Here is a 43020-nt window from a genome sequence, read left to right on the forward strand (position 1 = left end):
AGTGAAGTGATGACTGTGCAGACGATCGTGAGTGATGTGAAGGGCCGTGTTGAGCCGCTGGTCGCCATCGGCCAGGAAGTCGTGACCCTGTCGGTTGATGCGCTGCTGAAGGCCAACGACGTCGTCGTCGACGGCGTGCAGACCGTCGTCAAGACCCAGATCGAAGCCGGCAAGGACCTGCTCGCTACGTTCCAGAGCAGCTTCGAAAAGGCCAAGAGCGCCGGTTTCAAGGCCGTTGCCGCCGCGCCGATCGACTACTTGCCGGACGGCCGCGAGCGCGTCGTGTCGGCTTACAACGACACCCTCACGGTCGTCACCAAGACCAGCGGCGAAGTCGTGAAGATCGTCAAAAAGGGCTATGCGACGGTCAGCGCCAAGCTCTCCGGCGCCGCGGTCGCCAAGAAAGCGCCGGCCAAGAAAACCGCGCGTAAGGCTCCGGCCAAGAAGGCTGCGACCAAGAAGGCTGCCTAAGAACGCAGCGTAAGTCGGCCTTCAGGTCGACCTGCAAAGCACAGAAGTTCGATAAGGGCTGAAGCACGCAGGTGCTTCAGCCCTTCTTCATTTGCGCAAGTCGCACGTCGGCAAGGGATTGCCGACCTACCCTGCGATTGCTTGGCCGGGGATCATCTTGAAAACCGGCCGGGTCTTGTCGCCATCCGGTTCCGCTGCCGGCGTAGTAGATAGCGCTGCAGCCGGAACACCGCGCGGCTGAGGATCGAATCCTGCAGCGGCGCGAGCGCGGTGAATTCCATGCCCAGCCGCGTCGAAGCATCGTCGGGGGTGCAGTTGCGCACCGTCACTTCGGTATCGAGCAGCGCCTCGTCGAAACTCAGGCGGCAGCGCAGTCGCACGCCGCGCTCCACTTGCATCCCGGCCGGCAGGCGTGCGCCGATGCCGGCGCGCGACAGATCCAGCACGACGGCGCCGACCTGTTCGCCGCTGTCGTCGAACAAGGCCGCGGTCAGCCAGCCCGGCTCGGCGACCGGCACGCGAAACACGCTGCGACGCTGGACGTCTGTCATCAGCGAGCTGCCGCAGTGCAGAATGGGGCGGTATTCATTCGGGCAGACGACGGTGGTTGGGTTTGTGGATCGGGACGGCTACCACTGCGATATCGGCCGGTCGCCGGAAATCTGCAGTTTTTGGCTGTTACGCCAAGCTTGGCTGGCCGCGCCGCCCTGTTCGCGCCCCGCGCTACGGTTGAGGATCGCCCGCCACCATGACCCCCGCCATGACCCAGTACCATCTCAACGCCCCCTTGTCCGCCGAACTCGGCGCGCGCGCCGCGGCGATTTCCGCAGGCCTGCGTAGCGGCAAGATCGGGCCGGACAAAAGCGACGAGGTCAGCGAGTTGATCGTCGATCTCACTGATTTCACGATGCGCTACTTCTTCGCGCGCCCGGCCGAGGTGTTCAAGCTTGGCCTGGCGTCGCGCGGCATGATCGATCTGGGCATCCGCAGCACCGGCAAGACCATCCGCATGGCCCTGCGCCAGGTTCTGCCGCGGCTGACGCCGGAGCAGTTCAAGCAGGTCGCGGACTATCTCGAAGAAGCGGTGCTGACCGCCAGGCCGCCTCGCAAGCCCACATGAGCACTAGCGGCGACCCGGCTGCGGAGCGCGGCACGGACCGTATTCGCCTGATCGACATGCTGGCCAGCGGTGCGCGCATGCTGCCGGAGCTGCCGGCGGTGCTGCGTGGTCTGGTGCGGCTGGTGACACTGCATCACGACGCGCGCGGTTCGATCGGCGCGCTGATCGCCAATCACGCCCGCCTGCGGCCGAACGCGCTGGCGCTGATGTTCGAAGGCCGGCGCTGGAGCTATGCCGAGTTCAACACGCAGGCCAACCGCGTCGCCTCGGTGCTGCGCGCGCAGGGTATCGGGCCCGGCGACGCGGTCGCGATCCTGATGGAGAACCGCGCCGAGGTGCTGATCTGCGTCGCCGCGGTACTCAAACTCGGCGCGATCGCCGGCATGATCAACCATCAGCAGCGCGGCGATGCGCTGACGCACAGCCTGAAACTGACCAAGGCGAGGCTGGTCATCGTCGGCGAGGAGTGCCGCGAAGCGTTCGCGTCGACGCGCTACGTTCCGGAGTCGGGCGAGCCGCTGTCGGTGTTCTGGGACGGTGACAGCGCCGCCCCCGAAGACTTCATCGCGCTGCGTCCGCTGCTGGGCCAGGCTTCCGTCGAAAACCCGCCGGTGACCGCGCGGATTCAACTGAAGTCCCCGGCCTTCTACATCTTCACCTCGGGCACCACCGGCTTGCCGAAAGCCTCGGTGATGTCGCATTTCCGCTGGATTCGCGGCATGGCCGGCATGGCCGAAGCGGCGGTGCGTCTGCGCCAGGACGACATCCTGTACTGCTGCCTGCCGCTGTATCACAACAACGCGCTGACGGTGTCCTGGGGCGCGGTGCTGGCGCGTGGCGCCGGGCTGGCGGTGTCACGCAAGTTCTCGGCCTCGCGCTTCTGGGACGAGATCCGCGCCAGCGGCTCGACCAGTTTCTGCTACATCGGCGAGTTGTGCCGCTACCTGCTGAACCGTCCGGCCTCGGATCAGGATCGCGAGCACAAGCTGCGCGTGATCGTCGGCAACGGCCTGCGGCCGGAGATCTGGGACAGTTTCCAGCAACGCTTCGGCATCGAGCGCATCTGCGAGTTCTATTCGGCGAGTGAATCCAACCTGGCCTTCGTCAACGCCTGGAACATGCCGCGCACCGCGGGTTATTGCCCGCTGTCGTACGCGATCGTGCGCTTCGATGCGGACGCCGAAGCGCCGGTGCGCGATGCGCGCAATCACCTGCTGCGCGTGGAGGCCGGCGGCGTTGGCCTGCTGATCGGCGAAGTCACCCGCAGCGCGCCTTTCGACGGCTATACCGACGCCAAGGCCAGCGAGACCAAGCTGCTGCGCAAGGTATTCAAGGACGGCGATTGCTGGTTCAACACCGGCGACCTGGTGCGCGATCAGGGCTGGCATCACATCCAGTTCGTTGACCGCGTCGGCGATACCTTCCGCTGGAAAGGCGAGAACGTCGCGACCACCGAGGTCGAGGCGGCGCTATGCACCAGCTCCGGCGTCGCAGAGGCCGTCGTCTATGGCGTGCAATTGCCGGGCATCGAAGGCCGCGCCGGCATGGCCTCGCTGAGCGTCAGCGGCCAGGACTTCGACGGCGCCGCGCTGGCGCAGTGGCTGCATCGGTGCCTGCCGCCGTATGCGGTGCCGCTGTTCCTGCGTCTGCGCCGCGATCAGGAGACGACTTCGACCTTCAAGCATCGCAAAGTGGATCTGAAGCGCGAGGCCTACGATCCGGCGCGCGTGACCGATCCACTGTACGTGCTGCAGGACGGTGCCTACGTGCCCCTGACCGCCGAGTGCTACGCCGGCTTGCAGCGCGGAGACTGGCGCTTCTGAGCGCCGCCGTTGCTGCCGATTGCGCAGATCGAAGTATTCGAATGACGCGCCCGACACCGGATGGCGTCTGTGCCGCTGGCGCCGGTGAACGCGGCCAATGTTCCGGAACTGGCGGCGTGCAAGTCTCCGGGCACTGAAGAGGAGCCCCAATGAAAGTCGACATCGAGATCGAACGCAGCATCACGGTTGCGCTGCCTCCGGAAAAAGTGCGCCCGTTGCTGGATGACATCGAAGGCACGGTTTCGCGTTTCCCGAAATTGAAGAAGCTCACACGCGTCGCCAAGGACCAGTACGTCTGGGAACTGAGCACCATCGGTTCGCGCATGGCCAGGATCGCCCACGACGTGACGTATGGCGCGCGTTATCAGCGCAGCGCCGACGGCAACGAGCTGTCGTGGAAGCCGCTGCCTAACAAGGGCAATGCGAGCATTGCCGGCGCGTTCCGCGTGGTCGAACACAAGGCTGGCAGCGAGATCCGCTTCAAGGTTCACGGCGAGTTGCGCGACGTGCCGGTGCCCTTGATCTACCGTCTGGTGGCGCCGCCTTTTATCCAGGGCAAGTTCATCCATCTGGTCGAAACCTTCCTCGAGCGCACGCGCGATGCGCTGTTGGACAAGAACGCCGCGCGCTGAAGCGGCTCGTCGGCAATCCCGTTGCCGAGGCGAGGCCTCGGTTGCTGGGTAAGTCCGCCGCCAAGCTGAAGTAGCCTCAACGATCAGCACTGTAGGAGCGGACCTTGTCCGCGATTGTGACGGTGGGGCCTCAATCGCGGACAAGGTCCGCTCCTACAGTTGCGTATCGACCGACAGCGAAAAGGCCTAGCGCATTGCCGCGTAAGCCGCGCTCAACGAGCCCACTTCACTCAGCAGGCCGGTGCCGAGCTGATGAAGCTCGGCATTCCGCTGGACGACATGTTCGAGGTGCTGGGCAGCCTGCGCGCGCATGCGGAACAGGCCTCGGACCAGTTGAGTAGGTTGGGGTGAGCGCAGCGAACCCCAACATCAGCGCGGACGAATGTTGGGGTTCGCTTACGCTCACCCCAACCTACAACATCTGCCGATATCAGGCGGCCCGGCGGATCGGCGCGGTCGGTCTGGAGTATGTGGCGGCGAGTTCATCGACCGCCTCGATCAACGCGCGATTGTTCTGGTCCCAGGGATGGAAGCCGGGCCGGAAGTAGTCCAGCCCCGGCCTGATCATCTGCCGCAGCATGCCGCGCCTGCCGCCGAGAAAACGCCCGAATTCCAGCCACTGCCGCATTCCGCGCGGGCGTTTCGGGTCGGCGCGCAGCAGCTGGGCCTGGAACGCCAGCACGTGTGCCAGAAACAAGGGCATCACGATCGCGAAAGCGCCGGAACGCAGCGTGTAGGCCACCGCGCCGCGGCCTACCGCGGCCTGGTACACGTCGAAAGCCACGGCCTTGTGCTCGGTTTCCTCGGCCGCATGCCAGCGCCACAAGGCCCTGAGTTTGGGCTCGGCGCCGTCGAGCAGGCCGGGCTCGCTGAGCAGCAGATGCGCGAGCATCGCGGTGAAGTGTTCCAGCGCCAGCGTGACCGACAGCTGGGTGCTCGGCCCCAAATGTGCCTTGAGCCAGCCGAGCAGGGTCGAGATATAGCGCTCCAGGGCGTCGGCCGGCAGGCCGGCCTGGCGGATTAGATCGTTGTATTGATCGTGTTCGCGGCCGTGCATCGCCTCCTGGCCGATGAAGGCGGTGATCGCGGCCTTCAGCTCCGGGTCTTCGATGCGCTCGCGGAAGTGGCGGACGCTGTGGATGAAGAAGCGCTCGCCCTCGGGGAAGAACAGCGACAGCGCATTGTAGAAATGGCTCACCGGGAAGCCGCGCGGATGCCAGCGGCCGGCGAGATCGCGGTCGATCCGGTCGATGCCGAAATCGAGATCACGGCGTATCGGGACGAGTTGCATGGCGCCTCCTTGGCGGACAGTCGTGCACCAAGGTCTGCCAGATGCTGCAGTGCGTCAAATCCTGTACGGATGGGATTCAGGCTCGCCGATCGGGTTTTGCTAATCGATTGATTCTGTTCGGAGCCGGCATCGGCGCATTGTGAACGAACGTGCACTGAACGCGCAGCCGAGCTTCCTTAAGCCTTGGCCGCGACCACCGCGTTGAAGATCGTCAGCGCGCTCTCCACGACATCGTCGAGATCGCGTTTGAAGCCTTCCATGAACCAGCTCATCGCGATGAAGACCACCGAGCCGACCAGGCCGGCGGTGACCAGGTCTTCGAGCTGGTCCGGCACCGCCGGCTGCGGCAGGCGCCGGGCGGTCATCCGGATCAGCATCGCGAAGTCGGCGACCGCGCTCTGACTCAGGCGCGTGACCTCCGGGCTGACGCCGAGGATCTCGAACAGCAGGATGCGCGCGGCATCCGGGTTGTCGCGCATCGCGCCGAAATAGCCGCTCAGGCCCAGACGCGCCAGCTCGCTTGGTGACTCGGTGCCGGCCGCGAGGATGGTCTGTGCGATCTGCGCCTGCAGCTGCTGCACCAGGTGCGCGTAGACCGCGCCGAGCAGGCGTTCGCGGTCGCCGATCGCCTCGTAGAAATAGCGCTCGGTCAGGCCGGCCTCGGCGCAGACCGCACGCACCGTGGTCGCCGCATAGCCTTCGCGGCCGATGACCTTGATCCCGGCCTCGATCAGCCGGCGCTTGCGCTCGTCGCGGCGCTCGTCGGCGCTGGCGCCCCGATACGGCCGGCCTGCAGTCTTTGCGGTTTCAACCATGCCGGCATATTGACTCCCGGCGTTGTCAGATGCAAAGTGACATCATATGTTGTCAAAATAAGCAGGAGATTGCATGAAGGACTTTTCCGGTCGCGTCGCGGCCATCACCGGCGCTGGTTCCGGTATGGGCCGCACCCTGGCGGTGCAGCTCGCGCAGCGCGGCTGCCACCTGGCGCTCAGCGACGTCAACCCGGAAGGCCTGGCCGGCACCGCCGAGCTGGCGCGCACCCACGGCGTGACGGTCACCACCGCTATCGTCGATGTCGCCGACCGCCAGGCGATGGAGGACTGGGCCGCCAGCAGCGCTGCCGCCCACGGCAAAATCAACCTGATCTTCAACAACGCCGGCGTCGCGCTGAGCTCGACCATGGAAGGCGTCGACTACGCCGACTTCGAGTGGATCATGGGCATCAATTTCTGGGGCGTGGTTTACGGCACCAAGGCCTTCCTGCCGTATCTGAAGGCCGCCGGCGAAGGCCACATCATCAATACCTCGAGCCTGTTCGGCCTGTGCTCGCAGCCCGGCATGGGCGGCTACAACGCGTCCAAGTTCGCGGTGCGTGGCTTCACCGAGGCGCTGCGCCAGGAGCTGGACATGGCCCACTACGGCGTCAGCGCCACCAGCGTGCATCCGGGCGGCATCAAGACCAACATCGCGCGCGCCGGCCGCGTGTCGCGCAATATCGAAGGCCTGCTGGTCAAGGACTCGACCAAGAGCGGCGAGCACTTCGAAAAGCTGTTCATCACCAGCGCCGACTCGGCTGCGAAAACCATCCTGCGCGCGGTCGAGCGCAACTCGCGCCGGGTGCTGGTCGGGCCCGATGCGAAGGCCACCGATCTGCTGGTGCGCCTGTTCCCGAGCTTCTACCAGGTGGTGCTGTCATGGCTGGCACGCTGGTTCATGAAGGGCGTCTGAGCCGAGACGGTGAAGGTCGGCAATCCCTTGCCGACGTGAAACCTCGACTGCATATCGGAATTCGCACGTCGGCAAAGGATTGCCGACGGGAAATCCCCCGAGTGCCAGCGGCCGCGCTGGGGGAAGTGCAGAATTCAGGCTTGGGGTCCGTCAGCCAGGGGAATGCCATGTTCGATTCGTCGACTTTCACCATCATCCACACCGTGCTCAGCGTGGTCGCGCTGCTGCTCGGCCTCGTCTCGATCGGCGGCCTGCTCAGCGGCAAGTCTCTGTCGGCCATTGACCTGCCGTATCTGGCGACCTCGGTTGCGACCAGCGTGACCGGCTTCGGCTTCCCGTTCCTGAAGTTCCTGCCGTCGCACGGCGTTGGCATCCTGTCGCTGATCGCGCTGACGATCGCGGTCTATGCGCGCACGGTCGGCAAGCTCGAAGGCGGCTGGCGCTGGAAGTACGCGGTATCGACCACGGTCAGCGTCTATTTCCTGGTGTTCGTCGGCGTCGCCCAGTCCTTCACCAAGGTCGAGCTGCTGCATGCGGCCGCGCCGACGCTGGCCGAAGGCCCGTTCGTTGCCACGCAGGCCGGTGTACTGCTGTTGTTCGTGCTGCTCGGCGTCGGCGCGGTGCGCATGGCGCCGCGCGGCCTCGGGCTTGCCCGAACCGCCTGAGCGTCTACTTGGAGTCCGCCACCGTCTGCGCCGCCGCACCGGCGCGACGCGCTCGCCGGCTTTCGCGGTACTGCACCGGGGTCTGTCCCGACCAGCGCTTGAACGCGCGGTAGAAAGTGCTGGGCTCCGAAAAGCCCGTTAGATAGACGATGTTCTCGATCGCCTCGTCGGTCTTCGCCAGCAGGCGCTTGGCCAGGTGGAAACGGAAGTCGGCCAGGATTTGCGAGAAGCTGGTGCCGGCGCGGGCGAGTTCGAAGCGCAGCCGTCGCGGCGGGATGTCGAGTTCCTTCGCCACGTCTTCCAGGTCGCAGTTCTCCAGCTCCAGCCGCTGCGCGAACACGCCGCGGATGCGCTCGACCAGATCTTCGCGCTTGAGCTTCAGCAGGCGCTTTTCGGCGAGGCCCTCGTGCAGCAGCAGCAGGTCCGGGTCGGAATGCGGCGAGCGATAATCCAGCATCGCCGGATCGAACCAGATCTCGCTTTCGCGGCCACCGAACTCGACGCTGCAGCCGAAGATCTTGTCGTATTCCGCCTGTGGCGCGCGCTGGCTGCAGCGCAGCAGGACGCGCTGCGGCCGGAACCGATGCTCGGTCACCGCGCCGGCAAAGCGCATCAGCTCGTAGACCACGCAGATTTCGGTGTGACGCAACTGCGGCGCATCCATCGCGGTGCCGACCACCGCGACGCGCACCCCCCTGGCGTCCTGGTCCAGCCGCACGTTGATCGCGTCGGAGATCAGCCGCAGATATTTCAGCGAGCGATTCAGGCCCTCGCCGAAAGTGCGGCTGCTGAACATCAGGTATTCGAGCACCTCGCCGCGGAAAATCGGCAGGTGCGGACACAGGTGCAGGCCGATCTCCGGGTCCTTGGTGACGGACTCGATCGTGCTCCAGAAAAAAACCTGTTGCTGATGCGGCGTGCGCAGCTCGCGCAGGGCCAGCTTTTCGGCGTCGTAGCCGAGGCGTTGATAGATCGCGGCGACGTCGAGCCCGGCCTTGACCATGCCCTGGTGAACGACCTGCAGTAGTTGCCCGGAATCCCGCATCGGCGCCCTTCGGATTGGATCGCCCAGTGTGCCGGATTGGCCGCTGCGACACACGCGCGGCGCTTGCCCGGCCCGGCTATTCGGCCGGCCGGACCCATTCAGGCGGCGCCCACAGATGCTTCAGCCGCAGGCGCAGCGGGCCGCGTCGTGCCACGTCACTGAACATGTCGCGCCACTCGTGGAACATCATGACGATCGGATTGCGCGTCTTGATCTGGCGCGTGATGCCGTAGTCGCAAGGCGCCTCCTCCGGTACGAACGAGCCGAACATCTTGTCCCAGATCACCAGCACACCGGCGTAATTGCGGTCGATGTACTGCGGATTGCGCGCGTGATGCACGCGGTGATGCGAGGGCGTATTGAACACCGCCTCGAACCCGCGCGGCAGCTTGCGTACCGCCTCGGTGTGCACGAAGAACTGGTAGCCGAGGTTCACCGCGACCACCAGGATCACGTGCTCGGGCTTGAAGCCGATCCAGGCCAGCGGCAGCCAGAACGCCCACATGCCCGACAGCGGGTACGTCAGGCTCTGGCGCAGTGCGGTCGACAGATTCATCGTCTCGGACGAGTGATGGGTGACGTGGCTGGCCCACATCCAGCGGATGCGATGGCTGCCGCGATGGAACCAGTAGTAGAAGAAATCCTGCAGCACCACCAGCAGCAACAGCGTCCAGCCGTTGAACGGGATGTCGAACAGCCGGTGCTGGTAGATCCAGTAAAACAGGCCCAGCAGAAGCGCCCAGGCGATGCCGTCGGTGGCCGCATGCGACAGCGCCAGCACGATGTTGGACCGGGTTTCGTGCAGCGAGTAGGTCTGCTGCCGGCGATGGCGCAGCACCAAGTACTCCGTCGTCATGCAGACGACGAAGACCGGCGCCATCAGCAGCAGAAAAATCTTCTCGATGCCGATGCGGTGAATCGTAGTGACGAGTTCGCTCAACATGGCTGCATTTTATGCCCTTGCGCCAGACGCAAGACTGGTAAATCCGCCACCTGTAGGAGCGGGTCATACCCGCGACTGAGACGTTCGGGAGCACAGTCGCGGGTATGACCCGCTCCTACAGGTGGAGGTCGTGGTTACAGCCGCGCCGCCAGCCTGCAGCCCTGGTCGATCGCGCGCTTGGCGTCGAGCTCGGCGGCGACGTCGGCGCCGCCGATGCGATGCACGCTGACGCCGGCGAGTTTCAGCGGTTCCTCCAGCTCGCGCAGCGATTCCTGGCCGGCGCACAGCACGATGTGATCGACCTCGATCAGCTGCGGCCGCTCGCGCTTCTCGCCATAGCTGACGCGCAGGCCGCCGGCTTCGATCGCCTCGTAGTTCAAGCCCGGAATCATCTTCACCTGCTTCATCTGCAAGGACGCGCGATGCACCCAGCCGCTGGTCTTGCCCAGGCCGGCGCCGGGCTTGCCGGGCTTGCGCTGCAGCAGCCAGATTTCGCGTGGGCTCGGTGGAACATCGCGGATCACGCCGGCAACGCCGCCACGGGCATCCTCAGGATCGCCGACACCCCATTCGCGCTGCCAGGCGGGCAGATCGAGCGTTGTCGAATGGCCGTCGCTGGCGAGGAACTCGGCAACATCGAAGCCAATACCGCCGGCGCCGATCAGCGCCACGCGCTTGCCGACCGCAGCTCCGCCGCGCAGCACGTCGACATACGACAGTACGCGGCCTGCGGCCTCGCCATCGGCTTGGCCGGGGATTTTCGGATTGCGCGGCAATACACCGGTCGCGATCACGACTTCGTCATAGCCCGCCGCTTTCAATTGCTCGGCATCGACTCGCTTGCCGAGCTGCAGCTTCACGCCGGTGACTTCGATGCGGCGTTTGAAATAGCGGATCGTCTCGTAGAACTCTTCCTTGCCCGGAACCCGCTTGGCCATGTTGAACTGGCCGCCGATTTCGTCGGCAGAGTCGAACAGATCGACCGCATGTCCGCGCTCGGCCAGCACCGCTGCGCAAGCCAGGCCGGCGGGCCCGGCGCCGACCACCGCGATGCGCTTTTTGACGTCGGCGGGCGCGTAGTTCAACTCGGTTTCGTGCGCGGCGCGCGGGTTCACCAGGCAGGAAACCAGCTTGTTCCTGAAAGTGTGATCCAGGCAGGCCTGGTTGCAGGCTATGCAGGTGTTGATTTCGTCGGCGCGGTTTTCCGCGGCTTTTTTGACAAAATCCGCATCGGCCAGCAGCGGCCGCGCCATGCTCACCATGTCGGCGTAGCCGTCGGCCAGCAGTTGCTCGGCGACATCCGGTGCATTGATCCGGTTGGTCGTGATCAGCGGGATTTTCAGGCCTTCGGCCTTGAGCTTCTTGGTGACCCAGGCGAACGCCGCGCGCGGCACGCTGGTGACGATCGTCGGCACCCGCGCCTCATGCCAGCCGATGCCGGTGTTGATCAGTGTCGCGCCGGCGGTTTCGATTGCGCGCGCCAGCTGCACGATCTCGCTCCAGGTCTGGCCGCCCGGCACCAGGTCGATCAGCGACTGGCGATAGATGATGATGAAGTCCTTGCCGACCGCGGCGCGCGAACGCTCGACGATCTCGATCGCGAGACGCTGGCGGTTTTCGAGACTGCCGCCGTAGTGGTCGTTACGCAGGTTGGTGCCCGGCGCGAGGAACTGGTTGATGAAGTAACCCTCGCTGCCCATGATTTCGACGCCGTCGTAGCCCGCCTCGCGCGCCAGAGCGGCGCAGCGCGCGAATGCACGGATCTGGCGCTCGACGCCATGCGCCGGCAGCTCACGCGGCGTGAACGGCGTGATCGGCGATTTGATCCGGCTCGGCGCGACCGACAGCGGGTGATAGCTATAGCGGCCGGCGTGCAGAATCTGCAGCGCGATCTTGCCGCCTTCGGCGTGCACCGCATCGGTAATCAGGCGATGGGCGCGCGCCGACGCGCTGGTGGAAAGCTTGGACGCTAGCGGCAGCAGCCAGCCTTCGATGTTCGGCGAAAAACCGCCGGTCACGATCAGGCCGACACCGCCGCGCGCGCGCTCGGCAAAATAGGCCGCGAGCCGCGGAAAATGCTTGCGGCGATCTTCCAGGCCGGTATGCATCGAGCCCATCAGCACGCGGTTCCTGAGCTGCGTGAAACCGAGGTCGAGCGGCGCGAGCAGATGCGGGTAGGGTGATGCAGCGGACATGAAAACCTCGGGTGGAAGGAAGGCGTTTTTCCGCATCAGCGCACGCGGCAGTGGCGTACACGCCATGAGCGCCTGTCGGTCCCGCCATGGCGCGCGCAGGATCAACGCCCGAATCTGCGTGCGTCAAGCGCCATGGCGAGTACGGGTTCGACGTCGCTAAGCTTGGCCACAATTTCTCACTCCAGATCCGGATTCCCCCAATGAGCACCATCGGTCGTCGAGTCGCCCTGCTGGGCGGCGCCCGCATCCCTTTTGCCCGTTCCAACACGGTCTATTCCTACAAGAGCAATCAGGACATGCTGACCGCTGCGCTGCGCGGAGTGGTCGACAAGTTCCAGCTGCAGGGCGAGCGCCTGGGCGAAGTCGCCGCCGGCGCGGTGCTGAAGCATTCGCGCGATTTCAACCTGACCCGCGAATGTGTGCTGTCCTCGGGCCTGGCTGCGGAAACCCCGGCTTACGACGTGCAGCAGGCCTGCGGCACCGGTCTTGAGGCCGCGATCCTGGTCGGCAACAAGATCGCGCTGGGGCAGATCGAAGCCGGCATCGCCGGCGGCGTCGACACCGCCTCCGACGCGCCGATCGCGGTCGGTGACAAGCTGCGCACGATCCTGCTGGATCTCAATCGCGCCAAGACCGCCGGCCAGCGTCTGGCGATCCTGAGCCGCTTCCGTCCGGCGATGCTGGCGCCATCGGCGCCGAACAACGGCGAGCCGCGCACGCGCATGAGCATGGGCGAGCACTGCGAGCTGATGGCGCAGGAATGGAAGATCCCGCGCGAAGCCCAGGACCAGCTGGCGCTGGAGTCGCACCTGAAAGCCGCCAAGGCCTATGACGAAGGCTTCTTCGACGATCTGCTGATCGAGTACGCCGGCGTCACCCGAGACAACAACCTGCGCGGCGACAGCAAGCTAGAGAAGCTGGCGGCGCTGAAGCCGGTGTTCGACCGCAAGTCGGGCAAGGGCACGCTGACCGCCGCCAATTCCACGCCACTGACCGACGGCGCGTCCGCCGCACTGCTGTCCAGCGAAGCATGGGCCGACGCGCATGGCTTCAAGCCGCAGGCGTTTCTGGTCCACAGCGAGACCGCTGCGGTCGACTTCGTGGTCAAGAAAGAAGGTCTGTTGATGGCGCCGTGCTACGCGGTGCCGCGCATGCTGGAGCGCGCTGGGCTGACGCTGCAGGACTTCGATTTCTACGAGATTCACGAGGCTTTTGCTGCGCAGGTGCTGTGCACGCTCAAGGCCTGGGAAGACCCCAAGTTCTGCCACGAGCGCCTGGGCCTGGCCAAGCCGCTGGGCGCGATCGACCGCAGCAAGATCAACGTCAAGGGCAGCAGCCTGGCGCTGGGCCATCCGTTTGCCGCCACCGGCGGCCGCATCCTGGCCACGGCCGGCAAGCTGCTGGAACAGCGCGGCGGCGGCCGCTGCCTGATCTCGATCTGTGCCGCCGGCGGCATGGGCGTGGTGGCGATCGTCGAGCGCTGAGCGTAGGTCGGCAATCCCTTGCCGACGTGAAACCTCGATTGCGCATCCGGGGGTACACGTCGGCAAAGGATTGCCGACCTACTACAATTCGCGGCCTTACTGATCCGCGAGAAATCCGATGGCCGTCGCCTGGCAGGCTCCCGAATTCCTTTACCCGGTCGCCGGCGTGCGCCTGGGTGTCGCCGAGGCCGCGATCAAGAAACCGGGCCGCAAGGACCTGCTGCTGATCGAGCTGGCACCGGGCACGCGAGTCGCCGGCGTTTTCACACAGAACGCGTTCGCGGCAGCCCCGGTGCTGGTCTGCCGCGATGTGCTCGCCAGCGGCGCGACAGTGCGCGCGCTGGTGGTCAATGCCGGCAATGCCAACGCGGCCACCGGCCAGGGCGGGCTCGATGACGCGCGCCTGGTCGCCGGCAGCGTCGCCGCTGCGCTCGGCTGCGAAGCCGGCCAGGTGCTGCCGTTTTCCACCGGCGTGATCGGCCAGCGTCTGCCGGTTGCGCGCATGACCGCGGCCGTGCCGGCCGCGAAAGCCGATCTGCGCACTGATGGCTGGCTGGCCGCGATGCGCGCGATCATGACCACCGACACCGTCGGCAAGGGCGCGACGCGGCGTGTGCAGACCTCGCAGGGCGAAGTCACCGTCACCGGCATCGCCAAGGGCGTCGGCATGATTCACCCGGACATGGCGACGATGCTGGCCTATATCGGCACCGACGCGCGCCTGTCGCCGGCCGCGGTCGACGCGGCGCTGAAGACCGCGGTGTCGCGCAGCTTCAACTGCGTGACCGTCGACGGCGATACCTCGACCAATGATTCCTGCCTGCTGTTCGCGACCGCGCAGGTCGGCGGCGCCGACATCGACACTGCGCATGCCGATTACGCGCCGATTTATGCGGCGATCGAGCAGGTCTGCCTGGAACTCGCGCATGCGATCGTCCGCGACGGCGAAGGCGCGACCAAGTTCGTCACGATCAACGTCACTGGCGCGACCGACGAAGCCGCCGCGCGCCACGTGGCGCTGTCGGTCGCGCATTCCCCGCTGGTGAAGACCGCGCTGTTCGCGTCCGATGCGAACTGGGGCCGCATCGTGATGGCGATCGGCAAATCCGGCGTGCCGGTCGATCCGGCCAAGGTCGACCTGTGGCTGGACGACGTCAGCCTGCTGCGCGGCGGCCAGCCGCACCCGGAATACCACGACGATCTCGGCGCCGCGGTGGTCGCAAAAGCCGAGTTCACGATCCGCATCGGGCTAGGAGCCGGCGACGCCAGCGCCACCGTGTGGACCTGCGATTTCAGCTACGACTACGTCAGGATCAACGCCGAGTACCGCACTTGAGCGGTACGACAAAACGATTCGGCCGAACCTGAAATGGCGGTGACCGACGATCCGCGGCCGCTGCTGCAGGTCGCCTGCGGTGTTCTGCAGCGCGCCGACGGCGCGGTGCTGCTGGCGCAGCGGCCGCCGGGCAAGATCGCGGCGGGTTTCTGGGAGTTCCCCGGCGGCAAGATCGAGCCCGGCGAATCGGCAGCGGCGGCACTCGCGCGCGAGCTGCATGAAGAACTCGGCGTGACGCTGCGCGCCGCGCGGCCGCTGATCCGCCTGCGTCACGCCTACAGCAATCGCATCGTCGTGCTCGACACCTGGCTGGTCAGCGCCTTCGACGGCGAGCCCGAATCGCGCGAAAACCAGGCGCTGGCCTGGACCGCGCTGGACGCGGTCGGCGGCTACGACACGCTGCCGACGGTGGCGCCGATCCTGAAGCCGCTGCGGCTGCCGCCGGACTATGTGTTCACGCCGCCGATGATGGAGGCGGCCGCGATTCGGGCCGGGCTGAGCCGCATGCCGAAGCACGCGCTGCTGCGCCTGCGGCTGCCGGCGCTGGGCGATGCCGCCTACGCGGCGCTGGCGTCATCGCTCGCGAAGAGCGTCGCCGATCATGGCCTGCGCCTGGTGCTCGACCGCGATCCAGCGCTGTCACGTGAACTCGGTTGCGGCTGGCACGCGCCGGTCGCTGCCTGGCGCTCGCTGGCTGCGCGGCCCGACGTAGTGGCCTTCTTCGGCTCTGCGCACACGCGTGAAGAACTGTTGGCGCTGAATGCCCTGGATGCCGACGCCGCCGTGCTCGGCCATGTGCAGCCGACGAACTCGCATGCGAATGAAGCTCCGCTGGGCTGGACTGGATTCGCCGAGGCGGCCTTGGAGGCCGGCTTGCCGGTTTATGCGATCGGCGGAGTCGGCCCACGCGATCACGAGCGCGCCTGGAACAACGGCGGCCAGGGCTGCGCGGGCATCAACGCGTACTGGCTGCCCTGATATCGGTCTGAGCGTAGGTTGGGGTGAGCTTGCGAACCCCAACATCGGCGCGGAAGCATGTTGGGGTTCGCAAGCTCACCCCAACCTACGTGACTACTGTAGACGGTCCCGAGGATCGTTCGGCGGCTCGATGTCTTCGCCGTCAACGTCGTTCTCGACTGCCGGAATCGTGTACTGGCCGTTGATCCAGGCGCCGAAGTCCAGCAGCTTGCAGCGCTCGCTGCAGAACGGCCGGAATGCGTTGCTGGTTTCCAGCGTCGCCGGAGCGCCGCACTGCGGGCAGCGGCCGATTCGAGGCGCGGTCATCGGGAAAGGCTCAGAGCGCGCAGCACTGGATGTTGAAGGGCACGTCGCTGTGCACCTGGGTGCTGCGGCGATTGACGTCGTGCAGAGACACGAAGCGGATGGTGAAGCGATGCGCGCCAGCGCTGATCTCGGGATACGCGGCCGCCGCCTGCGGCACGAATACGCGCAGCAGCTGCACCGGGCCCTGCGGTGCGTGCACGTACAGGCCGCCACGTGCCACCGCCGGCGTCGGCTCGGTGCTGCCGCGCAGCAGCTTCAGGTACAGGCCGATCGCGACTTCGAACGGCGCCAGGTCGGTGAACCAGGCCTCGAGATTGCGGTTCACGGTTTCGTAGGGCTGCGACAGCCAGAAGTGATACGCCGGCAGATCAAATCCGCAGGTGCCGCCCGGGATCGAGGTGCGGTTGTGGATCGAGATCAGGAACTCGTTGTCGCGCAGCGCGCTGCCGGCGAACTGCGTGATCAGCTGCTGCAGGCCGTTGATCGAGGTCGTCAGCTCCTTGAGCACATGTCCGAGCCGCTCCGGATCGACGCCAGGGCGCGCGGACAGGCGCGTCAGATGCGCGTGCTGCTCGAGCAGCTCCTTGAGGATGTCTTTCTTCAGGTCCGAGCGCGACAGCACGGTCAGCGTGTCGAGCAGGGTCTGCAGGCGCGCGCGCAGGCCGTACTGGCTGCGGTCCTGGCGATGATGCGCGTGCTGGCCGAACAGGAACTCCAGACGCAGGAACGTGCGCACTCGCTCGTTGAGCGGTTGCTCGAAGCAGATGGAGTCGAGTGCCTCGGCCGATCCTGAAGTCACTGGCTGGAGCTGAACAAAAGTGGCCCGGATTGTGACGCAGTGCACTACTGACCGCAAATGAGAATTAAGCGCGCCAGGCGTGGTTTGGCGCTGGTTTCACTGCAGCGCGTAGGTCGGCAATCCTTTGCCGACGTGAAACCTCGATTGCGCATCCGTGGGTGCACGTCGGCAAAGGATTGCCGACCTACGGGTGCAGGTAGCGCTGGTGCAGTGCTTGTACTGCCGCCAGGGTCTGCGCCACGCTGCCGTCGTTGGCGATGATGTCGTCGGCCGCTGCCAGGCGCTGCTCGCGGCTGGCCTGGGCCGCGATCATCTGCCGCGCCAGCGTCGCGTCGACCTGGTCGCGCGCCGTCAGCCGCGCCATCTGCGTCTCTACCGGCACGTCGATGACCAGCACCCGGTCGACCAGCTCGCGCATGCCGGCCGATTCGACCAGGATCGCGACCGACAGCATGCAGTAGGGCGCGGTCTGCGCGTCGCGCCAGTCACGCATGCGCTGGCGGATCGCCGGATGGGTGATCGCCTCCAGCCGGCGCAGCTCGGCCGGGTTGCCGAATACCAGCTCGCGCATGCGCCGCCGGTCCAGCGTGCCGTCGGCCTGCAGCGCTTTGGCGCCGAAGGCCTCGGCAATCAGCGTCAGCGCGGGTTCGCCCGGCGCGACCACGTCGCGGGCGACCTGGTCGGCGTCCAGCACCGGCACGCCGAGCGCGATGAAGGCGTCGGCGACCAGGGTCTTGCCGCTGGCGATGCCGCCGGTCAGTCCGATGGTCAGACGAGACATCAGTGCGGCTGGATCAGGCCCAGATAGGCCTGGTTGATGCGCTCGCCCCAGATCAGCGCGATCCAGCCGGCGCCGGCGATGTACGGGCCGAACGGAATCCGCGAGCTCCACTCGGCGCGGCGCGACACGATCAGCACGATGCCGACCGCGGCGCCGACCATCGCCGACAGCAGCACGATCTGCGGCAGCGCCTGCCAGCCCAGCCAGGCGCCCAGCGCGGCCAGCAGCTTGAAGTCGCCGTAGCCCATGCCCTCCTTGCCGGTGGCGAACTTGAACAGATGGAAGGTGCCCCACAGCAGGCCGTAGCCGAGCGCGGCGCCGATGATCGCCTCGGACGGCGTGGCGAACACGCCCCACAGGCTGAGCACCAGGGCCAGCCACAGCAGCGGCAGGGTCAGATCGTCCGGCAGGTACATCGTGCGCAGGTCGGTGACCGTCAGCGCGATCAGCGACCAGGTCAGCACCAGCGCGCCCAGCAGCTGCGGCGTGGCGCCGAAGTGCAGCGCGCAGACCGCCGACATCAGGCCGGTCAGGGCCTCGACGATCGGGTATTGCACCGAGATCGGCGCGGCGCAGGCGGCGCATTTGCCGCGCAGCATCAGCCAGCCGGCCACCGGCAGGTTGTGCCAGGGCTTGATCGGCGTACGGCAGTGCGGGCACTGGCTGCCGGGGCGGATCAGCGAAACCAGCTGTTCGCCGGGGATCGTGTCTGGCGCGCCGAAGCTGTCGCGGCAGGCATTGCGAAAATCCTGCTCGATGCGCAGCGGCAGCCGATAGGCGACCACGTTGAGAAAGCTGCCGATCAGCAGGCCCAAGATCGTGATCACGATCAGCAGCAGCGTCGGGCTGGTTTGGAGGGCTGCTAGCAGGGCCATATCGGGATTCTATCGAGCCGTAGGGCGGGTCGCGACCCGCCGCTTTTCTGGACGCCGCAGAGAACGGCGGGTCACGACCCGCCCTACGAAGCTGCTGCGCGATGCATCAAATCACCTGGCCCAGCTGGAAGATCGGCAGATACATCGCGACCACCAGCCCGCCGACCAGCACGCCGAGGATCGCCATGATCATCGGCTCGAGCAGGCTCGACAGCGAATCCACCATGTTGTCGACCTCGGCCTCGTAGAACTCGGCGACCTTGGCGCACATCTCGTCCAGCGAGCCGGATTCCTCGCCGATCGCGACCATTTGCGTCGCCATCGGCGGGAACAGCGCGCTCTGCTGCATCGTCAGCTGCAGCTGCTGGCCGGTGGAAACCTGGTCTTTCATGATCATGATCGCATCGTGGAAGACGATGTTGCCGGCCGCGCGCGCCACCGAATCCAGCGCCTCCACCAGCGGCACGCCGGCCGCGAACATCGTCGACAGCGTCCGCGCAAAGCGCGCCACGGCGGACTTGTAGAGGATGTCGCCGACCACCGGCACTTTCAGCAGCGCACGGTCCAGGAAACGCCGCATCTTCAGCGAGCGCGGGTAGAAATAGCCGAACGCGAACACCGTGCCGCCGAGTATCAGGCCGATCAGCCACCACTTGTCCTGGATGAAGCGCGACATCGCGATCACCATCTGGGTGAACGCCGGCAGATCCGCGCCGAAGCCCTTGAACAGGTCCTCGAACTGCGGCACCACGAAGTACAGCAGGATGCCGGTGACGATGAACGCGACCACCAGCACCGCGCTCGGATAGGTCATCGCCTTCTTGACCTTCTTCTTGATCGCCTCGGTTTTTTCCTTGTAGGTGGCGACCTTGTCGAGCAGGGCCTCGAGCGCGCCGGAGCGCTCGCCGGCGTCGACCAGGTTGACGAACAGGTCGTCGAACTGCAGCGGGTATTTGGCCAGCGACTCCGAGAACGAGTTGCCGCCCTCGATGTTGACCTTGATGCCCATCACCATCTCGGCCATCGCCGGGTTCTGGTTGCCGCGGCTGATCAGCTCCAGCGACTGCACCAGAGGCACGCCGGCGGACATCATCGTCGACATCTGGCGGCTGAAGATCGCGATGTCGGCCGGCTTGATCTTCTTCTTGCCGCTGAACAGCTGCAGCTTCTTGCGCACCTTCAGCGGGTTGATGCCCTGCTTGCGCAGCTGCGTCTTGATCAGGCTCTCGCTGGCGCCGCGGCTCTCGCCCTTGACGCGCGCGCCCTTGCGGTCCCTGCCCTCCCACAGGAAGGTGTGTTCCTTGACGGTGAGTGCTGCCTGCGCCATTTGGAGAAACTGCGATTCCTGCATGTAGGGCGGGTCGTGACCCGCCGTTTTCCGGCGATACCCAAAAGCGGCGGGTCACGACCCGCCTACCAATCAAATCAGAGCCGGCGCCTCAAATCATCCGATCGCCGACTGGCGGCACCGATCACTCGCCTACCGTGGTGCGGTTGGCTTCGAGCAGATCAATCGTGCCTTCGCGCACCTTTTTCAGCGCCGACTGGCGCAGGTTGGGGATGCCTTCGCGCTCGGACTGGTCGGCGATATCCATCGCGCTGCCGCCTTCCATGATAATCCGGCCCATCACCTCGGAGAACGGCATCACCTGGTAGATGCCGGTCCGGCCCTTGTAGCCGCGGTCGCATTGGTCGCAGCCCACCGCCTCCAGGATGCTGAAGCTCGGCGCGTCGACCTCGGCCTCGCTGAAGCCTTCCTTGATCAGCTCGGGCCGCGGGATGCTGGCCGGGCGCTTGCAACTCGGGCAGAGCTTGCGCGCCAGGCGCTGGGCGATGATCAGCGTCAAGGTCGAGGCCAGGTTGTAGGCCGGCACGCCCATGTTCATCAGGCGCACGATGGTCTGCGGCGCGTCGTTGGTATGCAGCGTCGACAGCACCAGATGCCCGGTCTGCGCGGCCTTGATCGCGATCTCGGCGGTCTCCAGGTCGCGGATTTCGCCGACCATGATCACGTCCGGGTCCTGGCGCAAAAACGCCTTCAGCGCGGCAGCGAAGGTCAGGCCGACTTTCGGATTGACGTTGACCTGATTGACGCCCGGCAGGTTGATTTCCGCTGGATCTTCCGCGGTCGAGATATTGACGTCGTCCTGGTTGAGGATATTCAGGCCGGTGTACAACGACACGGTCTTGCCCGAGCCGGTCGGGCCGGTCACCAGGATCATGCCCTGCGGCTTGCCCAGCGCGCGCATATAGGCTTCTCTCTGCACCGAGTCGTAGCCGAGCGCGTCGATGCCGAGCTGGGTGCTGCTCGGGTCCAGAATACGGCAGACGATCTTCTCGCCCCACAGGGTCGGGCAGGTGCTGACGCGAAAATCGATCGACTTGGTACGCGACAGGTTGAGCTTGATGCGGCCGTCCTGCGGCACGCGGCGCTCGGCCAGATCCATGCGCGACATCACTTTCACGCGCGCCGACAGCCGCATCGCGGTCGCGATCGGCGGCGTCGCCACGGTGCGCAGCTCGCCGTCCTTGCGGTAGCGGATACGGTAGGTCTTCTCGTAGGGCTCGAAGTGGATGTCCGATGCGCCCTGGCCGATCGCATCGAGCATGATTTTGTGCACGTAGCGCACGATCGGCGCCTCGTCGGCGTCGGACTTGGTCACGTCCGGCAGCTCGGCCATGGCGCCGTCGCTGATGTCGATGTTCTCCAGGTCGGCGTCGCCCATGCCGAGGTCCATCGACGCCGAACTCAGCCGCTGAGTGGCCGCGTCGATTGCCTTGACCAGCTTGTCCTCTTCGACGACCACGGCCTCGGTCGCGGTGCGTGTCGCGAAGCGGATTTCGTCCAGCGCCGCCAGGTTGGTCGGGTCGGACACCGCGACGAACAGCGTGCTGCCGCGCCGGAACAGCGGCAGCGCATGGGTCTTGCGCAGCAGTTTCTCGCTGAGGTCCTTCAGCAGCACCGGATCAATGTCGATCGCCGCCAGGTCCAGCAGCGGCGCGCCAAAGTCATTGCTGGCGACTTCGGCGATGCGCCGCGCCGATACCGTCTTGGACTCCACCAGCAGGCTGACGAAGGACTGGCCGCTGCGCGTGGCGCGCAGCTGAAACTCGCGCGCCTGATCCTCGGCCAGCAGCTGATCGGCGACGAGCTTGCGCGCCAGACCACCGAGCGGGGGAACAGATGCGACGGTCGAAGCCAAGGCCACCAGAGCAATTCCTTCCGGCTTGAGCTGTTTAGGCCCGATTTCTAATGTTGTTCCGGCTGCTTGCGGCCGTCAATGCGCCTCGGTAGGGCTGAACCGCCAGTAGGTCGGCAATCCCTTGCCGACATGTACTTTCGATGCGCAGCCGAGGCCTCACGTCGGCAAGGGATTGCCGACCTACGATCTCAGCCCGGCGGAAAACAGGCGATGAACAGCGCCAGCGCCGCGGCCCAGAACACGATCTCCAGCGTCTCGGTTAGCGGCTGGATCTTCGCGATGGCGCCGTAAACGTGCACCGCCACCATCAGCGCGCTGAACCCGATCATGATCTCGAAAACCGGCTGCAGCGCCACGCCGCTGAGGCCGGCGCGGATCAGCATGAAATCCATGGCCAGAGCGAACGCGCCCAGGCAGCGTCCGAAATAGACCGCAAGATCGGTGTCCTCGGGCCGCCGCCACAACAGCATCCGCGCCCACAGCAGCGGCGTGAAGAACAGCGGGATGGCGAAGATCACCAGCGTGGCGATACCGAACCACAGCGCCACCGCCTGCGCACTGCCCGACCAGATTCCGATCATGGCGCTCCCCTTTTTTCCTATCGTTGCGCGTCGCCGTTTGCGCGCGCTTGCAAGCCACTTCAGGCAACACCCTACCTCGAGCACCTTAATTTCCCAAGCGATCAAGCGCATTGACGTGAAACGCTCGTAGGTCGGCAATCCTTTGCCGACTGAGTACTCAGCTCTCATGACCCCATAAATACATAGATACGTGCCCCCATTGATACGCTCAGTGCTATCAGAAAGTGCTTGCGGATGACATCACTGTTTGATAGCGTCCAGCCATGAACAGCAAGCACCGCAAAACGCTGGTCGCCGTTTTTGCAGAGCCCGTCAACGGCAACTTGGAATGGTCGCGGATCGAGGCGCTGCTGATAGCTGCGGGCTGCGTGCGGGTGGAGGGTGCCGGCTCTTCGGTGATGTTTGAGCGGGACGGCGCGCGCGTTTTTTTTCATCGCCCCCACCCGCAAAAAGAGGCCCTGCGCTACCGCGTGAAGGATGCGCGGGAATTTTTGACTCGTATTGGAGTGACGCCATGAACACGATGACGTACAAGGACTACGCCGCCCGTGTGGACTTTGATCCGCGGGACCGCATTTTTGTGGGCCATTTGGCCGGTGTGCGCGATATCGTGGGCTTTCACGGCCGCTCGGTGGAGGAACTGGAGCAGGCGTTTCACGAGGCGGTGGATGGTTATGTGGCTGCCTGCCGGAGCCTGGGTCAAGCACCCGAACGTCCCGCCAGCGGCAAGCTGATGCTGCGCATCGCGCCGGAGGATCACGCCGCTGCCCTTCGGGCGGCAGAACTGGCGGGTGTCAGCCTCAATCAATGGGCAGGAGATGCCCTGCGGCGAGCGAGTCAGGTGGATTGACCCGATGAGCCGATCCGGCTCCGGCCGGCAACCGCGTGAAGGAACAGCCCGAGTACGGCCAAGATCAGCGCCAGCGCAAGCATCGCGATGCTGCGCTGCCGATTGCCGCAGGCTGCGCAGTTGTCCGAACAAGCGCCAGCCAAGCCCGCTGACGACTTGATCCAGCGCCGACACCGCGTAGGTCCAAACAATGGCGGGGGCATCGTCGGTGTCTGCGTAACGACGGTGAGCGGAGTGGGTCCGCAGCTGATCCGATCTACGCTGCTCCGGCCCGACGCCGGAAAAAGAAAACGCCGCCCGAAGGCGGCGTTTCGTAGGGCGGGTCGAGACCCGCCTTGCGCTTTGCATTCCCGAAGGCGGGTTACGCCTTGCGGCTAACCCGCCCTACGCGGGCTACTCGACTGATTTACTTCATATTTGTATGGAAAAATGCTTTGATTCTGATTCGACCCCGTTACACCGCTTTCTCTAGCACTTCCGCCATGCGTGTCTGCCAGCCGGGGCCGGTGGCCTTCCAGCGCTCGAGCGTGTCGCGCGGCAGGCGCAGCGTAGTGGGCACCTTCGTCGGCCGCTTGTTCGGCCCGCGCCGGCGTCGCTGGGCAAGCGCCGCGCGCACCGCCTGTGGGCCGCCGCGATGCACCACCACGGCATTTGCCCATTGGGATTCTTCCTCCGGAGTGGGCGGGCGATCCTCGCCGGGAGCGGCAGCAATCAGCGCCTCCCACTCGGCCGGGGTCTTGGGGAAGTCAGCGGGCAATCGCTTGGACGTAGCGGCGGATTTCATGTTTCTCGGCCTTTCTGAGAGAGATGGCGCGCATCGTTCCACCATCATCGGTATCGGTATAGGTCAGATGCATCAGACGCCCGTTGAGCCAGCCGACCAGATTGATGCGCTGCTCGCCGTAGGCTTCACGGTCATCCTCGTAGCTCCACACCGGGCCGTCGAAAATCGCGTCCACACCAACGAAGTCGAAACCGTGCTCTGCGATGTTGGCGAGGCGCTTCGGTTCGTCCCAGGTGAGCATGGAAAATTGTATTAACGATTTATGGGCGCGTCAAGTAAATTGTTAATACGTTTTACCGGCGCGGGGAAGCATCTCTCCGATGGACCAAGCGAAGCGTTTCGTGGGTTATGAGCCATCGGCTTTTCAGCGGATTGAATTACGTGAATTACGGTGACACTGGTTAATTACGGTGACACTGTATGAAACTTCATATATTTTGATGTCTTCCCAATTGTGCGTGAGAGTCGCCGATGGCCCGACTTGCTCGTGTGGTGATCCCCGATCTACCCCACCATGTCACCCAAAGGGGTAACCGGCGTGAGCCGGTCTTTTTCAGCGACGACGACTATCGCGCCTATCTGGACCTCATCACGGTGGCAGCTCGTTCATCGGGAACGGCCATCTGGGCGTATTGCCTGATGCCCAATCACGTTCATTTCATTCTGGTTCCATCCGGTCCGGATGGCCTGCGGCGCACCTTCGCCGAAGCGCACCGGCGCTACACCGCGAGAATCCACGCGCGCGAAAAGTGGACCGGTCACCTGTGGCAGGGGCGCTTCAGTTCCACGGCTATGGACGAGCGGCACCTGCTTGCAGCGGCACGCTATGTGCCGATGAACCCCGTGCGCGCGGGTTTGGTTGAGCGCGCGGAGATTTGGCCCTGGTCGAGTGCGCGCGCGCATTTGGCGGGGAAGGACGACGGCGTGGTGACCGTGGCGCCCTTGCTTCAGCGCGTCGGCAATTTCGCGCAACTGCTGGACACGGAGGAGGACGCGAACGCAGTGCGGGCCATTCGCCGCTCGCGATCAACCGGCCGTCCCGTGGGCAGTGACGAATGGATCAGAGATCTGGAAGCCCACACCCGACGGCCCCTGGCACCCGCCAAACGCGGCCCCAAGCCAGCAGCAGGTCAGGGCGAAGATCAGGTTGATATGTTTCATACAGTGTCACCGTAATACCCGTAATACCGTAATACCGACATAGGGACACACGCTTCGGCCGAGCCGTGGATCAGCGGGTCCAGTCTTCGATGGCCAAGCCCGGCACGCGGGCGAACTCGCGCACGTTGTTGGTGACGACAATGCAATCATGACGCAGAGCAGTCGCGGCGATCCAGGCATCGTTGACGCCAATCTGCTGGCGTTGGGTGGTGGCGGCCACGGTGCCGAAGTGGCGTGTCACTTCGTAGTCGAGTGGCAGCACGTCGTAGAGGCGCCGCATCCGCTCGATGTACCGCAGGTAAGGCGCGGGATCGGCACTCAGCGAGGCGCCCTTGTGAAACTCGCCTAGAGTGATGAGCGAGATGACGATGCGGCGATGATGCTCGTCCAGTTTGGCGTTCAGCGCGATGGCCCGATTGGGCGCCTTCGCGCCTCGCCGGGCGAGGCTCAGGATGTTGGTATCCAGCAGATATCGAACCCGGCTCATCCCAGGTTTTGGCCGAAGTCTTCCGGCGCGTCTTTGAGCAGCCGGAACAGCGGCGACAGCTTGACGGGCTGCTTCTTCGTGGCGGCCTTCTTGGCGACGGCGCGGCGCGGCTTGGCGGCGGGTGCAGCCTTGGCTTTGGGCTTGGACATGGCGAACTCCGAGAGTGGCAGGGTGAAGCCCATTCTACCCTCCGTCGCGATGCACGCGGCTGCGATGGTGGCGATGTCGAGTTCGATGCCGCTGGTGATCCCGTCCGCCTGTCGGCGAAGTATTTTCCGGCTCCGGCAAGGCTCATTTTTGACGCCATGAGCCTGCTGTGAGTCGTGGATCAGGGTGTTGGAGGAGCGATTCTCCCTTTTCCGTCTCCCGTCACCGCCGTTTTGACCTCTCGAAATCCTCTTTCTGCATGCCCCAGCCAACCGGTTGCGACCACCGGCACGCAGAAGACCGACACGGTCTACGACCTGATAGGCCGTGCGACACAGCAGCGCCTGCCGACCTTCATCAACGCGGCGAGCGCGACGCAAGCAACGGTTTAACCTTGCGGGCTCACCGATAAGGCTCGGAACCCTTACCGGTGAGTCGTTTTGGTTCACCGTAATCCCACCAACCCCGATTCCAATCCATCCGATTGAATCGGCATGGAAGTTTTCAGTCTTTAAGCGAGAACTTCAGATTAACCGGACAGCAGTGATATTTCATACAGTGTCACCGTAATCCCGGTCACCTGTGGCAGGGGCGCTTCAGTTCCACGGCTATGGACGAGCGGCACCTGTTTGCAGCGGCACGCTATGTGCCGATGAACCCCGTGCGCGCGGGTCTGGTCGAGCGCGCGGAGACTTGGCCCTGGTCGAGTGCGCGCGCGCATTTGGCGGGGAAGGACGACGGCGTGGTGACCGTAGCGCCCTTACTTCAGCGCGTCGGCAATTTCGCGCAACTGCTGGACACGGAGGAGGACGCGAACGCAGTGCGGGCCATTCGCCGCCCGCGATCAACCGGCCGTCCCGTGGGCGGTGACGAATGGATCAGAAACCTGGAAGCCCACACCCGACGACCCCTGGCACCCGCCAAACGCGGCCCCAAGCCAGCAGCAGGTCAGGGCGAAGATCAGGTTGATATGTTTCATACAGTGTCACCGTAATCCCCAAGCCGTACTTCTGAAGCTATTTTTCCTTCGCCGCGGTGTTCCTACTGAAATGTTCGAAGTCGGAGGCCATAGATTCGATTTCGGGTGTCGGGTTCGATGCCTTTCCAGGTCGCTGTCCTCGGTGTCGCCGTCTGTGAGCACCGAGGACAGGTGGCGAGTTTGGAATAGGCTGGCTTGTTCTACGGCCCGGCTGTCGCTTCGATCGTGGCCGGTGGCGCGGTTGCTGCGCCAAAGTCCTGGGCCATTGCGATGACCCGCGGTGTCGGATCAGTATCGAGTTGCTTGAGGCTCAGCGCCCGGCCGTAGTCGATCAGTGCGATCCAGGATTTGTTCGCTGCGGCTGTGGGCGTCGGGATATTGCGCCATGTCAACGCCGAGTGCAGAACTTCGAGCGCGTCCGCTGGATGCCCCGCTTTTTCAAGCTCACCCGCCAGTAACCGGTAGGGGGTGGGGGCGGCGGGATAGAAATCGATCGCGCGGCGGAACAGGTCTTCGGCGCGACTTGGTAGTGGGGGCATCTCAACCCCTAGCTGCGGGTAGCCGGTTAGCAAGCGGCCGAGCATTTCCCAGCCGTAGGCGTTCTCGCGGCTAACTTCCAGCAGTCTCTTGCCGTCGTAGAGCGCGAGGTCGGCCCAGGTGCGTCCCGCAGCTTGGCCGGCACGCGACAGCGCCAACTCAGTCGCCGAACTGACCAGGGTCTGCTGCGCCACGAGATTGTTGGGCCGCAACGCGATGACATACGAGGCGATTTGATACCGTCGTTCGGCGGGTGCCGACGCCACGGAGAGCGGTGTCGACGGCATCCACGGTGACAACATCAGGCTGGCGGTCCAGTCGGCTACCAAGGCGCCGGTAGCAACGCCGACCGTCAGCGTCGCGAACGCGAGGACCAACCGGCGATTCGCAGGTATCCGAACCGCACGCAGGCGTGTGCCGGAGAGTGCGTGTTGCGCCTGTGCCAATGCGAGCCCGGCCAGCAGTGCGAGCGGTGCCACATAGAAGATGAAGTTGACGGTGGCATGGACGAAGAGCCCGAGCACGGCCAATACCAGCGTCAAGGCGTGCATAGCAGCCTTGCGTGCTGCCATCGGTTGCCGCGTATCGCGTAGTCGTAGGAACAAACTCAAGCCGAGCCAGCAAGTCACTACGCCCCAGGCGAGCAGGAAACCAAGCAATATGGGGCCGCCTTCCATCAGCATCTGCAGATAGTCGCAGTGGGCGAGGTCTCCCGTCGTACCGGTTTCCTCCGGCAACCTGTAATGCCGGTACTGCAGGCGATATGTACCCACGCCGGTACCAAACCAGGGATGGTCGAGCCACGCATTCCAGGTGGATTTCCACATCATCAGCCGCCCCAGCGTCGAGGGGTCGGTGGCCAGATCAAGCGTGCGCGTTCCGTTAGGCGAGGTAACGCGGACCAGGACATAGCAGGCGAGCGCGGTCGCCGCGATTGTAAACGCGGGCCGCAACACAGGAACACCAGCGCTGCGGAGAGCAAACGCAAGGAGTAACGACATCAGCAGCAGCGTGCCACCGGCTCCGCGCGATTGCGTCGAGAAGAAGGCCAGAAATACCAGCGCCATTGCGCCCAGAGCCAGGCGCCGCCTCAATGGCGGTTGATCTGCATCTGCGTAAACCGCCACGGCAGGCAGCAGCAAGCAGTACAGCAGCGCGCCGAAGGCGTTGGGATCGAGGAACGTGCCGATGCCTCGCGGTGTGATTCCGGAGAAATAGCGGATGTTCGAAAACACCGCCTCGAGCGTGATCAGCAGTGCGATGCCCGCCCAGACGCGGTATGCGGCGCCTGGTTGCCGCTGTAGGAATGTGCCGGCGAGATAGCCGAGAGGCAGCAGAGCCAGAAGCCAACCCGACCAGAGGCTCATCTGTGGTGTTGTGCTGAGCCAAATCGCAGGGCCGAGCAGCCAGACCAATTGGGCGACTGCGAGCAGCGGAACCGGCCCCCAGGGAAGCGCCCAACTGTATTTATCTGCTCTCAGGCTCCCGGCAAGGATCAGGCTCAATAAACAGGTGACGCCCACTGCCAGCAACAGCAGATCCGGTTCCAGACGCATGACCAGCAACGCGCAGGCCGAAGCCGCCAGCAGCAGGCCGGCGCTCAGGGCGCCGGGGCATAGGCGATGGAGGCTTGGCATGGGAGTTTTCGATTATGGCCGCTCAAAAATAACGCCGCCTCGAAGGGCGGCGTTATTTGATGCGGCTGAGAGTTTAGTTCTTCACGTAACCCTTAGTGGTGCAGGCGCCATTGTAGGCCCAGGTGAGCTGACCGGCCGAGCCAGCAGCGGTCGGAGTAAGGGTGCAGGAATCGGTATCCAAAATGCCCTTGTAGGCCTTGGGAGCCATGGTGATAACCGAATTGCCGGCGATGGTTACGCTGCTGACGGCGTTGGTCGCGCTCGGTTGGTCGATGCCGATTAGGGTGAACGTGTTGCACTTCGTAAAGTCTGCATCCTGCTGATAGCAGGCTTCGACCGCCAACTTAACGGGCGCGGCCGCCGAGACGACTTCGGAGTACGCCGCCTTCTTGATGTAATTCTGATAAGCCGGAATCGCAATCGCGGCCAAGATGCCGATGATCGCGACGACGATCATCAGTTCGATGAGGGTGAAGCCCTGCTGCTTGTTGTTCATGGAGACACTCCGTTGACGGTGGACGAAGGGAGTGATCTCCCCGTTCAATCAGGGAGCAACGGCTGTGCCGATCGACTTCTGGCCAATGATTCCATTTAAAACAAGGGTTTGCGCCAAATGCCGTACCGGCTCGCCTGCCAGCCGTTGTCGGCAACTGACGAGGATTGTCAGCCGCAGCTACTGACCCTGCCATCAGTTCATCCGATGGCAGGCCCCTGCCGCCATACCCGCCGCGCGGATCATGAAAAAAATCCGTCGTGTTCCCCTCTATCCATTTCGTAGCTAGCAGGCGAGTGAAAAAACTCACAGCCTCTCAGTCTGCCAACACATCCATCGGCACCTGCAGTACCGCCGCCAGCTTTTTGAGCGTGGCCGCTGCGCCCTTGCGCTTGCCCGTTTCAATCTGAGACAGATACGGCTTGCTGATGCCCGCCTGGGCGGCAAGCTGATTCTGGGTTAGGTCGCGGTATTCGCGCCACGCCAATAGGGCGCTGCCGGTTTGCAGTTCACGCCTCATCACCTCTGCCGGAATGCGAACGCCGCTGTCATTGGCCTTGGCTGCATCGTAGGCGCGCACCTCGTCCTGCATCTCTGCGTCTTGCGCCAGGCGCTCCCAGAGCTTGATGGGGACGACGGCGAACTTCCGGCGACCGCCTTCTTCGATGTATTGAACCTTGCTCATGGGTATGCGCCTCCGCGTGGTGCGACGGTAACGATGTAGATGGTGATGATCTCGTCCTGCAACTCGTAAATGGCCCGCCAGTCACCGATGCGCAAGCGATAGGCAGCACGCCCCTGCAGCTTCTTCACGTTGTTGTTGGGCGCGTACGGGTTCTGCGACAACAGGGTCAACTTGGCTTCGATCAGCGACGAGATATTGGCAGGCATTCGCTTGAGCGCCTTGCGTGCTTCGTTGCTGTATTCGATGGTCCACGCCATAGCGCAATGTTAGCTATTAGCTAACATGCGCACAAGCGCAAATGACGCTCTGCTCCTAAGGCCGCGGACCTCTCGGTTACGGAAGCCCGATGCGCAAGCGAGGCCTCAGGTCGGCAAGGGATTGCCGACCTACGACGCCCTGAACGCCTCGATCGCCCGGGCTTCCAGCCAGTCCGAAATCTTGTTCCAGAGCAGTTGCTGGGCTTGATCACGGTCTGGCATGCCAGGCAGGGTTCCGATGTAGCCGGGGTCCGATTTCGCGTATCGGCCTCGTGCTATCCGGGCGAAAGCGGTCTGCAAGTTATCGGCTTGCTGAGCGAGTCGGTAGGCGCGCTCCATGTCGGCGACGGTAAATCCGGCATTTTCGAGCAGCCACCATAGATCGAACACGTCGCGCGAGCGGATCCGCTCTGCGAGGATCAGTGATTTGAGGCCGAAGATTTCGGCATCCCCGGCGACTGCCACGTCCCCGTGCTGCTCGCGCCCGGAGCCGTCGAGCAGCACGGGATCGCTGGGCCGGAAGAATGTGAGCTTGGTCTGGCTGCCGCCGTCCGCCGGGTTTTCGCCGACCAGAAAATCCTGCTGGTAGTCGTTCAGATCCAGCCCGTCGTCCGCGAACTCGTCGAGCGCCCTCGGGTCCGGGATCGGTGCGGCCGACCAGCCCGTGTCGCGGAGTTGGGCAATGATGCGGCTGATTTCCGCTCTCGGCAGTCGAGACCCGGTGTAAGCGAAATCCAGGTCTTCGCTTAGCCGATGCTGGTGCCGCAGCGTGAGCGCGGTTCCGCCGACGAGCACGAACTCGCCGATGCCTTCGGCGTGGCGCAGCGCCTCAAGCAGGCTGAGGGTATGGTCCGGCAGCTTTGCGGTATGCACGATCGATGATCCCGATGTAGCGCGATGACATGTCTCTTGCGGTGGGGCTGCGCCAGCCCTCCGCTTCGATCTCGTCCCAGACCCGGCGCAGCGCGTCGGGCCCCAGTTCCAGCGACAGTGTCAGCAAATCCGGAAACAGCGGGCGCTCAAGGGCGGCGGCGACCAGCACGTCGTTGTCGGCCTGTGGGTTCGACCACAGGTAGTTGAATCGCAGCTTGGCGAGCAGCGGATTTCTCATGGCGCGATTGTAGCCGGGTCCCGCCCCGCCCTACGTTAAACTCCGCGCCTTATTCCGACGACCGATCACGAGACATGCAGGAGCAATACAGCCCCGCCGAGCTGGAAGCAGGCGCGCAGGCTTACTGGGATGCGCAGCAGTCCTTCAAGGCCGTGGAAGACCCGAGCCGCGAGAAGTACTACTGCCTGTCGATGTTCCCGTACCCCAGCGGCAAGCTGCACATGGGGCATGTGCGCAACTACACCATCGGCGACGTCATCAGCCGGCATCAGCGCATGCTCGGCAAGAACGTGCTGCAGCCGATCGGCTTCGACGCCTTCGGCCTGCCGGCCGAGAACGCGGCGATCGCCAACAACACCCAGCCGGCGAAGTGGACCTACGCCAACATGGAGTACATGCGGGTCCAGCTCAAGCGCCTGGGCTTTGCCTACGACTGGTCGCGCGAGCTGGCCACCTGCCGGCCCGAGTACTACCGCTGGGAGCAGCTGCTGTTCACGCGGCTGATGAAGAAGGGCCTGGTCTACCGCAAGGATTCGGTGGTGAACTGGGACCCGATCGACCAGACCGTGCTGGCCAACGAGCAGGTCGTCGACGGCCGCGGCTGGCGCTCCGGCGCGGTGGTCGAGCGGCGCTCGATCCCGCAGTGGTTCCTGAAGATCACCGCCTACGCGCAGGAGCTGCTGGACGACCTGGACGCGCTGCCGGGCTGGCCGGAGCCGGTCAAGACCATGCAGCGCAACTGGATCGGCCGCAGCGAAGGCCTGGAGCTGCAGTTCCAGGTTGAGGGCGAGGCCGAGCCTTTGAAGGTCTATACGACGCGCCCGGACACGCTGATGGGCGTGACTTACGTCGCCGTCGCCGCCGAGCATCCGCTGGCCTTGAAGGCCGGCGAGCGCAACGCTGAACTCGCTGCGTTTCTGAAGGAGGCCTCGCGCAGCGGTGTCGCCGAAGCCGAGATGGAGACGATGGAAAAGCGCGGCGTGCCGCTGGGCATTTCCGTGATCCATCCGATCAGCGGCGCGCGTGTGCCGGTCTGGGCCGCGAACTTCGTGCTGATGGGCTACGGCACCGGTGCCGTCATGGCCGTGCCCGGCCACGACGAGCGCGATCACGAGTTCGCGACCAAGTACGGCCTGCCGATCAAGCACGTGATCCGCACCGCCGCCGAAGCCGAGATCGAAGCGCGCATGGCGACGCTGGGCGCACTGTCCGACGAGGACGAGCCGGTGGAGCATTCCGCGCTCGAGCCGCTGATGAAGCAGCTGCGCGAACTGCAGCAGCACGCGACCACCGAGCACGGCACGCTGATCAATTCCGGCGAATACGACGGCCTGGATTTCTCGCAGGCTTTCGACGCGCTCGCCGCGCGCTTCGAGAAAGACGGCAGTGGCTCGCGCCGCGTCAATTTCCGTCTGCGCGACTGGGGCGTGTCGCGCCAGCGCTACTGGGGCTGCCCGATCCCGGTGATCTATTGCCAGCATTGCGACGCGGTGCCGGTGCCGGAAGACCAGCTGCCGGTGGTGCTGCCGGAAGACGTCGCGTTCACCGGCGTCCAGTCGCCGATCAAGGCCGATCCGGAATGGGCCAGGACCACCTGCCCGCAATGCGGCGGCCCGGCGACGCGCGAGACCGACACCTTCGATACGTTCTTTGAATCGAGCTGGTATTTCGCGCGTTACGCCAGCTTCGACAACAAGGAAAAAATGCTGGACGAGCGCGCCGACTACTGGCTACCGGTCGACCAGTACATCGGCGGCATCGAGCACGCGATTCTGCATCTGCTGTATGCGCGCTTCTTCTACAAGCTGATGCGCGACGAAGGCATGGTCAAGAGCGACGAGCCTTTCACGCAGCTGCTGACCCAGGGCATGGTGATCAAGGAGACCTACTTCCGCGAAGGCGCCGACGGCAAGAAAACCTGGATCAATCCGGCCGACGTGGTGCTGGAGCGCGACGCCAAAGGCCAGCCGATTGCGGCCAAGTCCGCGGTCGATGGCGAGGCTGTGGTGATCGGCGGCGTCGAGAAGATGTCCAAGAGCAAGAACAACGGCGTCGATCCGCAGGCGATGATCCAGCAGTACGGCGCCGACACCGTGCGCCTGTATTCGATGTTCGCCGCGCCGCCGGATTATTCGCTGGACTGGAAGGAGGAAGGCGTCGAAGGCATGGCGCGCTTCCTGCGCCGCCTGTGGCGCGGCGTGCATCAGCACGTATCGCGCGGCCCGGCACCGAAGCTCGATGTTGCCGCGCTGAATGCACAGCAGAAAGATCTGCGCCGGCTGCTGCACGAAACCATCGCCAAGGTCGGCGACGATTACGGCCGCCGCCGCACCTTCAACACCGCGATCGCCGCGATCATGGAGCTGCTGAACGCGGTGAGCCGCTTCGACGGCGAAGACGAGGGCTCGCGCGCGGTGTTGCAGGAGATCTGGGAGGCGGTGACCCTGATGCTAAACCCAGTCACGCCGCATATCGCGCATGGCCTGTGGCGTGAACTGCGTGGCAGCGACGACGTGCTGGCGCAGCTCTGGCCGGTTGCGGACGCTAGCGCGATGCTGCGCGATCAGGTCATGCTGGTGGTGCAGATCAACGGCAAGCTGCGCTCGAGGATCGAGGTCGCCGCCGATGCGACGCAGGGCGCGATCATCGAAGCTGCGCTGAGTGATGAGAACGTGCAACGCTTCATCAACGGCGCGCCGATCAAAAAGCAGATCGTCGTACCCGGCAAGCTGGTCAACCTGGTGATCTGAGTGCGACAGAAATCGATCGCGTCGCTACGTTTTTCCCCTCTCCCGCAAGCGGGAGAGGGTGGCGCGCAGCGCCGGGTGAGGGCGGGTGTCGCGGCGCTGCTCGTGACAGCCCTGCTCACCGCCTGCGGTTTCCACCCCGCCGGATCGCGCCCGCTGCCCGACGTGCTGCGCCGCGTCTACATCGACGTTGTGGTGCCGTATCGCGTGTCCGAGCCACCTCTGGAGACGTCCCTGCGCCAGCGGCTCACGCGCCAGGGCGCGGTCGTCACCAAGCAGGCGGCCAGTGCTACCGCGACGATCAAGCTGACCAATCTGAAGGAAGGCCGGCAAGTGCTGTCAGTCGGCCCGGACGGCAAGGCGATCGAATTTCTGCTGGTGACGACGGTGGATTACGAAGTCATCGACGGCGGCCAGGTGCTGGTCACCCCGGGCAGCCTGCGCGTTACTCGCGACTACTCGTTCAACGAGGAGCAGGTGCTGGCCAAGGAGGCCGAAGAAGCGCGGCTGCGTGAATATATTCAGGATCAGTTGGCAGAGTTGCTGCTGCTGAAAGTGGAGACGCAGTTGTCGCATCAGGCGGGCCGCGTGGTTGGCGAACCCGCGCGAGTGGTGCCGCCGCCGCCAGCGGAAACACCGGCGGCCGATGCGCCGACAGCGCCAGCGTCCGAGACGCCGGCCCAGGACCCGGCGCAGCCGCCGACGCCGGCACCGACCACGCCCTGAGTGCCGCGCGCGGTAGCGGCTTGCCTATCGGTTTCCCCGGTCGGCGCCAACTTTTTATTGCTTTACCCCGACAATACAAGGAGGTCACCATGCAAAGGATTGCAGCGGTCTGTCTTACTTTACCGGCGCTCGCGCTGGTTCCCGGTGTCGCCAACGCGGTGCCCTGGTGGGGCGAGGCTTCGCTCGGCGTGCTGAGCACCTCCGGCAACAGCGAGACGACATCGGTGAACGGCAAGTTCACGCTCGACTATCTGAACGGCCCCTGGCGCAATGCCTTCCTGTCGCAGGCTCTGTTCGCATCCGACAGCGGCGACACCACCAGCGAGCGCTACCTGGTGACGGACAAGGTCGACTACACCTTCTTCGAGCAGAACTACGTATTCCTCGCCGGCGATTTCGAAAAAGATCTATTCGGCGGCATTCGCCAGCGCACGTCTCAGACCGCCGGTTTGGGCCGCCATCTTCTGACCGGCCCGAAGCACTTGCTCGATCTGGAACTCGGTGCCGGTGCGCGTCAGCAACAGGAGCAGGATTCGCGCGACAAGGACAGTGATCTGATCGGCCGCTTCGGTGCCGACTACCAGTACCGGATCAATGACAACAGCGGCTTCCGCGAGACCGTCAAGGTCGAGTCCGGCGAGGCGAACACGTTCTCGCAGTCGGTCACCGAGCTGAAGCTGTACGTGATCGGGAATCTATTCGCGTCGATCATTTTCACGGTGCAGAACAACTCGCAAGTCGATTCCGGCATCAAGCACACCGATTCGACCACGGCGCTCAATTTCAGTTACAACTTCGGCAAGAAGCCGGGTTAGTTCGACAGCTGAGTAGGTTGGGGTGAGCGTAGCGAACCCCAACATCGGTACGGACGTCATGTTGGGGTTCGCTACGCTCACCCCAACCTACAAACTACAAACTACGGAGTTTCACGGAGCACCAGCATGAGTTCAGAAGACGATTCCGGTGAACCACCGGAGCGCAGTTTCTACCGGCACCACGTGTTTTTCTGCACCAACGTGCGCGAACCCGGCGAGCGCCGATCCTGCGGGCGCCATGGCGCAGTGGAGGCGCGCGACCACGCCAAGCAGCGCATCAAGGAACTCAAGCTGGGCAAGCCCGGCTCGGTGCGCATCAACAACGCCGGCTGCATGGAGCGCTGCGAACTCGGGCCCTGCGTGGTGATCTATCCGCAGGGCACCTGGTATGGCTACAAGAATCAGCAGGACGTCGACGAGATCATCGACCGCCATGTCGTCGTCGGCGAGATCGTCGAGCGGCTAAAGCTCCGATGATTCGCGATGTGCTGCGCATGGGCGACCCGCGTCTGCTGCGTGTCGCCAAGCCGGTCGAGATTTTCGACACGCCCGTATTGCATGCGCTGATCGCAGACATGTTCGACACCATGCGCGCGCTCAATGGCGCGGGCCTGGCCGCACCACAGATCGGCGTCGATCTTCGAGTCGTGATTTTTGGCTTCGTATCCAGTCCGCGCTATCCGAATGCCGAAGCGGTGCCGGAGACGATCCTGATCAATCCGCAGCTGACGCCGATCGACGACGAGATCGAAGAAGGCTGGGAAGGATGCCTTTCAGTGCCGGGTTTGCGCGGCGTCGTGCCGCGTTACAAACGGCTGCGATATCGCGGTTTCGATGCTGCTGGGAACGTCATCGACCGCAGCGTCGATGATTTTCACGCGCGCGTCGTGCAGCACGAATGCGATCATCTGGACGGCATCCTGTATCCAATGCGCGTTCGCGATTTCACGCGCTTCGGGTTTCAGGAAGAACTGTTTCCAGGACAGGCCCTGCAGGACGATTGAACCGTAGGTCGGCAATCCCTTGCCGACGTGCAAACCCGATACGCAAACGGGGCCTCACGTCGGCAAGGGATTGCCGACCTACAGGATCGGCGAGCGGATTTTCAGGATCTGTTCTGCGCTGGGCATGAGATCTTCGGGCGGCGCAATCGCGGGCGTCATCAGCACGCCTTGCGGCACATTCCGCGTGCTGCCATTGCTGCCATCGGTCAGCCACACCAGCATGTCGTAGTACGTGCGCACATTGCCGACGAACTGCATGGCCTGGCGCCCGCGGGCATAGCCGTGCCTGGTCTGCTTGTACCACTTCGGCTGGCCCAGCAGCGGCAGCGATCCGCGCACATCCAGCCAGCGGGTGCCGTCACCGCCGAGGCTGCTGGTCAGATCGCGCACGTCGTTCAAATGCGCGACGCCCATGTTGTAGGCCACCAGTGCGAGCCAGGTGCGATCCGGCTCGGCGACTTCTTCGGGCAGCTGATCGATGATCGTGCGCAGGTACATCGCGCCGCCGCCGATGCTCTGCAGCGGATCTTCGCGATCCGCGACTTTCAGATGCAGCGCGGTCTGCGCGGTGAGCTGCATGATGCCGCGCACGCCGGTCGGGCTGACGGCCGCCGGGTCCCAATGCGATTCCTGATAGGAGATCGCCGCCAGCAGACGCCAGTCGAGACCATATTTTCGCGCTGCTTTTTCGAACGCGGCGCGGTAGCGCGGCAGGCGCGTCTGCGCATGCGTCGCGAGCGCGACCGCGCCGAGTGTGTCGACCTGTTCGATATGACCGAAGTGGCGGTCGCGCAAGCGCGCAAGCTCGGTGTCGCCGATCGAGTTCAGATATTCGCCGGCCGCATCGAACAGGCTGGGATCGCGATCCTGCGAGAACGCCCACGCGAGGTCCTGCGAGTCGGCGAGCGCGAAGGCGACGCGCAGTTTCGGGTAGTAGCGCTGATTGATCGCAATCAGATCGGAGTTGGCGACGGTGTAGTCGATCTCGCCCGATGCGACTTTCTCCAGCAGATCTTCGGAGTCGTCGTCGCCCGATTCCTGCCAGACCAGGCCCGGATTATGCGCATGCAAGGATGCGAGCTGCTCCGCCTGTGAACTGCCGGCGGGGACCACCAGACGGCCGCCGAGGCCGCCGAGATTCTCCGGCTGCGTGGTCCCCATCCGGTAGACGAGTTGCGGCACCACGGTCAGCACCGGGCGCGAGAAGCGCACGTGCTGGCCGCGCAGCGCGGTCACGCCCAGGCTGGCGGCGGCCACGTCCACCTGGCCGCTACGCACCATGTCCAGCGCGGCCGGCGGCGATGCCGCCACCTCGATCTGTAGTTCTACGCCCAGCTTGTCCGCAAGCCCTTGCGCGAGGTCGTATTCAAACCCGGTAGGCCCGTCGGGCCCCTGGTAATACGTGGTCGGACTATTGACCGTCGCGACCCGCAACACCCCGGTCTTGCGCACTTTTTCAAGCGAACTGACCGATGGTGTGCAGGTGGTGAGTGCACAACAGGCCGCCACGCCAACCATCAACGTTGCAGCCAAGGCACCCGGTTTGCGAAGAGCAGTAGGCTTCACTGCGTCATTCATCTACAATGCACGCCCTATCGCTTCGGCCGTACACCCTAGCACAAGCTTTCGTTCAGAAACCTGACCGAAATCCTGAACAGGGTGGCTCAAAGGCCCGGAGCGCTTAGTCCACGCTGAGTCTGCAAAAGTTCAGCGGCAGAACTTAACGAGCGTTCAGAAGGCGTTGATATTTGGGCCGTAGATTGCGCATTACGGCTGGCGATACAATCAGTTGCAGCCTCTGCGGAGAGGTACCGAAGTGGCCATAACGGCGCCGACTCGAAATCGGATGGTGGGTGAAAGCCTGCACAGGAGTTCGAATCTCCTCCTCTCCGCCACTTATTGATAAATCCGGGCACTCGCACACGAGCGTCCGGATTTTTTGTTTGTGCTGCGCATGATTTCCGCTGCATTGACGGTCATCGCGGTTTCTCCCGATCAGGTTTTCGGTCGTTCCATGCAGAGCCGCGCGGCGCTGCTTCCGGACGCTCTGCTACAAACAGCCGACTCGCAGTGGCATCGCCCGCGCGGCAAGAGGCAGATTATGGATTCCAGGCCAGCGCAGAATGATTGCTGGTAGTGAGTCGAGATGAAACCGAAACTCGATTCATGGCGTACAGGTCTGGGCGAAGGAGGCGAAGCGAAGCATCGCAATCGCCCTGTCATCGGGCCTGCGTTGAATATGTCGCCGTCGTGTGTCCATCAATCCGCTATCCATCTGGAGATACCAAAATGAAGTCCATGAAAATGACCGGTCTTGCTTTCGCCACCGCCGCTGCCGGCCTGTTCTCGGTCGCCGCGGTCAACACCGCTTTCGCCGGCGACGCCGCGAAGGTCGCCTGCGAGCACACCAGCGCCTGCAAGGGACAGAGCGCTTGCAAGAACTCCGCGAATGCCTGCAAGGGCCAGAACGCCTGCAAGGGCCAGGGCATGACCGAGAAGTCCAGCAAGGCCGAATGCGATGCCGCGCAGAAGGAGATGATGAAGAAGGGCTGATCGTCCGCTGCGGCCGCGGAGCGGACCCCTGTGGTCCGATCCGCGGCCGGTTTTGACGACAGCCTTTGCGACATCATCAAGCTGCCATGCCGTCATCCAACAAGACCGCAGTATCTTCGCCCTTGACGCATCCCTCGCTGGGATTCGGTCTGGGCCTGCGCGTTGATCACTACGACGCGATTCTTGCGGATGATCCGGCTATCGACTGGCTCGAGATCGTATCCGAGAACTACATGATTCCCGGCGGCCGGCCGCTGCATTATCTCGCCCGCTTTCGCGAGCGTTATCCGCTGGTGATGCATGGCGTGTCGATGTCGATCGGCAGCGTCGATCCGCTGGATCTCGATTATCTGAAACAGCTGAAAAAACTCGCGGATTTCGTGCAGCCCGCGTGGATCTCCGATCACCTGTGCTGGACCGGCGCGGGCCAGCGCAAGCTGCATGATCTGATGCCCTTGCCGTATACCATCGAGGCGATCGAGCACATCGTGGCCCGCGTGCGCCAGGTGCAGGACGTGATCGAGCGCCGGCTGGTGCTGGAGAACGTCTCCAGCTACGTCAGCTACCGGCAATCACAGATGAGCGAGTGGGAGTTCCTCTCCGAGATCGCGCGCCGCGCCGATTGCCTGCTGCTGCTCGATGTCAACAATGTCTATGTCAGCGCGCACAACCACGGCTTCGACGCGCGCGATTTCATCGACGGTCTGCCTGCCGATCGCATCCAGCAGTTTCATCTTGCCGGCCACATGCATCAGGGCGATCTGATCATCGACACGCACGATGCGCCGGTGATTGGCCCGGTCTGGGATTTGTATGCGTACGCGATGCGGCGCTTCGGGCCGGTGTCGACGATGATCGAGCGTGACGACCACATTCCGCCGCTGGCAGAACTGGTCGACGAGCTCGACTACGCGCGCGGCATCGCCGCGCCCATCCTGTCGGCGGCCGCATGAGCGAACTGGCGCTGCTGCAACGCAATTTCTCTAGCTATGTCCTGCAGGGCGACGACGCGATTCACGCGGCCGTGGTCGAAGATCAGGCGGCCAGCGCCGAGCGCCGGCTCGGTGTTTATTACCAGGCCTACCGCCTGCGCCTGGTGGAAGTGCTGCGCAACGACTTCCCGGGCCTGCGCCATCTGTGCGGTGCGGATGCGTTCGAAGAAATGGCGTGCGCCTACGTCGAGGTCTCGCCATCGCCGCATTTCAACCTGCGCTGGTATGGTGCCCGGCTCGCCGGGTTCCTGGGCGATACCGCGCCATGGTCGCGGACGCCGGCACTGGCCGAGATGGCCGCGCTGGAATGGGAAATGACGCTGGCCTTCGACGCGATCGACGAGCCCGCGGCGGTGATCGAAGACGTCGCTGCGCTCGCGCCGGAACACTGGCCGCTGATGCAGCTAGCGTTTTCCGGATCGCTGCGTCGCGTCGATCAGCACTGGAATGTTGCCGCGATCCGTCTCGCGCTTGATCTGGAGCGCGATATTCCGGAGGCCGCGCAACTCGACGCCTTGCACAGGCACGCGGTATGGCGCATACAACTCGGCGTGCGCCACCGCGCGCTCCAGGCCGACGAGTCCGCCGCGCTCGACGCCGCGCTGCAAGGCGCCCGCTTCGGCGAGATCTGCGAGCGCCTGTGCGAGTGGCACGACGAAACGGCCGTCGCGATGCGCGCGGCCGAGTTGCTGAAACGCTGGATTCAGGATCAGTGGATCAGCGCGCTGATCGTGCTCGGCGCCGCAGCGACGTAACAGAAAACAGCCGATTTTTTTGCACCGCACAAAAATGTTCCATGCTGGTGCTCGATCCCCGGGCTTTCGGAGCGGCGTGAGCCTTCAGACGATCTCGCCGAGGATCGTGCCGACGACATAGACCGCGCCGGCGGGCTTGATTATCTTGAGCGTGCCCGACGCCGGCGCCTCGATTTCCTGTACCGACTTATCACTCTCCAGGGAATACAGCACCTGACCCTGGCTGACGGCATGGCCATCTTCCACGTGCCACTCGGCCAGGGTTCCGTCGTTCATCGAGAAACCCAGTCTGGGAAGAATGATCTGCGTGCTCATGGTGCCTGTCGGCGGCGGTGTTTTGTCTGGGCGCACTGTGTAGCGTATTCTGCACTCGCCGTCACCCCCGTCTGGCCATTCCCGAGTGTCGTGGCGAAGTCGCCAGTGAAAATTTTGCTGGCTTTTGCCGTCTCATGAAATATGATCGTCACCGATGCGGCACGCCGCACGGATGGCGGTGTGGCGGCGGCACGCTGTAACTCCGCAAGCATCGGCATCATCCGTGCAGGCGAAAACGCAATCGAGTGATCAGAACGCTGCCATGAGCAATCGTGTACAGCGTCGGTTAAGAAAAGGGCGCGGTATATTGAATAGAGTGCAGCGGCGATGTGCCGTGGCCGCTTGCGGTCGCGTGCCCCTCCAGGCCAACCGACGGAATCGTTCGGTCGTGGGCCGCCGTGCTTATTGTTCTCCCCGGATCCATAACCTCGTCGATTGCGCTGCCGATGTTTTCGGGCCGGTTTTTAAGCGACCGCGTTCTGAATTCCCGCTCAAGTATCGCTTCTGCCAAGGCTGACGCATGGATTTCTCCAACAAGCCCCAGACATCGCGCCGCATGTATTCCATCGGTGCGGTGGTCCTGTTCCACATGCTGCTGATCTATGGTCTGGTCAACGGTCTGGCGCGCAAGGCCATCGAGCTGTTGCCGCCGCCGATCGAGACCAAGATTCTGGACGAGGTCAAAACCGACGAGCCGCCGCCGCCGCCGCCGCCGCCGCCGAAGCTCGATATTCCGCCGCCGCCGTTCATCCCGCCGCCGGAAATCAATATCGCCGCGGCGCCGCGCGCCAACACGATCACGACGACGACCGTGGCGCCGCCGCCGGCCGCGGCTCCCGCCCCGCGCCCCAGCGGCGTGAGCAAGGCGCCGGTGGTCAGGGCCAAAGCTTGCAAGGAGCCGGATTATCCCGCGGTGTCCGAGCGCCTCGGCGAGGCCGGCACGGTGACGCTGCAGCTGCTGGTTGGCCTGGACGGCAAGGTCACCGACAGCAAGATTCAGGCATCCAGTGGTTTCGAGCGTCTGGACAAAGCAGCCGTCGCGGGCCTGTCGCGCTGCAAGTTCGAGCCTGGAACCGTTGACGGCGTGCCGACGCCGGCCTGGGCGCAGATCAAGTACACCTTCCGCACCACGCGTTGATGCATTCCCACCCACCCGGTAAGCCGCCGCTGAGCCCTGCACCCCCGATTCCGAGGAGATTTGCGATGTCGCTGATGCAAAAAATGAAGTCCACCGTTCTGGCTGCGATGCTGGCGCTCGTCTGCGCCTTTGGCGGCGGCGTGATGACCAGCAGTTCCGCTTATGCGCAGGACCCTGCTGCAGCGCCGGCCGCGGAAGCGCCGCTGGCGGCAGCCAAAACCGAGAGTGTCGAGAACCCCTACGGTATCGGTGCACTGTGGGCGCAGGGCGATTTCGTCGCACGCTTCGTGCTGGTGGCGATGCTGATCATGTCGGGCGCGACCTGGTACATCATGGTCGTGAAGTACATCGACCAATCGAAGCTGATGCGCCAGTCCAAGGCGGCGAACGCGACGTTCTGGAAGAGTGCATCGATACCCGAGGGTATCAAATCGCTCGGCAGCGGCAGCCCGTTCTGGTATATCGCCGACCGCGGTGTCTCCGCGCAGCGTCACCACGAAGGCACACTGGTGGAGCAGATCGACCTGAGCAGCTGGGTGACGATGAGCGTCAACCGCGCGGTCGACGAAATCCAGAGCCGTCTGCAGG

The 43020-nt window shown here is 64.3% G+C and carries 47 protein-coding genes, 1 tRNA gene and 1 pseudogene; 24 read left to right on the plus strand and 25 right to left on the minus strand.

Features of this window, described 5'->3' with window-relative positions; all coding sequences use genetic code 11:
* Positions 1 to 9 precede the first annotated feature (9 nt).
* A complete protein-coding gene (locus JWQ90_RS22335; protein ID WP_299697206.1) occupies positions 10 to 471 on the plus strand; it encodes a phasin family protein in 462 nt (153 codons plus the stop codon).
* A 152-nt stretch (positions 472 to 623) separates the two neighbouring features.
* On the opposite strand, the gene JWQ90_RS22340 is transcribed toward JWQ90_RS22335, so the two are convergent.
* A complete protein-coding gene (locus JWQ90_RS22340) occupies positions 624 to 1022 on the minus strand; it encodes a PilZ domain-containing protein (protein ID WP_299697207.1) in 399 nt (132 codons plus the stop codon).
* Positions 1023 to 1219: 197 nt separating this feature from the next.
* On the opposite strand from JWQ90_RS22340, the gene JWQ90_RS22345 reads away from it, so the two are divergent.
* The 3 genes from JWQ90_RS22345 (at position 1220) to JWQ90_RS22355 (ending at position 4046) form a co-directional block, all read left to right on the plus strand.
* On the plus strand, positions 1220 to 1591 hold the full coding sequence (locus JWQ90_RS22345; protein ID WP_299697208.1) for a hypothetical protein: 372 nt from the start codon (positions 1220 to 1222) through the stop codon (positions 1589 to 1591).
* Entirely contained in the window at positions 1588 to 3414 is a 1827-nt protein-coding gene (locus JWQ90_RS22350) for a long-chain-acyl-CoA synthetase (protein ID WP_299697209.1), read from the plus strand. The genes JWQ90_RS22345 and JWQ90_RS22350 overlap by 4 nt, the downstream gene beginning before the upstream one ends.
* Before the next feature lie 149 nt (positions 3415 to 3563).
* Positions 3564 to 4046, plus strand: a complete 483-nt coding sequence (locus JWQ90_RS22355) for a hypothetical protein (RefSeq protein ID WP_299697210.1) — start codon at positions 3564 to 3566, stop codon at positions 4044 to 4046.
* Positions 4047 to 4476: 430 nt separating this feature from the next.
* Here the strand turns inward: JWQ90_RS22355 and JWQ90_RS22360 are convergent, their stop codons facing one another.
* Entirely contained in the window at positions 4477 to 5337 is an 861-nt protein-coding gene (locus JWQ90_RS22360) for a metal-dependent hydrolase (protein ID WP_299697211.1), read from the minus strand.
* A 176-nt stretch (positions 5338 to 5513) separates the two neighbouring features.
* Positions 5514 to 6152: a TetR/AcrR family transcriptional regulator gene (locus tag JWQ90_RS22365; protein WP_299697212.1), complete on the minus strand. Its 639-nt coding sequence runs from the start codon at positions 6150 to 6152 to the stop codon at positions 5514 to 5516.
* A gap of 73 nt (positions 6153 to 6225) precedes the next feature.
* Between JWQ90_RS22365 and JWQ90_RS22370 the strand changes: the two genes are divergently transcribed.
* Positions 6226 to 7068, plus strand: coding sequence for an SDR family NAD(P)-dependent oxidoreductase (locus JWQ90_RS22370; RefSeq protein WP_299697213.1), 843 nt, complete (start codon positions 6226 to 6228; stop codon positions 7066 to 7068).
* A gap of 167 nt (positions 7069 to 7235) precedes the next feature.
* Positions 7236 to 7733, plus strand: a complete 498-nt coding sequence (locus JWQ90_RS22375) for a hypothetical protein (RefSeq protein ID WP_299697214.1) — start codon at positions 7236 to 7238, stop codon at positions 7731 to 7733.
* Positions 7734 to 7737: 4 nt separating this feature from the next.
* Here the strand turns inward: JWQ90_RS22375 and JWQ90_RS22380 are convergent, their stop codons facing one another.
* The 3 genes from JWQ90_RS22380 to JWQ90_RS22390 form a co-directional block, all read right to left on the minus strand.
* A complete protein-coding gene (locus tag JWQ90_RS22380; RefSeq protein WP_299697215.1) occupies positions 7738 to 8778 on the minus strand; it encodes an AraC family transcriptional regulator in 1041 nt (346 codons plus the stop codon).
* A 76-nt stretch (positions 8779 to 8854) separates the two neighbouring features.
* On the minus strand, positions 8855 to 9721 hold the full coding sequence (locus JWQ90_RS22385; protein ID WP_299697216.1) for a sterol desaturase family protein: 867 nt from the start codon (positions 9719 to 9721) through the stop codon (positions 8855 to 8857).
* 134 nt (positions 9722 to 9855) lie between these two features.
* A complete protein-coding gene (locus tag JWQ90_RS22390; RefSeq protein ID WP_299697217.1) occupies positions 9856 to 11916 on the minus strand; it encodes an NADPH-dependent 2,4-dienoyl-CoA reductase in 2061 nt (686 codons plus the stop codon).
* 200 nt (positions 11917 to 12116) lie between these two features.
* Between JWQ90_RS22390 and JWQ90_RS22395 the strand changes: the two genes are divergently transcribed.
* The 3 genes from JWQ90_RS22395 to JWQ90_RS22405 all read left to right on the plus strand — a co-directional run bounded on the left by JWQ90_RS22395 (position 12117) and on the right by JWQ90_RS22405 (position 15714).
* A complete protein-coding gene (locus tag JWQ90_RS22395; RefSeq protein ID WP_299697218.1) occupies positions 12117 to 13400 on the plus strand; it encodes an acetyl-CoA C-acetyltransferase in 1284 nt (427 codons plus the stop codon).
* 118 nt (positions 13401 to 13518) lie between these two features.
* Entirely contained in the window at positions 13519 to 14736 is a 1218-nt protein-coding gene (argJ, locus tag JWQ90_RS22400) for a bifunctional glutamate N-acetyltransferase/amino-acid acetyltransferase ArgJ (RefSeq protein ID WP_299697219.1), read from the plus strand.
* 33 nt (positions 14737 to 14769) lie between these two features.
* Positions 14770 to 15714, plus strand: coding sequence for a Nudix family hydrolase (locus tag JWQ90_RS22405; protein WP_299697220.1), 945 nt, complete (start codon positions 14770 to 14772; stop codon positions 15712 to 15714).
* 93 nt (positions 15715 to 15807) lie between these two features.
* Here JWQ90_RS22405 and JWQ90_RS22410 read toward each other — a convergent pair whose 3' ends face one another.
* The 7 genes from JWQ90_RS22410 to JWQ90_RS22440 all read right to left on the minus strand — a co-directional run bounded on the left by JWQ90_RS22410 (position 15808) and on the right by JWQ90_RS22440 (position 22259).
* Positions 15808 to 16020, minus strand: coding sequence for a DNA gyrase inhibitor YacG (locus JWQ90_RS22410; protein WP_299697221.1), 213 nt, complete (start codon positions 16018 to 16020; stop codon positions 15808 to 15810).
* A gap of 10 nt (positions 16021 to 16030) precedes the next feature.
* On the minus strand, positions 16031 to 16819 hold the full coding sequence (gene zapD / locus JWQ90_RS22415) for a cell division protein ZapD (protein WP_299697222.1): 789 nt from the start codon (positions 16817 to 16819) through the stop codon (positions 16031 to 16033).
* A gap of 184 nt (positions 16820 to 17003) precedes the next feature.
* Positions 17004 to 17600, minus strand: a complete 597-nt coding sequence (gene coaE, locus JWQ90_RS22420) for a dephospho-CoA kinase (RefSeq protein ID WP_299697223.1) — start codon at positions 17598 to 17600, stop codon at positions 17004 to 17006.
* Positions 17600 to 18475 carry an A24 family peptidase gene (locus tag JWQ90_RS22425; protein WP_299697224.1) on the minus strand — a complete coding sequence of 292 codons (876 nt, stop codon included), beginning with the start codon at positions 18473 to 18475 and terminating at the stop codon, positions 17600 to 17602. Before JWQ90_RS22425 ends, coaE begins: the two co-directional genes overlap by 1 nt.
* Positions 18476 to 18581: 106 nt before the next feature.
* The gene (locus JWQ90_RS22430) at positions 18582 to 19802 is read right to left on the minus strand and encodes a type II secretion system F family protein (protein WP_299697225.1); all 1221 of its coding nucleotides are present in this window, start codon (positions 19800 to 19802) and stop codon (positions 18582 to 18584) included.
* 145 nt (positions 19803 to 19947) lie between these two features.
* Entirely contained in the window at positions 19948 to 21684 is a 1737-nt protein-coding gene (gene pilB / locus JWQ90_RS22435; RefSeq protein WP_299697226.1) for a type IV-A pilus assembly ATPase PilB, read from the minus strand.
* 182 nt (positions 21685 to 21866) lie between these two features.
* Positions 21867 to 22259, minus strand: a complete 393-nt coding sequence (locus tag JWQ90_RS22440; protein ID WP_299697227.1) for a hypothetical protein — start codon at positions 22257 to 22259, stop codon at positions 21867 to 21869.
* 263 nt (positions 22260 to 22522) lie between these two features.
* On the opposite strand from JWQ90_RS22440, the gene JWQ90_RS22445 reads away from it, so the two are divergent.
* Positions 22523 to 22777: a type II toxin-antitoxin system HicA family toxin gene (locus JWQ90_RS22445; protein WP_299697228.1), complete on the plus strand. Its 255-nt coding sequence runs from the start codon at positions 22523 to 22525 to the stop codon at positions 22775 to 22777.
* The gene (locus JWQ90_RS22450; RefSeq protein WP_299697229.1) at positions 22774 to 23109 is read left to right on the plus strand and encodes a type II toxin-antitoxin system HicB family antitoxin; all 336 of its coding nucleotides are present in this window, start codon (positions 22774 to 22776) and stop codon (positions 23107 to 23109) included. Before JWQ90_RS22445 ends, JWQ90_RS22450 begins: the two co-directional genes overlap by 4 nt.
* A 454-nt stretch (positions 23110 to 23563) precedes the next feature.
* Here JWQ90_RS22450 and JWQ90_RS22455 read toward each other — a convergent pair whose 3' ends face one another.
* Both JWQ90_RS22455 and JWQ90_RS22460 read right to left on the minus strand, forming a co-directional pair.
* A complete protein-coding gene (locus JWQ90_RS22455) occupies positions 23564 to 23893 on the minus strand; it encodes a BrnA antitoxin family protein (RefSeq protein WP_299697230.1) in 330 nt (109 codons plus the stop codon).
* The gene (locus JWQ90_RS22460) at positions 23856 to 24134 is read right to left on the minus strand and encodes a BrnT family toxin (protein WP_299697231.1); all 279 of its coding nucleotides are present in this window, start codon (positions 24132 to 24134) and stop codon (positions 23856 to 23858) included. The genes JWQ90_RS22455 and JWQ90_RS22460 overlap by 38 nt, the downstream gene beginning before the upstream one ends.
* A gap of 230 nt (positions 24135 to 24364) precedes the next feature.
* On the opposite strand from JWQ90_RS22460, the gene JWQ90_RS22465 reads away from it, so the two are divergent.
* Entirely contained in the window at positions 24365 to 25069 is a 705-nt protein-coding gene (locus tag JWQ90_RS22465) for a transposase (protein WP_299697232.1), read from the plus strand.
* Positions 25070 to 25124: 55 nt separating this feature from the next.
* Here JWQ90_RS22465 and JWQ90_RS22470 read toward each other — a convergent pair whose 3' ends face one another.
* Both JWQ90_RS22470 and JWQ90_RS22475 read right to left on the minus strand, forming a co-directional pair.
* Positions 25125 to 25541: a PIN domain-containing protein gene (locus tag JWQ90_RS22470; protein ID WP_299697233.1), complete on the minus strand. Its 417-nt coding sequence runs from the start codon at positions 25539 to 25541 to the stop codon at positions 25125 to 25127.
* The gene (locus tag JWQ90_RS22475; protein WP_299697234.1) at positions 25538 to 25723 is read right to left on the minus strand and encodes a hypothetical protein; all 186 of its coding nucleotides are present in this window, start codon (positions 25721 to 25723) and stop codon (positions 25538 to 25540) included. Before JWQ90_RS22475 ends, JWQ90_RS22470 begins: the two co-directional genes overlap by 4 nt.
* 575 nt (positions 25724 to 26298) lie before the next feature.
* On the opposite strand from JWQ90_RS22475, the gene JWQ90_RS22480 reads away from it, so the two are divergent.
* Positions 26299 to 26682 carry a hypothetical protein gene (locus JWQ90_RS22480; RefSeq protein WP_299697235.1) on the plus strand — a complete coding sequence of 128 codons (384 nt, stop codon included), beginning with the start codon at positions 26299 to 26301 and terminating at the stop codon, positions 26680 to 26682.
* Positions 26683 to 26867: 185 nt separating this feature from the next.
* Here the strand turns inward: JWQ90_RS22480 and JWQ90_RS22485 are convergent, their stop codons facing one another.
* The 6 genes from JWQ90_RS22485 to JWQ90_RS22510 form a co-directional block, all read right to left on the minus strand.
* The gene (locus tag JWQ90_RS22485) at positions 26868 to 28841 is read right to left on the minus strand and encodes an O-antigen ligase family protein (protein WP_299697236.1); all 1974 of its coding nucleotides are present in this window, start codon (positions 28839 to 28841) and stop codon (positions 26868 to 26870) included.
* Between the two features lie 73 nt (positions 28842 to 28914).
* The gene (locus JWQ90_RS22490; RefSeq protein WP_299697237.1) at positions 28915 to 29337 is read right to left on the minus strand and encodes a prepilin-type N-terminal cleavage/methylation domain-containing protein; all 423 of its coding nucleotides are present in this window, start codon (positions 29335 to 29337) and stop codon (positions 28915 to 28917) included.
* A gap of 313 nt (positions 29338 to 29650) precedes the next feature.
* On the minus strand, positions 29651 to 30019 hold the full coding sequence (locus tag JWQ90_RS22495; RefSeq protein ID WP_299697238.1) for a helix-turn-helix transcriptional regulator: 369 nt from the start codon (positions 30017 to 30019) through the stop codon (positions 29651 to 29653).
* Complete coding sequence (locus tag JWQ90_RS22500; RefSeq protein WP_299697239.1) at positions 30016 to 30276, minus strand: type II toxin-antitoxin system RelE/ParE family toxin; 261 nt, start codon at positions 30274 to 30276, stop codon at positions 30016 to 30018. Before JWQ90_RS22500 ends, JWQ90_RS22495 begins: the two co-directional genes overlap by 4 nt.
* 129 nt (positions 30277 to 30405) lie before the next feature.
* Positions 30406 to 31149: a nucleotidyl transferase AbiEii/AbiGii toxin family protein gene (locus tag JWQ90_RS22505; protein WP_299697240.1), complete on the minus strand. Its 744-nt coding sequence runs from the start codon at positions 31147 to 31149 to the stop codon at positions 30406 to 30408.
* Positions 31106 to 31387: a hypothetical protein gene (locus JWQ90_RS22510; RefSeq protein ID WP_299697241.1), complete on the minus strand. Its 282-nt coding sequence runs from the start codon at positions 31385 to 31387 to the stop codon at positions 31106 to 31108. Before JWQ90_RS22510 ends, JWQ90_RS22505 begins: the two co-directional genes overlap by 44 nt.
* 74 nt (positions 31388 to 31461) lie before the next feature.
* On the opposite strand from JWQ90_RS22510, the gene leuS reads away from it, so the two are divergent.
* The 5 genes from leuS (at position 31462) to def (ending at position 36679) form a co-directional block, all read left to right on the plus strand.
* Positions 31462 to 34137 carry a leucine--tRNA ligase gene (gene leuS, locus JWQ90_RS22515; RefSeq protein WP_299697242.1) on the plus strand — a complete coding sequence of 892 codons (2676 nt, stop codon included), beginning with the start codon at positions 31462 to 31464 and terminating at the stop codon, positions 34135 to 34137.
* 102 nt (positions 34138 to 34239) lie between these two features.
* A complete protein-coding gene (gene lptE / locus JWQ90_RS22520) occupies positions 34240 to 34860 on the plus strand; it encodes an LPS assembly lipoprotein LptE (protein WP_299697243.1) in 621 nt (206 codons plus the stop codon).
* 89 nt (positions 34861 to 34949) lie between these two features.
* On the plus strand, positions 34950 to 35675 hold the full coding sequence (locus JWQ90_RS22525) for a YdiY family protein (RefSeq protein ID WP_299697244.1): 726 nt from the start codon (positions 34950 to 34952) through the stop codon (positions 35673 to 35675).
* Positions 35676 to 35801: 126 nt separating this feature from the next.
* Positions 35802 to 36152, plus strand: coding sequence for a (2Fe-2S) ferredoxin domain-containing protein (locus JWQ90_RS22530; protein ID WP_299697245.1), 351 nt, complete (start codon positions 35802 to 35804; stop codon positions 36150 to 36152).
* Positions 36149 to 36679: a peptide deformylase gene (gene def / locus JWQ90_RS22535; protein WP_299697246.1), complete on the plus strand. Its 531-nt coding sequence runs from the start codon at positions 36149 to 36151 to the stop codon at positions 36677 to 36679. The genes JWQ90_RS22530 and def overlap by 4 nt, the downstream gene beginning before the upstream one ends.
* 78 nt (positions 36680 to 36757) lie before the next feature.
* Here the strand turns inward: def and mltF are convergent, their stop codons facing one another.
* Complete coding sequence (gene mltF, locus JWQ90_RS22540) at positions 36758 to 38257, minus strand: membrane-bound lytic murein transglycosylase MltF (protein WP_366919573.1); 1500 nt, start codon at positions 38255 to 38257, stop codon at positions 36758 to 36760.
* Between the two features lie 224 nt (positions 38258 to 38481).
* Here mltF and JWQ90_RS22545 point away from each other — a divergent pair.
* From JWQ90_RS22545 to JWQ90_RS22560, 4 genes are all read left to right on the plus strand, one after another.
* Positions 38482 to 38574 (plus strand) — tRNA-Ser (locus tag JWQ90_RS22545).
* A gap of 394 nt (positions 38575 to 38968) precedes the next feature.
* Complete coding sequence (locus tag JWQ90_RS22550; RefSeq protein ID WP_299697247.1) at positions 38969 to 39232, plus strand: hypothetical protein; 264 nt, start codon at positions 38969 to 38971, stop codon at positions 39230 to 39232.
* Positions 39233 to 39318: 86 nt separating this feature from the next.
* Positions 39319 to 40185 (plus strand): DUF692 domain-containing protein, encoded by an 867-nt coding sequence (locus JWQ90_RS22555; protein ID WP_299697248.1) that lies wholly within the window; start codon positions 39319 to 39321, stop codon positions 40183 to 40185.
* Complete coding sequence (locus tag JWQ90_RS22560) at positions 40182 to 40979, plus strand: DNA-binding domain-containing protein (protein ID WP_299697249.1); 798 nt, start codon at positions 40182 to 40184, stop codon at positions 40977 to 40979. The genes JWQ90_RS22555 and JWQ90_RS22560 overlap by 4 nt, the downstream gene beginning before the upstream one ends.
* An 84-nt stretch (positions 40980 to 41063) precedes the next feature.
* Here JWQ90_RS22560 and JWQ90_RS22565 read toward each other — a convergent pair whose 3' ends face one another.
* A complete protein-coding gene (locus tag JWQ90_RS22565) occupies positions 41064 to 41294 on the minus strand; it encodes a lipoyl domain-containing protein (protein WP_299697250.1) in 231 nt (76 codons plus the stop codon).
* Between the two features lie 520 nt (positions 41295 to 41814).
* Between JWQ90_RS22565 and JWQ90_RS22570 the strand changes: the two genes are divergently transcribed.
* Positions 41815 to 42432: an energy transducer TonB gene (locus JWQ90_RS22570; RefSeq protein ID WP_299697251.1), complete on the plus strand. Its 618-nt coding sequence runs from the start codon at positions 41815 to 41817 to the stop codon at positions 42430 to 42432.
* Between the two features lie 65 nt (positions 42433 to 42497).
* Positions 42498 to 43020 (plus strand): annotated as a pseudogene (locus tag JWQ90_RS22575) (MotA/TolQ/ExbB proton channel family protein); the annotation flags it as partial.

This window comes from Hydrocarboniphaga sp. (assembly GCF_028291725.1).
Lineage (GTDB): Bacteria > Pseudomonadota > Gammaproteobacteria > Nevskiales > Nevskiaceae > Hydrocarboniphaga.

What these genes read in the sequence shown, in the direction of transcription:
- JWQ90_RS22335 (WP_299697206.1), top strand. Translation starts at nt 10, where the DNA reads ATGACTGTGCAGACGATCGTGAGTGATGTGAAGGGCCGTGTTGAGCCG.
- JWQ90_RS22340 (WP_299697207.1), bottom strand. Translation starts at nt 1,022, where the DNA reads ATGACAGACGTCCAGCGTCGCAGCGTGTTTCGCGTGCCGGTCGCCGAG.
- JWQ90_RS22345 (WP_299697208.1), top strand. Translation starts at nt 1,220, where the DNA reads ATGACCCCCGCCATGACCCAGTACCATCTCAACGCCCCCTTGTCCGCC.
- JWQ90_RS22350 (WP_299697209.1), top strand. Translation starts at nt 1,588, where the DNA reads ATGAGCACTAGCGGCGACCCGGCTGCGGAGCGCGGCACGGACCGTATT.
- JWQ90_RS22355 (WP_299697210.1), top strand. Translation starts at nt 3,564, where the DNA reads ATGAAAGTCGACATCGAGATCGAACGCAGCATCACGGTTGCGCTGCCT.
- JWQ90_RS22360 (WP_299697211.1), bottom strand. Translation starts at nt 5,337, where the DNA reads ATGCAACTCGTCCCGATACGCCGTGATCTCGATTTCGGCATCGACCGG.
- JWQ90_RS22365 (WP_299697212.1), bottom strand. Translation starts at nt 6,152, where the DNA reads ATGGTTGAAACCGCAAAGACTGCAGGCCGGCCGTATCGGGGCGCCAGC.
- JWQ90_RS22370 (WP_299697213.1), top strand. Translation starts at nt 6,226, where the DNA reads ATGAAGGACTTTTCCGGTCGCGTCGCGGCCATCACCGGCGCTGGTTCC.
- JWQ90_RS22375 (WP_299697214.1), top strand. Translation starts at nt 7,236, where the DNA reads ATGTTCGATTCGTCGACTTTCACCATCATCCACACCGTGCTCAGCGTG.
- JWQ90_RS22380 (WP_299697215.1), bottom strand. Translation starts at nt 8,778, where the DNA reads ATGCGGGATTCCGGGCAACTACTGCAGGTCGTTCACCAGGGCATGGTC.
- JWQ90_RS22385 (WP_299697216.1), bottom strand. Translation starts at nt 9,721, where the DNA reads ATGTTGAGCGAACTCGTCACTACGATTCACCGCATCGGCATCGAGAAG.
- JWQ90_RS22390 (WP_299697217.1), bottom strand. Translation starts at nt 11,916, where the DNA reads ATGTCCGCTGCATCACCCTACCCGCATCTGCTCGCGCCGCTCGACCTC.
- JWQ90_RS22395 (WP_299697218.1), top strand. Translation starts at nt 12,117, where the DNA reads ATGAGCACCATCGGTCGTCGAGTCGCCCTGCTGGGCGGCGCCCGCATC.
- argJ (WP_299697219.1), top strand. Translation starts at nt 13,519, where the DNA reads ATGGCCGTCGCCTGGCAGGCTCCCGAATTCCTTTACCCGGTCGCCGGC.
- JWQ90_RS22405 (WP_299697220.1), top strand. Translation starts at nt 14,770, where the DNA reads ATGGCGGTGACCGACGATCCGCGGCCGCTGCTGCAGGTCGCCTGCGGT.
- JWQ90_RS22410 (WP_299697221.1), bottom strand. Translation starts at nt 16,020, where the DNA reads ATGACCGCGCCTCGAATCGGCCGCTGCCCGCAGTGCGGCGCTCCGGCG.
- coaE (WP_299697223.1), bottom strand. Translation starts at nt 17,600, where the DNA reads ATGTCTCGTCTGACCATCGGACTGACCGGCGGCATCGCCAGCGGCAAG.
- JWQ90_RS22425 (WP_299697224.1), bottom strand. Translation starts at nt 18,475, where the DNA reads ATGGCCCTGCTAGCAGCCCTCCAAACCAGCCCGACGCTGCTGCTGATC.
- JWQ90_RS22430 (WP_299697225.1), bottom strand. Translation starts at nt 19,802, where the DNA reads ATGGCGCAGGCAGCACTCACCGTCAAGGAACACACCTTCCTGTGGGAG.
- JWQ90_RS22440 (WP_299697227.1), bottom strand. Translation starts at nt 22,259, where the DNA reads ATGATCGGAATCTGGTCGGGCAGTGCGCAGGCGGTGGCGCTGTGGTTC.
- JWQ90_RS22445 (WP_299697228.1), top strand. Translation starts at nt 22,523, where the DNA reads ATGAACAGCAAGCACCGCAAAACGCTGGTCGCCGTTTTTGCAGAGCCC.
- JWQ90_RS22450 (WP_299697229.1), top strand. Translation starts at nt 22,774, where the DNA reads ATGAACACGATGACGTACAAGGACTACGCCGCCCGTGTGGACTTTGAT.
- JWQ90_RS22455 (WP_299697230.1), bottom strand. Translation starts at nt 23,893, where the DNA reads ATGAAATCCGCCGCTACGTCCAAGCGATTGCCCGCTGACTTCCCCAAG.
- JWQ90_RS22460 (WP_299697231.1), bottom strand. Translation starts at nt 24,134, where the DNA reads ATGCTCACCTGGGACGAACCGAAGCGCCTCGCCAACATCGCAGAGCAC.
- JWQ90_RS22465 (WP_299697232.1), top strand. Translation starts at nt 24,365, where the DNA reads ATGGCCCGACTTGCTCGTGTGGTGATCCCCGATCTACCCCACCATGTC.
- JWQ90_RS22470 (WP_299697233.1), bottom strand. Translation starts at nt 25,541, where the DNA reads ATGAGCCGGGTTCGATATCTGCTGGATACCAACATCCTGAGCCTCGCC.
- JWQ90_RS22475 (WP_299697234.1), bottom strand. Translation starts at nt 25,723, where the DNA reads ATGGGCTTCACCCTGCCACTCTCGGAGTTCGCCATGTCCAAGCCCAAA.
- JWQ90_RS22480 (WP_299697235.1), top strand. Translation starts at nt 26,299, where the DNA reads ATGGACGAGCGGCACCTGTTTGCAGCGGCACGCTATGTGCCGATGAAC.
- JWQ90_RS22485 (WP_299697236.1), bottom strand. Translation starts at nt 28,841, where the DNA reads ATGCCAAGCCTCCATCGCCTATGCCCCGGCGCCCTGAGCGCCGGCCTG.
- JWQ90_RS22490 (WP_299697237.1), bottom strand. Translation starts at nt 29,337, where the DNA reads ATGAACAACAAGCAGCAGGGCTTCACCCTCATCGAACTGATGATCGTC.
- JWQ90_RS22495 (WP_299697238.1), bottom strand. Translation starts at nt 30,019, where the DNA reads ATGAGCAAGGTTCAATACATCGAAGAAGGCGGTCGCCGGAAGTTCGCC.
- JWQ90_RS22500 (WP_299697239.1), bottom strand. Translation starts at nt 30,276, where the DNA reads ATGGCGTGGACCATCGAATACAGCAACGAAGCACGCAAGGCGCTCAAG.
- JWQ90_RS22510 (WP_299697241.1), bottom strand. Translation starts at nt 31,387, where the DNA reads ATGAGAAATCCGCTGCTCGCCAAGCTGCGATTCAACTACCTGTGGTCG.
- leuS (WP_299697242.1), top strand. Translation starts at nt 31,462, where the DNA reads ATGCAGGAGCAATACAGCCCCGCCGAGCTGGAAGCAGGCGCGCAGGCT.
- JWQ90_RS22525 (WP_299697244.1), top strand. Translation starts at nt 34,950, where the DNA reads ATGCAAAGGATTGCAGCGGTCTGTCTTACTTTACCGGCGCTCGCGCTG.
- JWQ90_RS22530 (WP_299697245.1), top strand. Translation starts at nt 35,802, where the DNA reads ATGAGTTCAGAAGACGATTCCGGTGAACCACCGGAGCGCAGTTTCTAC.
- def (WP_299697246.1), top strand. Translation starts at nt 36,149, where the DNA reads ATGATTCGCGATGTGCTGCGCATGGGCGACCCGCGTCTGCTGCGTGTC.
- mltF (WP_366919573.1), bottom strand. Translation starts at nt 38,257, where the DNA reads ATGAATGACGCAGTGAAGCCTACTGCTCTTCGCAAACCGGGTGCCTTG.
- JWQ90_RS22550 (WP_299697247.1), top strand. Translation starts at nt 38,969, where the DNA reads ATGAAGTCCATGAAAATGACCGGTCTTGCTTTCGCCACCGCCGCTGCC.
- JWQ90_RS22555 (WP_299697248.1), top strand. Translation starts at nt 39,319, where the DNA reads ATGCCGTCATCCAACAAGACCGCAGTATCTTCGCCCTTGACGCATCCC.
- JWQ90_RS22560 (WP_299697249.1), top strand. Translation starts at nt 40,182, where the DNA reads ATGAGCGAACTGGCGCTGCTGCAACGCAATTTCTCTAGCTATGTCCTG.
- JWQ90_RS22565 (WP_299697250.1), bottom strand. Translation starts at nt 41,294, where the DNA reads ATGAGCACGCAGATCATTCTTCCCAGACTGGGTTTCTCGATGAACGAC.
- JWQ90_RS22570 (WP_299697251.1), top strand. Translation starts at nt 41,815, where the DNA reads ATGGATTTCTCCAACAAGCCCCAGACATCGCGCCGCATGTATTCCATC.